Origin of the sequence: Flavobacterium sp. N2270 (genome assembly GCF_025947225.1) — a bacterium.
Classification (GTDB): Bacteria; Bacteroidota; Bacteroidia; order Flavobacteriales; family Flavobacteriaceae; genus Flavobacterium.
In genome coordinates this window covers 461,373-519,043 of the sequence record NZ_CP110005.1, presented here as the reverse complement: position 1 = coordinate 519,043, position 57,671 = coordinate 461,373, and the positions used below count along the sequence as shown (strand labels likewise).

The 57,671-nt window shown below is 30.7% G+C and carries 57 protein-coding genes (2 of these 57 cut by a window edge); 36 read left to right on the top strand and 21 right to left on the bottom strand.

What is annotated here, in order from left to right:
• The 4 genes in view from OLM55_RS02505 to hemA are tightly spaced (at most 11 nt apart) and all read right to left on the bottom strand, a layout consistent with a single transcriptional unit that may run on beyond the window.
• Positions 1-248 carry the 5' portion of a potassium channel family protein gene (locus OLM55_RS02505; RefSeq protein ID WP_264559845.1) on the bottom strand. 472 nt of this gene lie to the left of the window's left edge, so 248 of the gene's 720 nt are visible here — the first part of the coding sequence; it begins with the start codon at positions 246-248; its stop codon lies off the left edge, out of view.
• A 10-nt stretch (positions 249-258) separates the two neighbouring features.
• Positions 259-2,001 (bottom strand): TrkH family potassium uptake protein, encoded by a 1,743-nt coding sequence (locus tag OLM55_RS02500; protein WP_264559844.1) that lies wholly within the window; start codon positions 1,999-2,001, stop codon positions 259-261.
• Between the two features lie 11 nt (positions 2,002-2,012).
• Positions 2,013-2,933, bottom strand: a complete 921-nt coding sequence (hemC, locus tag OLM55_RS02495) for a hydroxymethylbilane synthase (protein ID WP_264559843.1) — start codon at positions 2,931-2,933, stop codon at positions 2,013-2,015.
• Positions 2,934-2,943: 10 nt separating this feature from the next.
• The gene (gene hemA / locus OLM55_RS02490) at positions 2,944-4,191 is read right to left on the bottom strand and encodes a glutamyl-tRNA reductase (protein WP_264559842.1); all 1,248 of its coding nucleotides are present in this window, start codon (positions 4,189-4,191) and stop codon (positions 2,944-2,946) included.
• Positions 4,192-4,420: 229 nt separating this feature from the next.
• Here hemA and OLM55_RS02485 point away from each other — a divergent pair, with 229 nt between their 5' ends.
• The 7 genes from OLM55_RS02485 to OLM55_RS02455 all read left to right on the top strand — a co-directional run bounded on the left by OLM55_RS02485 (position 4,421) and on the right by OLM55_RS02455 (position 11,240).
• Positions 4,421-5,293, top strand: coding sequence for a helix-turn-helix transcriptional regulator (locus OLM55_RS02485; RefSeq protein WP_264559841.1), 873 nt, complete (start codon positions 4,421-4,423; stop codon positions 5,291-5,293).
• 116 nt (positions 5,294-5,409) lie between these two features.
• Positions 5,410-6,447: a ferrochelatase gene (gene hemH / locus OLM55_RS02480; RefSeq protein WP_264559840.1), complete on the top strand. Its 1,038-nt coding sequence runs from the start codon at positions 5,410-5,412 to the stop codon at positions 6,445-6,447.
• Complete coding sequence (locus tag OLM55_RS02475) at positions 6,447-7,799, top strand: MATE family efflux transporter (protein ID WP_264559839.1); 1,353 nt, start codon at positions 6,447-6,449, stop codon at positions 7,797-7,799. The genes hemH and OLM55_RS02475 overlap by 1 nt, the downstream gene beginning before the upstream one ends.
• Positions 7,789-8,331 (top strand): CopD family protein, encoded by a 543-nt coding sequence (locus OLM55_RS02470; RefSeq protein ID WP_264559838.1) that lies wholly within the window; start codon positions 7,789-7,791, stop codon positions 8,329-8,331. The genes OLM55_RS02475 and OLM55_RS02470 overlap by 11 nt, the downstream gene beginning before the upstream one ends.
• 49 nt (positions 8,332-8,380) lie before the next feature.
• Positions 8,381-9,793: a sensor histidine kinase gene (locus tag OLM55_RS02465; protein WP_264559837.1), complete on the top strand. Its 1,413-nt coding sequence runs from the start codon at positions 8,381-8,383 to the stop codon at positions 9,791-9,793.
• Between the two features lie 30 nt (positions 9,794-9,823).
• Positions 9,824-10,600 (top strand): enoyl-CoA hydratase/isomerase family protein, encoded by a 777-nt coding sequence (locus OLM55_RS02460; RefSeq protein WP_264559836.1) that lies wholly within the window; start codon positions 9,824-9,826, stop codon positions 10,598-10,600.
• 391 nt (positions 10,601-10,991) lie between these two features.
• A complete protein-coding gene (locus tag OLM55_RS02455) occupies positions 10,992-11,240 on the top strand; it encodes a hypothetical protein (protein ID WP_264559835.1) in 249 nt (82 codons plus the stop codon).
• A gap of 3 nt (positions 11,241-11,243) precedes the next feature.
• Here OLM55_RS02455 and OLM55_RS02450 read toward each other — a convergent pair whose 3' ends face one another.
• The 5 genes from OLM55_RS02450 to OLM55_RS02430 form a co-directional block, all read right to left on the bottom strand.
• On the bottom strand, positions 11,244-11,894 hold the full coding sequence (locus OLM55_RS02450) for an HD domain-containing protein (RefSeq protein WP_264559834.1): 651 nt from the start codon (positions 11,892-11,894) through the stop codon (positions 11,244-11,246).
• A gap of 73 nt (positions 11,895-11,967) precedes the next feature.
• The gene (locus tag OLM55_RS02445) at positions 11,968-12,963 is read right to left on the bottom strand and encodes an acyl-ACP desaturase (RefSeq protein ID WP_264559833.1); all 996 of its coding nucleotides are present in this window, start codon (positions 12,961-12,963) and stop codon (positions 11,968-11,970) included.
• Positions 12,963-13,700, bottom strand: a complete 738-nt coding sequence (locus OLM55_RS02440; protein WP_264559832.1) for a lysophospholipid acyltransferase family protein — start codon at positions 13,698-13,700, stop codon at positions 12,963-12,965. Before OLM55_RS02440 ends, OLM55_RS02445 begins: the two co-directional genes overlap by 1 nt.
• Before the next feature lie 88 nt (positions 13,701-13,788).
• Positions 13,789-14,199, bottom strand: coding sequence for a BrxA/BrxB family bacilliredoxin (locus OLM55_RS02435; protein ID WP_264559831.1), 411 nt, complete (start codon positions 14,197-14,199; stop codon positions 13,789-13,791).
• 89 nt (positions 14,200-14,288) lie between these two features.
• Positions 14,289-16,538 carry a TonB-dependent receptor gene (locus tag OLM55_RS02430; protein WP_264559830.1) on the bottom strand — a complete coding sequence of 750 codons (2,250 nt, stop codon included), beginning with the start codon at positions 16,536-16,538 and terminating at the stop codon, positions 14,289-14,291.
• Positions 16,539-16,627: 89 nt separating this feature from the next.
• Between OLM55_RS02430 and OLM55_RS02425 the strand changes: the two genes are divergently transcribed.
• The 4 genes from OLM55_RS02425 to OLM55_RS02410 are packed head-to-tail and all read left to right on the top strand — an operon-like array spanning position 16,628 to position 18,721.
• Positions 16,628-17,275 carry a metal-dependent transcriptional regulator gene (locus OLM55_RS02425; protein WP_264559829.1) on the top strand — a complete coding sequence of 216 codons (648 nt, stop codon included), beginning with the start codon at positions 16,628-16,630 and terminating at the stop codon, positions 17,273-17,275.
• Between the two features lie 2 nt (positions 17,276-17,277).
• Positions 17,278-18,096: a ZIP family metal transporter gene (locus OLM55_RS02420; protein ID WP_264559828.1), complete on the top strand. Its 819-nt coding sequence runs from the start codon at positions 17,278-17,280 to the stop codon at positions 18,094-18,096.
• Positions 18,097-18,119: 23 nt separating this feature from the next.
• Positions 18,120-18,515 (top strand): hypothetical protein, encoded by a 396-nt coding sequence (locus OLM55_RS02415; RefSeq protein WP_264559827.1) that lies wholly within the window; start codon positions 18,120-18,122, stop codon positions 18,513-18,515.
• A gap of 11 nt (positions 18,516-18,526) precedes the next feature.
• Positions 18,527-18,721 (top strand): hypothetical protein, encoded by a 195-nt coding sequence (locus OLM55_RS02410; protein WP_264559826.1) that lies wholly within the window; start codon positions 18,527-18,529, stop codon positions 18,719-18,721.
• Positions 18,722-18,879: 158 nt separating this feature from the next.
• Here the strand turns inward: OLM55_RS02410 and OLM55_RS02405 are convergent, their stop codons facing one another.
• The 4 genes from OLM55_RS02405 to OLM55_RS02390 form a co-directional block, all read right to left on the bottom strand.
• On the bottom strand, positions 18,880-19,002 hold the full coding sequence (locus tag OLM55_RS02405; RefSeq protein WP_264559825.1) for a FeoB-associated Cys-rich membrane protein: 123 nt from the start codon (positions 19,000-19,002) through the stop codon (positions 18,880-18,882).
• 6 nt (positions 19,003-19,008) lie between these two features.
• Positions 19,009-21,111: a ferrous iron transport protein B gene (gene feoB / locus OLM55_RS02400; protein WP_264559824.1), complete on the bottom strand. Its 2,103-nt coding sequence runs from the start codon at positions 21,109-21,111 to the stop codon at positions 19,009-19,011.
• 4 nt (positions 21,112-21,115) lie between these two features.
• Complete coding sequence (locus OLM55_RS02395) at positions 21,116-21,352, bottom strand: FeoA family protein (protein ID WP_264559823.1); 237 nt, start codon at positions 21,350-21,352, stop codon at positions 21,116-21,118.
• A 76-nt stretch (positions 21,353-21,428) separates the two neighbouring features.
• On the bottom strand, positions 21,429-22,088 hold the full coding sequence (locus OLM55_RS02390; protein WP_264559822.1) for an SCO family protein: 660 nt from the start codon (positions 22,086-22,088) through the stop codon (positions 21,429-21,431).
• A 90-nt stretch (positions 22,089-22,178) separates the two neighbouring features.
• Here OLM55_RS02390 and OLM55_RS02385 point away from each other — a divergent pair, with 90 nt between their 5' ends.
• On the top strand, positions 22,179-25,595 hold the full coding sequence (locus OLM55_RS02385) for a T9SS type A sorting domain-containing protein (protein ID WP_264559821.1): 3,417 nt from the start codon (positions 22,179-22,181) through the stop codon (positions 25,593-25,595).
• Positions 25,596-25,745: 150 nt separating this feature from the next.
• Here OLM55_RS02385 and OLM55_RS02380 read toward each other — a convergent pair whose 3' ends face one another.
• Positions 25,746-28,868 (bottom strand): M36 family metallopeptidase, encoded by a 3,123-nt coding sequence (locus OLM55_RS02380; protein WP_264559820.1) that lies wholly within the window; start codon positions 28,866-28,868, stop codon positions 25,746-25,748.
• Positions 28,869-29,031: 163 nt separating this feature from the next.
• On the opposite strand from OLM55_RS02380, the gene OLM55_RS02375 reads away from it, so the two are divergent.
• Positions 29,032-31,125, top strand: a complete 2,094-nt coding sequence (locus OLM55_RS02375) for a M13 family metallopeptidase (protein WP_264559819.1) — start codon at positions 29,032-29,034, stop codon at positions 31,123-31,125.
• Positions 31,126-31,173: 48 nt separating this feature from the next.
• On the opposite strand, the gene OLM55_RS02370 is transcribed toward OLM55_RS02375, so the two are convergent.
• From OLM55_RS02370 to OLM55_RS02350, 5 genes are all read right to left on the bottom strand, one after another.
• Positions 31,174-32,097: a DMT family transporter gene (locus tag OLM55_RS02370; protein ID WP_264559818.1), complete on the bottom strand. Its 924-nt coding sequence runs from the start codon at positions 32,095-32,097 to the stop codon at positions 31,174-31,176.
• Positions 32,098-32,100: 3 nt separating this feature from the next.
• Positions 32,101-32,949, bottom strand: coding sequence for an SDR family oxidoreductase (locus tag OLM55_RS02365; protein WP_264559817.1), 849 nt, complete (start codon positions 32,947-32,949; stop codon positions 32,101-32,103).
• A gap of 1 nt (position 32,950) precedes the next feature.
• The gene (locus OLM55_RS02360) at positions 32,951-33,301 is read right to left on the bottom strand and encodes a hypothetical protein (protein ID WP_264559816.1); all 351 of its coding nucleotides are present in this window, start codon (positions 33,299-33,301) and stop codon (positions 32,951-32,953) included.
• Positions 33,302-33,374: 73 nt separating this feature from the next.
• Positions 33,375-33,854, bottom strand: a complete 480-nt coding sequence (locus OLM55_RS02355) for a DUF6265 family protein (RefSeq protein ID WP_264559815.1) — start codon at positions 33,852-33,854, stop codon at positions 33,375-33,377.
• Positions 33,854-35,380, bottom strand: coding sequence for a carbon-nitrogen hydrolase family protein (locus OLM55_RS02350; RefSeq protein WP_264559814.1), 1,527 nt, complete (start codon positions 35,378-35,380; stop codon positions 33,854-33,856). Before OLM55_RS02350 ends, OLM55_RS02355 begins: the two co-directional genes overlap by 1 nt.
• A 251-nt stretch (positions 35,381-35,631) precedes the next feature.
• On the opposite strand from OLM55_RS02350, the gene OLM55_RS02345 reads away from it, so the two are divergent.
• A complete protein-coding gene (locus tag OLM55_RS02345) occupies positions 35,632-35,955 on the top strand; it encodes a single-stranded DNA-binding protein (protein ID WP_264559813.1) in 324 nt (107 codons plus the stop codon).
• A gap of 42 nt (positions 35,956-35,997) precedes the next feature.
• Here OLM55_RS02345 and OLM55_RS02340 read toward each other — a convergent pair whose 3' ends face one another.
• Together OLM55_RS02340 and metG are read right to left on the bottom strand one after the other, a co-directional pair.
• Positions 35,998-36,687 (bottom strand): HAD family hydrolase, encoded by a 690-nt coding sequence (locus OLM55_RS02340; protein ID WP_264559812.1) that lies wholly within the window; start codon positions 36,685-36,687, stop codon positions 35,998-36,000.
• 1 nt (position 36,688) lies between these two features.
• Positions 36,689-38,752, bottom strand: coding sequence for a methionine--tRNA ligase (metG, locus tag OLM55_RS02335; RefSeq protein ID WP_264559811.1), 2,064 nt, complete (start codon positions 38,750-38,752; stop codon positions 36,689-36,691).
• Between the two features lie 154 nt (positions 38,753-38,906).
• Between metG and OLM55_RS02330 the strand changes: the two genes are divergently transcribed.
• From OLM55_RS02330 to OLM55_RS02225, 22 genes are all read left to right on the top strand, one after another.
• Positions 38,907-39,803, top strand: a complete 897-nt coding sequence (locus tag OLM55_RS02330; RefSeq protein WP_264559810.1) for a S66 peptidase family protein — start codon at positions 38,907-38,909, stop codon at positions 39,801-39,803.
• A 25-nt stretch (positions 39,804-39,828) separates the two neighbouring features.
• Positions 39,829-40,188, top strand: a complete 360-nt coding sequence (locus OLM55_RS02325) for a YraN family protein (protein ID WP_264559809.1) — start codon at positions 39,829-39,831, stop codon at positions 40,186-40,188.
• Between the two features lie 51 nt (positions 40,189-40,239).
• Positions 40,240-40,905: an aspartate kinase gene (locus tag OLM55_RS02320; RefSeq protein WP_264559808.1), complete on the top strand. Its 666-nt coding sequence runs from the start codon at positions 40,240-40,242 to the stop codon at positions 40,903-40,905.
• Between the two features lie 146 nt (positions 40,906-41,051).
• Positions 41,052-43,634: a tetratricopeptide repeat protein gene (locus OLM55_RS02315; protein ID WP_264559807.1), complete on the top strand. Its 2,583-nt coding sequence runs from the start codon at positions 41,052-41,054 to the stop codon at positions 43,632-43,634.
• Between the two features lie 20 nt (positions 43,635-43,654).
• Entirely contained in the window at positions 43,655-44,053 is a 399-nt protein-coding gene (locus OLM55_RS02310; RefSeq protein ID WP_264559806.1) for a bactofilin family protein, read from the top strand.
• A gap of 7 nt (positions 44,054-44,060) precedes the next feature.
• A complete protein-coding gene (locus OLM55_RS02305; RefSeq protein WP_264559805.1) occupies positions 44,061-44,246 on the top strand; it encodes an AtpZ/AtpI family protein in 186 nt (61 codons plus the stop codon).
• Positions 44,236-44,628 (top strand): hypothetical protein, encoded by a 393-nt coding sequence (locus OLM55_RS02300; RefSeq protein ID WP_264559804.1) that lies wholly within the window; start codon positions 44,236-44,238, stop codon positions 44,626-44,628. The genes OLM55_RS02305 and OLM55_RS02300 overlap by 11 nt, the downstream gene beginning before the upstream one ends.
• Before the next feature lie 117 nt (positions 44,629-44,745).
• Positions 44,746-45,924, top strand: a complete 1,179-nt coding sequence (atpB, locus tag OLM55_RS02295; RefSeq protein ID WP_264559803.1) for a F0F1 ATP synthase subunit A — start codon at positions 44,746-44,748, stop codon at positions 45,922-45,924.
• A gap of 37 nt (positions 45,925-45,961) precedes the next feature.
• A complete protein-coding gene (gene atpE / locus OLM55_RS02290; RefSeq protein ID WP_111566383.1) occupies positions 45,962-46,150 on the top strand; it encodes an ATP synthase F0 subunit C in 189 nt (62 codons plus the stop codon).
• A gap of 89 nt (positions 46,151-46,239) precedes the next feature.
• A complete protein-coding gene (locus OLM55_RS02285; protein WP_264559802.1) occupies positions 46,240-46,740 on the top strand; it encodes a F0F1 ATP synthase subunit B in 501 nt (166 codons plus the stop codon).
• 6 nt (positions 46,741-46,746) lie between these two features.
• The gene (gene atpH, locus OLM55_RS02280; protein WP_264559801.1) at positions 46,747-47,280 is read left to right on the top strand and encodes an ATP synthase F1 subunit delta; all 534 of its coding nucleotides are present in this window, start codon (positions 46,747-46,749) and stop codon (positions 47,278-47,280) included.
• An 8-nt stretch (positions 47,281-47,288) separates the two neighbouring features.
• Entirely contained in the window at positions 47,289-47,798 is a 510-nt protein-coding gene (locus OLM55_RS02275) for a hypothetical protein (RefSeq protein ID WP_264559800.1), read from the top strand.
• 15 nt (positions 47,799-47,813) lie between these two features.
• A complete protein-coding gene (atpA, locus tag OLM55_RS02270) occupies positions 47,814-49,388 on the top strand; it encodes a F0F1 ATP synthase subunit alpha (RefSeq protein WP_264559799.1) in 1,575 nt (524 codons plus the stop codon).
• A gap of 65 nt (positions 49,389-49,453) precedes the next feature.
• Positions 49,454-50,311 carry an ATP synthase F1 subunit gamma gene (gene atpG / locus OLM55_RS02265; RefSeq protein ID WP_264559798.1) on the top strand — a complete coding sequence of 286 codons (858 nt, stop codon included), beginning with the start codon at positions 49,454-49,456 and terminating at the stop codon, positions 50,309-50,311.
• 342 nt (positions 50,312-50,653) lie between these two features.
• Positions 50,654-51,145: a hypothetical protein gene (locus tag OLM55_RS02260; RefSeq protein WP_264559797.1), complete on the top strand. Its 492-nt coding sequence runs from the start codon at positions 50,654-50,656 to the stop codon at positions 51,143-51,145.
• A gap of 28 nt (positions 51,146-51,173) precedes the next feature.
• Entirely contained in the window at positions 51,174-52,628 is a 1,455-nt protein-coding gene (locus OLM55_RS02255; protein ID WP_264559796.1) for a polysaccharide biosynthesis C-terminal domain-containing protein, read from the top strand.
• Positions 52,628-53,062 (top strand): dUTP diphosphatase, encoded by a 435-nt coding sequence (gene dut / locus OLM55_RS02250; RefSeq protein ID WP_264559795.1) that lies wholly within the window; start codon positions 52,628-52,630, stop codon positions 53,060-53,062. The genes OLM55_RS02255 and dut overlap by 1 nt, the downstream gene beginning before the upstream one ends.
• Before the next feature lie 107 nt (positions 53,063-53,169).
• Complete coding sequence (locus OLM55_RS02245) at positions 53,170-53,484, top strand: GIY-YIG nuclease family protein (protein WP_264559794.1); 315 nt, start codon at positions 53,170-53,172, stop codon at positions 53,482-53,484.
• A gap of 39 nt (positions 53,485-53,523) precedes the next feature.
• The gene (locus OLM55_RS02240) at positions 53,524-54,537 is read left to right on the top strand and encodes a sugar phosphate nucleotidyltransferase (protein WP_264559793.1); all 1,014 of its coding nucleotides are present in this window, start codon (positions 53,524-53,526) and stop codon (positions 54,535-54,537) included.
• Between the two features lie 5 nt (positions 54,538-54,542).
• On the top strand, positions 54,543-55,895 hold the full coding sequence (locus tag OLM55_RS02235; protein WP_264559792.1) for a tetratricopeptide repeat protein: 1,353 nt from the start codon (positions 54,543-54,545) through the stop codon (positions 55,893-55,895).
• Entirely contained in the window at positions 55,895-56,662 is a 768-nt protein-coding gene (locus tag OLM55_RS02230; protein WP_264559791.1) for a DUF4292 domain-containing protein, read from the top strand. The genes OLM55_RS02235 and OLM55_RS02230 overlap by 1 nt, the downstream gene beginning before the upstream one ends.
• Before the next feature lie 39 nt (positions 56,663-56,701).
• Positions 56,702-57,671: the 5' portion of a murein hydrolase activator EnvC family protein gene (locus tag OLM55_RS02225; RefSeq protein ID WP_264559790.1), read on the top strand. It continues 257 nt past the right edge of the window; 970 of the gene's 1,227 nt are visible here — the first part of the coding sequence; it begins with the start codon at positions 56,702-56,704; the stop codon falls past the right edge of the window.

Here is a 57,671-nt window from a genome sequence, read left to right as displayed (position 1 = left end):
GTTGTAATAATTGCAGCCCCTTCACTTTCTCCAATTGCAACAACTACTTTATCTGCATCTTTTAATGGAACAGCTTCATATGCTAATTCATTTGTTGAATCCATACAAATTGCATGAGAAATTTTATCTTTTACAAGATTCACTTTGTCCATTTGTTTGTCTATTCCTATTACTTCATTTCCCGTTTCAGTTAAACTTAGCGATAATGACATTCCGAAATTTCCTAAACCAAAAACTATAATTTTCATAGTATTAACATTAGTTAATTAATATATTCTCTTTTGGGTATTCATAAAACTGGTGGTTCATTTGACGTAATAAACCAATCATTAAATTGAGCATTCCTATTCTTCCAATAAACATCGTTGCTATAATTACATATTTACTTGGTTCAGATAGAGTTGGTGTGTAGTTTAAACTTAATCCAACTGTACTAAATGCAGAAAAACATTCAAATGCAACAGTTAATAAAGGTGTTCCTTCTGGTTCTAGTATTAATAAAGCCATAATTGCTATTCCTATTACAATTAATGAAATGCATAAAATGGCAAAAGCTCTTGATGTAGATTCTATAGAAACTCTTCTTCCTCTAAATTGTATTCTGTTTTTTCCTTTTGCAACTGCAAAAATATTTAAAGTTGCCAGCGCAAACGTGCTTGTTTTTATTCCACCTCCTGTTGATGCGGGAGATGCTCCAATCCACATTAAAAATATTATAAATAATAATGAAGGAACAGTAAATTTAGTATAGTCTACAGTGTTAAACCCTGCTGTTCTCGGTGTTACAGAATTAAATGCTGCATTTGTTATTTTTCCAAACACTGTATTGTGCTCTAACATTGTATTGTTGTATTCTGAAACAAATAAAAATATCCAACCTGCAAATAATAAAATTATAGTTGTGTATATTACAATCTTAGTGTTTAAAGTAATTATAGGTACTTGTTTATGAATTATTTTTTTGTCAAACAATTCTATAATATATGTTTTTAAATATTGGTAAAAGTTGAAAACAATGTTGTGACCAAGTCCTCCAAAAATAACAAGTATCATTATGATCCATTGAAAATAGTAATGAAATCGTATGCTTTCATCGTATAAACCATTTGGTAAAATGGAAAACCCCGCATTGCAAAATGCAGAAATAGAATGAAAAATAGAAAAGAAAAACTGATTATCAATGTTTGGATTGTCTAATATTGATGAGTAAATAAAAATAGCTCCAACAATTTCAACTCCAATTGTAAATATTACCACATTAAGAGCTGCTCTAAATACATCCTTTAACCCTTCTTGAGCAATAAAATCTTTTGTATTTAACCCTTCTTTAAAAGTTGATCCACCTCTAAAAAAAAAGGCAAAGAACGATGTAAATGTTAATATTCCTATTCCTCCTAATTGAATCAATACAAGTATTATGGATTGCCCTATTAAAGTAAAGTCTTTTGCGGTGTCTACAACCGCAAGCCCTGTAACACAAACAGCGCTTGTTGCAGTAAATATTGCATTTGTAAAAGAAATACCGTTTGAAGTTGCACTTGGCATCATTAATAAAAAAGCTCCGGAAAGCGCTAAAATCATAAAACTACCTACAAATACAATAGCTGGGTTAAAGTAAATGTCATAAATATGACGTACTAATATCATTAACCTTAATAAAAAGTAAATGATTAAACCTCCTTCTAATATAGGTTTTATTTTTTGAAGAATATAACTCCAACTAAAGTCTTTGTTTATAATTGCTATGAAAGTAGATAGCACTATCATAACTGTTAAAATAATGAAGTTAACTAAAACTACTTTTTTATTGCTTTCATATTTGTAAGTAAAAAACTTAAAAGCATTAAAAGCAAGTAAACCAATAGAAAGTGTTAGAAGTCCTATTACGTGAGGAGAATTATAGTTTTCTTCAAAATCATATCCAAAGTCAAATACTATAAATAATAAGACAATGATGTCGAAAAAACGGTATAAGTAATTGATTAAGGATTCTTTTTCCATTTTTGAAGCGCTTATTTCACCTTTAGTTGTTTGCGAAGTTCTTCCATTAATGGCTTTCCTCCGTTTTGTAATATTTCCTTTGCGCAATTTTGCCCAAAATCAATGTAAGAATCAAAATTACAACTTTTTTTAATGGTAAACTTTTGTTTTCCGTCTAAAGAAAACAAAACGCCTTCAAAATTTATTTGTTTTTCATTTATAGTTGCTAAAGCACCAATTGGAGCAGTACAACCTCCTTCTAAAGTTTTAAGAAATTGACGTTCGATATAAGTACAAATTTCAGTGTCCTTGTTATTTAATTTAGCAAGAGCATCTCTTGTAAAATCGTCGTTTTCCATTGCAACAACAACCATTGCACCTTGAGCAGGAGCAGGAACCATCCAGGTTAGGTCTAAAAATTCACTTGGTTTTAAATTAATTCTTTCTAAGCCAGCGGCTGCAAAAATAGCGCCATTCCAGTTATTATCTTTCAATTTTTGCATTCTAGTATTCACATTTCCACGTAAATCCTCTACTTTATGTGTTGGATATTTGCTTAACCATTGTGCTTTTCTTCTTAAACTCCCAGAGGCAATTGTTGCTTCTGAATTTAAAAAATCTAAATTCCCTTTATGAATTAAAATGTCTAATGTATTGGCTCTTTCTAATACCGCTGCTTGAACAATTCCAATTGGCAATGAAGTTGGGACATCTTTCATTGAATGTACAGCAATATCTACTTCACCTTTTAGCATTGCTATGTCTAAAGTCTTAGTAAAAATTCCTGTGATGCCTAATTCATATAAAGGTTTGTTTAATATCAAATCTCCTGTTGACTTTACAGCAACTATTTCTGTTAAGTAGCCTAAGTCATTAAGTTTTTTTTGAACAGTGTGAGCTTGCCATAGTGCTAGTTCACTATCTCTTGTTCCAATACGTATTTTTTTTTTCAAAAGAAGTAGTTTAATTATTTAATTGAAAAACTTTTTCAATCCATTCAATACTTTCATCTACCATTGTGTTGTCGTCTTTTAAATGATTTGCAAAATGGGTTGTTATTTTTTGAATGATTCTATTACTAATTATTTCAGCTTGTTCTTCATTAAAATTATCTAGTTTTTTTCGTTGGTAATTTAATTCTGATTGTTTAATCGTCGATAGCTTTTCTTTTAGCGAATGTATTGTTGGTGCAAACCTTCTTGTTTTAGACCAATTTAAAAATTCGGTAATAAGTTCTTCAATTATTTGTTCTGCTGCTGGAATATGTTCTTTTCTTTTTTCAATAGTTTCATCAGTAACTTGAGACAAATCGTCTAAATGAACTAATGTTACCTCTTTGTTAATTTTTACGTCTTCATTTACATTTTTAGGAATAGATAAATCTAAAATTAGTAAAGGTTTTTTAAGCTTTAAAATTTCAGCATCAACAGTAGGTTTTTGAGCACCAGTTGCAACGACTAAAACATCAGCTTTTTGAATTTCTAATTGTAAATCGGCGTAGTCTTTTACAATTAAATTAAATTTTCCGGCTATTTGCTCGGCTTTTTCTTTTGTTCTGTTTATAAGAACTATGTGTTCGTTTTTTGTGTGTTTTACTAAGTTTTCACAAGTGTTTCTTCCTATTTTTCCTGTTCCAAAAAGTAAGATATTTTTATTTCCAATATCTGGAACATTATTCATTATGTATTGAACAGAAGCAAATGAGACTGAAGTGGCTCCAGAACTTATTTCTGTTTCATTTTTTACTTTTTTGCTTGCTTGTATTACAGCATTAACGATTCTTTCTAAATAAGAATTGGTTAATCCCATATTTTTACTTTCAACAAATCCTTGTTTAATTTGAGAAATGATTTCAAAATCACCTAAAATTTGACTATCCAATCCGGTTCCAACTCTAAAAAGATGATTTAAAGCTTCTTTGTTTTTGTGTACATAAGCAACTTTTTGAAAATCTTCAACAGTTCCTTGGCTATTTTCACAAAGTAGTTTTATCAATTGAAAAGGATGCTGTGCAAAACCGTAAATTTCAGTTCTATTACAAGTTGAAGTAACTAATAAACTTTCAATTCCTTCTTCTCTCGCTTGATTTAATAAATTTATTTTAGCGTTTTCATCTAAACTAAATTTTCCACGCATTTCGGCATCAGCTTTTTTATAACTTAAACCTACTGCATAAAACGTTGAGTATTTTCCTAAAGTATTTGTATCCATAGTTTGGTCCTTAAATAAAAGGAATACAAATTTACTTTTATCAATTTTATAAAAACAACGCTAAAAGTACTTTTTTTAACGATAGGTGTTTTTTTTACTAAAAACAATTGTTTAATTTAAAAAACCACTATTTTTGTACTATAATCAATGCTTTAAAGTTATTTTATTTAGAGTTGTTCTAAATAAGTCGATTTAAAAAGAAGAATTAAATCAAATCAAAAACAACGCTATGAGTGCAGTAGAGGAAATTAAAATTGAACAAGATTTTATTTTGATTCGTTTTCAAAACGATTCAAATGAAGTGCAACATGTTGAAAAACAGGTTAAAACAGGGTTAATTCAATTTCACTTTAATGTTAAAGGAAGTGCTAGGTTTAACTTTAATAACGGAACTTATAAGTTAGATTTAAATGCTGAGAAATCGCTATTACTTTATAATCCTCAAAAGGAATTACCTTTGCATTTAGAGATTGATCCAAATTCTTGGATTATTTCTGTATTAGTTTCAATTAAAAAGTTTCATACTTTGTTTTCTAATGAAGCTGAGCACATTCCCTTTCTTAGTGAAGAGAATCTAGATAAAAAGTATTATGGCGAAGAAGATATAAGTCCTTCAATGGCAATTGTATTAAACCAAATATTTCATTATAATCAGAATTCATCAATTAAAAATTTATACTTAAAAGGGAAAGGTTATGAATTGTTAAGTTTGTATTTTAACAGAAATGAAGATCCAAACGCTGAACAATGTCCGTTTTTAATTGATGAAGAAAATGTATTGAAAATTAAGAAAGCCAAAGAAATTGTAATTGCAAATATGGCAGAACCGCCAGGACTTCAAGAATTAGCAGATCAAGTAGGTTTGAATTTAAAGAAACTTAAAACAGGCTTCAAACAAATCTATGGAGATAGCGTTTATAGTTTTCTGTTTGATTATAAAATGGAATCGGCACGCAAGTTATTAGAAAGCGGATCTTATAATGTTAATGAAGTTGGTTTGCAAATTGGATATAGTACTTCAAGTCATTTTATAGCTGCTTTTAAGAAAAAGTATGGAATTACGCCTAAAAAGTATTTAATGAATTTAAATCTTAATGTTTAATCATTGGTTTGAATGATATACCAATAGATAAAAAAAAGAATAATAGTAAATAATTAAGAGCAAGACTTTTTACTTTTATAGAGCGAAAAAGAAATGTTTAAATTACAATATAAAAAATGAAAAAAGGAGTATTATTAGTAAATTTAGGATCGCCAGAAAGTCCAACACCAAAAGATGTAAAGCCATATTTAGATGAATTTTTAATGGATAAATACGTAATTGACGTTCCATTTTTATTAAGAGCTTTATTAGTAAGAGGAATTATTTTACAAACAAGACCTAAGAAATCAGCAGCAGCTTATGCGAAAATTTGGTGGGATGAAGGTTCTCCTTTAATCGTTTTGTCAAAAAGATTGCAAGCTAAAATTCAAAAGCAAGTTAGTGTTCCTGTTGAATTAGCAATGCGTTATGGAAATCCTAGTATTGAAAGTGGTTTGCAGAAACTAAACGATCAAGGAATTACTGAAGTTTTGTTATTCCCTTTGTATCCTCAACACGCTATGGCTTCAACAGAAACTATTTTAGTGTTAGCGGAAAAATTGCGTAAAGAAAAGTTTCCTCATATGAGTTTTACGATAATTCCTGCTTTTTACAACCAAAAAGATTATATCCGAGATTTATCAAATTCAATAAAAAGACACTTAGAAGGATTTGAATACGATCATTTATTGTTTTCGTATCACGGAATTCCAGAGCGTCACATTCGTAAAACAGATATCACAAAAAGCCACTGTAAAATTGACGGAAGTTGTTGTAATACACCCTCGCCAGCACACGAATTTTGTTACCGCCATCAATGTTATGAAACTACAAAACAAGTGGTTGAATTCTTAGGTATTGAAGAAGGAAAATACAGTCAAACCTTCCAATCACGTTTAGCAGGAGACAAATGGCTTACTCCTTATACTGATGTTGAAATTAACAAAATGCCAGAAAAAGGAATTAAAAAATTAGCCGTTGTAACTCCAGCTTTCGTTTCAGATTGTTTAGAAACTTTAGAGGAAATTGCTATGGAAGCTAATCACGAATTTAAAGCACATGGTGGTGAAGAATTTTTAGCAATTCCATGTTTAAATGATGATGATGATTGGGCACAAACTTTAAGCCGTTGGGTAGATCAATGGGCATTTCAAAATAACGAAGAAACTAAATAATGGCTGTTTCTTCAACAGAATTAGGTACATTAAGTATTAAACAATTACTAATTAAACAATCGGTACCTGCTGCTATAGGTATATTGTTTATGTCTGTTAATATTCTTATTGACACCATTTTTGTTGGACAATGGATTGGTTCTTTGGCAATTGCTGCAGTTTCTGTTGTATTACCAATAACATTTCTAATTTCTTCATTAGGAATGGCTTTAGGAATAGGAGGAAGTTCCATAATTTCGAGAGCTTTAGGAGCAAATGATAGAGAGAAAGCTTTAAAAACTTTTGGAAATCAGATTATGATGACGCTTAATTTAGCTGTCATTGCAGTAATTATTGGTGCATTTTATTCGGAAGAAGTTTTATTGCTTTTTGGAGCAAATGGAGCAATAATGAAACCGGCAAAAGAATTTTTTATGCCTGTTTTATATGGTGTGCCTTTCTTAGCGCTTTGTATGATGGGAAATACGGTTATTAGGGCAGAAGGGAAACCAAAATTTGCTATGATTGCCATGATAATTCCGGCTTTCAGTAATATTATACTAGACGTGATTTTTATTAAATTTATGAATTTAGGAATGTTTGGAGCCGCATTAGCTACATCTATTTCTTATTTCATGTGTTTCTCATTTATTTTATGGTTTTTCATTTTTAAAAGTGAACTGCGCTTACAAATGAGGCATTATTTTATTGATTTAAAAATTGTTTCAGAAATCGGCTCATTAGGTTTTGTAACATTTGCAAGACAAGGTGTTGTGGCAATCTTATCTATAATATTAAATCACACTTTATTCATTCATGGAGGAGAACACTCTGTTGCTGTTTATGGAATTATAAGTCGCATGTTAATGTTTGCTTTATTTCCTATATTAGGAGTTACCCAAGGTTTTTTACCAATTGCAGGTTATAATTATGGTGCAAAAAACTATGTTAGAGTAAGCGAATCTATTTCAACTTCCATAAAATGGGCAGCAGGATTAGCAACTGTTATTTTTATTGTAATTTTAATTTTAGCAGAACCTATTGTTGCTGTTTTTTCAACTGATTTAGATATTATTAAAGAAACTCCAAATGCACTTCGAATTGTTTTTGCAGCTTCACCTATTATTGCTATTCAATTAATTGGAGCAGCTTATTTTCAAGCAGCAGGTAAAGCAGCTCCGGCACTTTTGTTAACTTTAACCAAGCAAGGGTTTTTCTTAATTCCATTAATTTTAATTTTACCCAATTATTATGGTATTTTTGGAGTATGGATTTCGTTTCCTATTGCAGATATTTTGTCAACTCTAGTCACAGGTTTCTTTTTAAAAAGAGAAATGAATCGAAAATTAACGCACGCACAAGATGGAATATAACTATATAAAAGCATTACATTTAATATTTGTAATTACTTGGTTTGCCGGACTTTTTTATATTGTTCGTTTGTTTGTTTATCATGCAGAAGCTAAACAAAAACCACAACCAGAACAAGATATTTTAATTAAACAATACCAATTAATGCAATACAGGCTTTGGTATATTATAACTTGGCCAAGTGCTGTTTTGGCTAGTTTATTTGCCTTTTATTTGTTGTATTTAAATCCGGAATGGTTATCGCAATCGTGGATGCACATAAAGTTGGCATTTGTTTTGTTGTTGTATATTTATCATGCAAAGTGTCATCAAATATTTAAACAATTGCAAAATAATGACGTTAGAAATTCTTCTAATTTTTATAGAATTTGGAATGAAGGTGCAACCATAATTTTATTTGCAGTTGTGTTCTTGGTAATTTTAAAAAGTGCAATTAATTGGATTTTTGGAGTAATTGGAATTTTTATTTTTTCAATTTTAATCATGTTAGGATTTAAAATGTATAAAAGAATCAGAGAAAAAAAGAATGATTAAATCTTTCAACATAAAGCAAACATCGTTAAGGGTCAGGATTTTTTTATCTATGATACTGTTAACTTTAATTGCTTCTGTTTTAATTGCTTCTGTGTCTATTTATCAATTTAGAAATGAAGCAAGAGAGTACCATCAAGATCGATTAGAACGAAAAGAAAATTCAATTGTTGAACATATAAACTATATTCTTCAAACTACAACTTATCCATTAACAACAAAAAATGTCCCTTTAATTTTTAAGGAACGTATTCATGAATTATCTAATATTCATAGTTTAGAAATTAACATGTACGATTTAGAAGGAAATAGTTTAATTACTTCTAAAGCTTTGTTTGAGTTAGATACTTTACAGCCAAAAATAAAGCCATCAACATTAAAAATTTTAAAATCCACTATTGAAAAAAGATATGTTGAATTTGATATGATTAACGGACAACAGTATAGGTCTTCATATAGTTATATAAAAGATAATAAGTTTAAACCACTTTTTATTTTATACTTACCTTATGAAGAAGATACTGATTTTTATAAAAATGAATTAAGAAATTTTCTTATTCGTTTTGGGCAAGTATATTCTATTATGTTTATTATTGCAATTGTACTTTCCTACTTTCTTTCGAGTTATATTACAAAATCACTAAAAATCATTACCGATAAAATTCAAGAGACAAATTTAAACCATCAAAATAAAAAAATTGAACTTCAAGAAGGAAGTCAGGAGATAAATTTACTTGTAGAATCATATAACAATATGGTTGATAAGCTTGAAGAAAGCGCTGTTAAATTAGCACAAAGTGAACGTGAACAAGCATGGAGAGAAATGGCGAAACAAGTTGCGCATGAAATTAAAAATCCATTAACCCCAATGCGTTTAACCGTTCAAAATTTTCAAAGAAGGTTTGATGAAAATGATCCTAATGTTAAACTAAAATTAGAAGATTATTCTAAAACGTTAATACAGCAAATTGATACTATGAGTGCTGTTGCAAATGCTTTTTCAAATTTTGCTTCAATGCCTGCACAACAAAACGAAACATTAAATGTTGTAACAATTGTAAAACTATCATTAGAAATTTTTAATGAAAATTACATTCAGTTTTCAGCTTTAAATGAAGAAATTATAGCACGATTTGATCGTACTCAGTTAATTAGAGTTATTACTAATTTAGTAAAAAATGCCATTCAATCAATACCAGATGAACAAGAAAATAAATCAGTGTTTGTAACTGTTTTTGAAGAAAATAATAACGTAATTATTTCTGTAAAAGATAACGGAATTGGAGTTTCTAAAGACAATCAAAGTCGAATTTTTGAACCAAAATTCACTACAAAATCTAGCGGAATGGGATTAGGTTTGGCAATTATAAAAAACATTATCGAAAACTATAACGGAACAATAACCTTTAATAGCGAACTAGGAATAGGAACAGAGTTTATCGTTTCCTTTCCAATTACTAAATAAAATACAATTATAAATTTCAAGATTTTAACTATGGAAAATATTTTAATAGAAAAACAAGACAACATTGCAATAGTGACAATTAATCGTCCTACGAAGTTAAACGCTTTAAACAAAGCTACAATTCAAGAATTGCATGAAGGGTTTAAAACGTTAAACGAAGATAAATCTGTAAAAGTAATTATTATTACAGGGAGCGGTGAGAAAGCATTTGTAGCTGGAGCTGATATTTCTGAATTTGCTGATTTTTCAGTAGAAAATGGGGGTAAATTAGCTGCAGAAGGTCATGCTTTATTATTTGACTACGTTCAAAATTTAAATAAACCGGTTATTGCTGCTGTAAATGGATTTGCACTTGGTGGAGGATTAGAGTTAGCCATGTCTTGTCATTTTAGAACAGCATCTAATAATGCAAAAATGGGATTGCCAGAAGTAACTCTTGGTGTAATTCCAGGTTATGGAGGAACACAACGTTTAGCTCAATTAGTAGGTAAAGGACGTGCCATGGAAATGATTATGACAGCAGGAATGGTTGATGCTGCTACTGCATTAAGCTATGGATTAGTTAACCATGTTGTATCTCAAGAAGAATTGTTAGATTTTACAAAAGGTATTGCTTCTAAAATTGTAAGAAATTCAAGTGTTGCAATTAGCAAAGCTATTGAAGCCGTAAATGCTAATTATATAGACGGAATTAATGGTTTTGAAGTTGAAATTAAAAACTTTGGTGCTTGTTTTGGTACTGAAGATTTTAAAGAAGGAACAACAGCATTTTTAGAAAAAAGAAAAGCAGTTTTTCCAGGTAAGTAATATATTTAAATTAACAATCGTTATTCTTGCAATAGCGATTGTTTTCTTTTTACCTTTTTATTGGTATTATAAATATCAAGGGCAAGGAATTGCTATGTATTTGGTTTTGATTGTATTTACGTCGCCTTTTATAAAACACACCTTTAAAGACTTTATTTATTTTAAGAAAAATGAAATTTCAAATGCATTTTTAAACTTAAATACGTTATTTGCTTTTTTGTTTATTTTAAATGTAATTGCTTTTGTTTATTTCGGATTAAAGACGCTAATTAACATTTGGATATTAATGGGTTTTTATATTTTAAACTATTGCCCCATAATTATTAATCGCATAAAAAAACAAAAATCTAATATTGCTGAGGTTTTATTTACTTTAATAATAAGCACTTTTTTGATTGTTAATTTTCAGTTTTCAACTAATTCTAGAGTTGAGAAGTATAGTTTTCATAATAGATATCAAAAGTCTAAAAATGGAACTTATAAAACGACATTAATTATTTTAGAAGATAATAAATATGAAGAATATATAGGGATTAGAACTTTTTTAGACCTTTCTGAAATTAAGGGTTATCATATAACCTACACAATTAAAGAAGGTTTTTTTGGACTGTCTGTTGTGGATAGTTATAAATTCAATTAGTAACTATTTTTCGCCTTCCCATTCTGCATAAAATTGAGACAAGAAGTTTTCCATGTAAATATGGCGTTCTTGAGCTATTTTTTTACCACTTTCAGTATTCATCTTGTCTTTTAGAAGTAATAATTTTTCATAAAAATGATTAATTGTAGGCGCTTCACTGTTTTTGTATTCTTCTTTAGACATGTTAAATTTAGGAGCAATATTTGGGTCGTAAATTGATCTGTTTTTAAAGCCGCCATAATTAAATGTTCTAGCAATACCTATTGCGCCAAGAGCGTCAAGTCTATCAGCATCTTGAACAATTTCTAATTCTTTAGAGGTAAATTTCTTTTCGAAATTGCCGCCTTTAAATGAAATGTTTTCAATAATCTTAATTACATGAGTACTGATTTCTTCAGAAATATTTTCTTTTTCTAAAAATTCACGAGCTATTTTAGGACCAACTGTTTCATCTCCATTATGAAATTTACTATCCGCAATATCATGAAGTAATGCGCCAAGTTTTACAACTTCTAGGTTGCAACTATCTTCGGTTTGTGCTATTAATAGGGCATTTTTATAAACACGTTCTATATGAAACCAATCATGTCCGCCTTCTGCATTTTCTAATTGTTTTTTTACGAAAATAATTGTGTTGTCGATTGTTTTACTCATATGTTTAATTAAAAAAATGTTGATTCTTAAAGTCTTTATTAAGAATCAACATTCAAAATAGGAAATATTTTTATTACATTTTAGCAGGCTCTACCCATTTAAAAATATGTTGATGTTCGGGCGTAATTAAACGATCTGAAATTCTTGCCATTCTTGCAGGAAGCTTCATTAAATAATCTCTTGCTTTTTCGGCTTCATCTGTAAGGTTGCCAATTTTTTCAATTTCCCACTTATCAATAAGCTTCTGCATAATTTCAATATAGTCATTTGCAGTGTAAACACCTATGCGTTGTGCTGAATTTGAAAACTCTTCAAATGCGGTTCCTATTTTTTGTCCCGATTCTCGAATTAATTGCGCTGGCATATTGATTTTGTTTTTCATCATGTATTGAAAAGACAACATCATTTCACTTGGGTCAACTTCAAAAATTTTCTTTACAAAATGACTGTAAGCATGATGATGACGCATTTCGTCTCCAGCAATTAAACGACACATTTTAGATAATTTATTATCTCCATATTTCTTAGCCATTTGTGCTACGCGGTTATGCGAAACATAGGTTGCTAATTCTTGAAAACTTGTAAACACAAAGTTTTTATAAGGATCACGTCCAGTTCCTGGGTCAAAACCATCGTTTATTAGATGTTGTGTAGTTATTTCTACTTCTCTCATGTTAACTCTTCCAGAAAGGTATAAGTATTTATTTAACACATCTCCATGTCGATTTTCTTCACCTGTCCATTGGCGTAACCATTTTGCCCAACCATTATCTCCGCCTTCGCCTTTTTGTTTTACACCTTCAACATCCATTAACCAAGTTTCATAGGTTGGTAAAGCTTCTTCGGTAATTGTATCACCTACTAAAGTTACCCAAAAATCATAAGGTAAATCTTTTGCAATTTCTCTTAATTCTTTTACTTCTTCAATGAAATTTTCTCCCTCAGAATTAGGTAAAAGATCTGTTGGTTGCCAAATTTTTTCAACCGGAATTAAGAATTCCTCTACGAAGCTGTCAATTTTCTTTTCCAGAAATTGCATTACTTCTAAACGTACGTTTTGTATTGACATTATATTGTTTTTATATATTTAATAATTGTGTTTTCTGTTTTTTCAAAAATTTCTTCAAAAGAATAATCAGATACTTTTAACGGATCATGTATTTTGAATGAAATTTTACTACCTAGGCCTTTTGGGAACTTTCCATATTGATCCATTTTCCATGAATTATTTATCGTTATTGGTACAAAATAGGCGTCTGGTGCAAATTTATAAAGCATCTTTAATCCATTTATAGAAAAAGGTTTCGGAATACCATTTTTACTTCTTGTTCCTTCCGGAAAGATGACAATAGAATAGTTGTTTTTGTTTATATATTCGGCAGTTTTTTTTATTTCTGCTAATGCTTGTTTTGCATCTTTTCTATCAATTAATGCAGAGCCACCATTTCTTAAATTATAAGAAACGCTTGGAATTCCTTTACCCAGTTCTTTTTTACTAATAAATTTAGGGTGCCAAGCTCGCATGAACCAAATTATTGCTGGAATATCATGTAAACTTTGATGGTTGGATACTATTACTAAAGGAACGTTTTTTGGTAATTTTTCTATTCCTTCAAAATAATATGTTGTTCCTAATATATGAGAAGTTCTTAGCAAAAATAAATTCATTATTGCAACACTTCGTTTATGTGCATTATATCCAAAGATATTGTAACAAATCCATTGTATAGGATGAAATAGTATCAACCAGAACATAAACAATGCTGCATACACTATCGATAATGGGTAAGATATTATTTTTTGCATGGGTTAAGTCTAATTAATGTACAAAGGTAAATCATAAAACAAAAAAAACCATCAATTTTGATGGTTTTTATAATATGCTTGCATAGTATTAGCAGTACTCGTTATAGGCATCTTTAAGGTTTTCTGCAATTAATTCTGCAGGTCGGCCTTCAATATGATGGCGCTCTAACATGTGTACCAATTCTCCGTTTTTAAACAAAGCCATACATGGCGATGATGGAGGAAAAGGGAACATGTGCTCTCTAGCTTTATCAACCGCTTCTTTGTCTACTCCTGCAAAAACGGTTACTGTTTGCGTAGGTTTTTTAGCATTGTCTAAACTCATTTTTGCTCCTGGACGTGCATTTCTTGCAGCACAACCGCAAACCGAGTTGATTACTACTAATGTTGTTCCTTCTTTTGCAAGTACGTTGTCAACATCTGCGGCACTATATAATTCTTGAAAACCAGCGTCTGTTAATTCCGCTTTCATTGGTTTTACCATCTCTTCTGGATACATAATTGTAGGTTTTATAATTCGATTTACAAAGTTACAATTATTTTTAGTTTTGAAAATCCTTCAATTCATAAAGATTTGTTATTGTTTACTTATAACAGGTTATACCTAACCCCAATAAACCCTCTAATCCCTTGGTTAGGCCCATACACGTAACCAGGATCAAAAGTTAATGCGTATGGATTATCGGGAGTAGCAACGGCATTTCCGTTAGTATCAAAAACTACATTCTCATCAAATGGATCATTTGCACGCGCAATAATAAATGGGTTTCCTTTGTTTGGTGTCCAATTTAAGAGGTTTTTCAAGCCTCCATAAAGTTCAAAATTATTGAATTTTTTATAAGTGAATTGTATGTTTTGAATGCTCCAAATAGGTGAGTACTCTTTTCTTGGGTCAAGATCTCCAAGAAGCGGTAATCGCATTGGTCCATATAAGTTTCCAGTATAATCAATTGATAAGTTCCATTTTGGAATATCATAAGTAACTCCCCAAGTTGCGCTGTACTTTTCTGTTAAAATAGGCGTGCTTGTTACTCCATCTCTTCTGTTTTTTGAGTCTAAAACGGTAAAACCGAACATAGTTTTTAACCCGAAAGGGAAAATCAGGTCAATATTACCTGTAACCCCCATCGTTTTTGAATATCCATTTAAGTTAGAGTAAATGATTTTATTTGGGTCGGTGTCATAATCGGGTAAAATTTGATTGGTAAAATACGTATACCAACTTGAAAATTCCATTACTGCATGTACTCCGTTTTTTAAATTGATTCTTTTAAGGTAATTTATATTAATGTTATATGATTTTTCAGGTTTTAAATCTTCCGTAATCTCAACATCTCTAGAGCCTGTTAAAGCTGCATGTTCTTCGGTAAACAAGTTCACAACTCTAAAACCTGTTCCAGAATTAATTCTAAAAACCGATTTTTCATTTGGTTTCCATTTGTAAGCAATTCTGGGTGTAAAAATGGAACCATGAATATTATTATAATCATATCTAGAACCTAATAAAATGCTGTGTTTTTCAGCTAATTTAATTTCGTCTTGTATAAATAGACTACTAATTTTTGTTTTTTCTGAAGTCTCTGTAGCGGTTGTATTGTCGTTATAATATTGATACCTGAAAGCAGTTCCTAGTAAAAAATCATGATTTTTTACTTTTTTATCCCATGTTATTTGGCCATAAGCAATTTCTTGTTGTGCTAAAAACAGAGTGTTTCCGTAAACCGAATTTTGATCATGATTAGTATAGGAAAAAGAAGCAAAGATGTTTTCTGAAACAGGTAATTGGTATTTTCCTAATAGTTCATAACGTGTTGTATAAATACTTTCGCCATATACTTCACTTCCGCCACGGTAACTTTTATTCCATTGCATTTCTCCGCCCCAACGGTCTTCGTAAAAAAACCTTCCAACAACACTAAATTCTTTTTTACTTTTTCTTTCGAAATCAAACTTATTAAAAACAGAAATTCTGTCTTGTAATGTTACATCGGTAAAATTGTCGTTATTATTGTCAATTGGATTCGAATAGTTGAAATAATTGATACCTAAAAGTGAATTTACATTTTCACCAATTTTGTATTTCGCACCTAAATCGATGTTATTTTCTAACCATGATGTAGTGAAATAATCACCGTAAAATAGTGGAGCTGTTGTGGGCGTTTTGGTAATAATGTTAATTAATCCGCCAACGGCTTCACTTCCGTATAAAGAAGAAGCCGGACCTTTTACAATTTCAATTCTATCAATTAAAGAATTTGGAATTCCAGACAATCCATAAACAGTTGAAAGGCCACTTACAATAGGCATTCCGTCAATAGTAACCATTGTGTAAGGCCCTTCTAGTCCGTTAATGTGAATGTCTCCCGTATTACAAATATTGCAATTTAATTGCGGACGAACGCCATTTACATTTTGAAGCGCTTCAAAAACATTAGGTGTTGGATTTTTTTTTAAAAAAGTAGCAGTATATATTTCAACAGGAACTGGAGTTTCTAATCGAGAAACTGCTTTTAAAGTTCCAGTAACAACAACTTCATTCAGTAAATTATTTTCTGTTAATGTAACATTTAAGAATATTTCTTTTTCATTATTAATTGTGATTTTTCTCCTTTCCGATTTAAAACCAACAAATGAATAACTAATCGTGTAAACTCCGTTTGGAATATCTTTTATAATGTAATTTCCTTGTAAATCAGATTCAGTACCTTTTTTTAATTCCGAAATATAGACAGAAACAAAGGCTAGTGATTCATTTTTGTTAGAAATATTTCCTTTAATTGTTGTTTGAGAAAAAGATAGTGAACTTATGAATAGTAATATTGGAAAAATATTTTTCATTTAAATTTAAATAAAATTTTAGACAAACCTAAAAAAAATATTGTAGTTTGCAAAAATATTTTGTTTATATTTGTTAAAAATAAAGTGAAATGACTATTTCAGAAGAAAACTATTTAAAAGTAATTTACCATTTATCCTTAGTGTCTCCAAAAGGAGTAAATACAAATGCAATTGCGGGAATGCTTGACACAAAAGCATCTTCTGTAACCGATATGTTGAAGAAATTAGCGGATAAAGATTTAGTTGCTTATAAAAAATATCAAGGCGCTTCTTTAACTGAAAATGGAACATTGACAGCAAAAATGATTGTAAGGAAACACCGTTTATGGGAAGTTTTTTTAGTAGATAAATTAAACTTTTCTTGGGATGAAGTACATGAAATTGCGGAAGAATTAGAACATATCAAATCGGAAAAATTGATAAATAAATTAGACACTTTTTTAAACTTTCCTGCTTTTGACCCGCATGGTGACCCAATTCCAAATGCTAATGGAGAAATAAAAAAACTAGATAAACAGCTGCTTTCAGATGTTGAATTAAATGTTTCTTATAAATGCGTAGGAGTGAAAGATTCATCACCAGAGTTTTTACAATATTTAGACAAACAACAAATTGCTTTAGGTTCAACTTTTAAAGTTCTAGAAAGAGAAAGTTTCGACGACACTTTACTTGTTGAAATAAATAATATTACAATTACAATTTCAAATAAAATAGCTAGTAATTTATACGTACAATAATTATGTTTCAAGATATATTAACTTATTTAGAAAGTATCGATCCTGTTTTAGCTGCTTTTTATGCTACCATGTTCACTTGGTTTGTAACTGCTTTGGGCGCTTCATTTGTGTTCTTTTTTAAGGGAATGAACCGAACGTTCTTTGACGGAATGCTTGGTTTTACTGGAGGAGTCATGGTTGCTGCTAGTTTTTGGAGTTTGTTAGCGCCTTCTATTGAAATGAGTGAAGGTGAAGGGTTTATAAAAGTAATTCCGGCTGCTGTTGGATTTGCTTTGGGAGCATTATTTATTTTTATGTTAGATAAAACTTTACCACATTTACATATTAATTTTAAAGAAACAGAAGGGATAAAATCGCCTTGGCAACGAACTACATTGTTAACTTTAGCTATTACATTACATAATATTCCTGAAGGTTTAGCAGTAGGAGTTTTATTTGGGGGAGTAGCAGCTGGTATTCCAGAAGCTTCAATTGCTGGAGCAGTTACTTTAGCAATTGGAATTGGAATTCAAAATTTCCCTGAAGGAATTGCGGTTTCAATGCCATTACGAAGAATGGGTATGAGCAGAAGAAAAAGTTTTATGTACGGACAATCTTCTGCCTTAGTGGAGCCTATTGCTGGAGTTTTAGGAGCTGTAGCAGTAACTTTTTTTACACCAATATTACCTTATGCTTTAGCATTTGCTGCTGGTGCAATGATATTTGTAGTCGTAGAAGAGGTTATTCCTGAAACGCAACAAGCTAATAATACTGATATTGCTACTTTAGGATTTATAGGTGGATTTATTGTAATGATGACTTTAGATGTTGCACTTGGTTAATTGTTTTTTACTAACTTGGTAGAATGAAAAAAATAATTGGTTTTTTAATTGTTGTAGTTTTATTTGGTTGTGCATCTAAAAAAGACGAATCAACCACACATTTAACTTTACAGAAGAATATATTAAGCGAAGAATTTTCTTTTAAAATAAAAGAAATTGTTTCCGATTCTCGTTGTCCCGAAGGCATGAACTGTGTTTGGGCAGGAGAAGTTGAGCTTATACTCTCGATATATAAAGACAATGTTTTCTATAAAGATGAAACACTAACAATAAATTTTAAAAATTTCCCTGAAAACAAGTGGATTTTAGAAAGATATACTTCTTCTAAAACTATTAAAACTATCGAGGTTCTTCCTCAAAAAAAACAAGGCGTTGAAATTAAGTTAGAAGATTATTTGTTGAAAATTGAATTTGAATAAAAAGTAATTTAATGAGTAGTTTAAAAACTTTATTATTTATATCAATTGCTTTTTTAAGCTGTGAAAAAAGAATCCAAAATAAGTTCAAATACATAGAAGTTATTGATATTAAAAAAAGTGATTCTGTTTTAATAGTAGTAAAAGATAGTTTAACAATTAATTCTTTTGAAAAAGAATACATAACTCAGTTAAGAAAGAGTATTTAAAAAACCCATCAGTTGATGAATTTTATCTTAAATGTTATTCAAGAGATTCTATTGAAACTTATTTTATAGAAAATAATCTTATTTCTGACAAAAATGGAATATATATTTCGAACAAAAACTTCATTCAATTATTAAACATAAATAATTAATATTTTGTTTTAATGACAAGCACAATCATCGCCACAAGGTTTTGATTTCTTTGGTCTTTTTTTCCAAAAAAACTTCTTAATTAAAAAACCTACAGCTATTGCTAATGTAATGTAAACTAATATTTCTTGCATAATTTCTTATTTTAAAACCTGATAAGCTATTAATGAAACTAAATAGGCTAACCCACTCATGAATACCAATTGAATTATGGGCCATTTCCAAGAATTAGTTTCCTTTTTTACGATTGCCAAAGTACTTACGCATTGCATGGCAAAGGCATAAAATAACAATAAAGAAACTCCAGTAGCAAAATTAAAAATTTTATCTCCAGTTACAGGATGTACTTCAGCGGCCATTTTATTTTTAATAGTTGTTTCTTCTTCGCTATGGTTACCTACACTATAAATTGTTGCTAATGTTCCTACAAATACTTCTCTTGCTGCAAAAGAACTTAAAACGGCAATTCCTATTTTCCAATCGTATCCTAAAGGTCTTATTGCAGGTTCTATCGTTTTTCCTAAAATACCTATGTATGAGTTTTCAAGCTTATAAGCATTTACTTCATTTTCTAATTCTTCTGTACTAATTGTTTTGTTTTTATTTGATTTTAAAACTATTGCCTCTGCATTGTCAAAACCTTTACTAGGTCCATGAGAACCTAAAAACCATAATACAACAGATATTGCTAATATTATCTTTCCTGCACCAGCAACAAAAGCTTTTGTTTTTTCTAAAACATTAATTCCAACATTTTTAAACATAGGAATTTTATAACTCGGCATTTCAACAACAAAATACGTTTTACATTTAAGTTTTAACACTTTGTTTAATAAATAAGCAGAGAAAATTGCAGACCCAAAACCTAATAAGTATAAAAACATTAGTGTTAAGCCTTGTAAACTTAAAAATCCAAATATTCTTTTTTCAGGAATAATTAATGAAATTAAAATGGCGTAAACAGGCAAACGTGCAGAACAAGTTGTAAACGGAGTTACTAAAATTGTAATTAATCGTTCTTTCCAGTTTTCAATATTTCTTGCACTCATAATGGCAGGAATTGCACAAGCTGTTCCTGAAATTAGAGGTACAATACTTTTTCCTGAAAGTCCAAATTTTTGCATAATTTTATCCATTAAGAATACTACACGACTCATATAACCACTTTCTTCTAAAACGGAAATAAATAAGAATAAAAAGGCAATTTGAGGAATGAAAATTACAATTCCACCTATACCAGGGATAATTCCTTCGCTTATTAAATTCGTAAATTCTCCAGCTGGTAAATTTGTCTTGGCAAACGAACTTAAATTAGCAAATGTTTCATCTATAAAATCCATTGGAATACTACTCCAATCAAATAAGGATTGAAAAATAACCATTAAAATTCCAAAGAAAATTAAGTAGCCATAGATTTTATGTGTTAAAACTCTGTCTAATTTACTCTGAAAATCAGAAGCTTTTGATTTATCTATAGTTTGACCAATTTTTAAAGTGTCATTTATAAATTGGTATCTTTTAATTGTTTCTTTTTGTTGTAAGCGTTTTAAATCGGCATGTGATTTTGTAAATGAACTTTTAATTTCATTTCGTTCTAAGTTTAAGAAATTTACATCTTGGGTAATTACTAGCCAAAGCTTATAAAGTAATTGATTTGGAAATGCTTTTCTTAATTTATCAAAATAATCTGGGTCAATGCTTGAAGCATTTAAGCATGGCTCTATAGATAGATTTTTATAATCTAAAATTAAGTTTTTAAGGTTGTCAATTCCAATTTTTTTTCTTGAACTTACTAATGCTATTTTGGTTTTTAATTCTTTTTCAAGATAGGGAATGTCAAGTTCAATTCCTTTTAAAGTCATTCTATCACTCATATTGATTACGAGAATAGTTGGAATTTCTAAATCTTTAATTTGGGTAAATAATAGTAAATTTCGTTTTAGGTTTTCAACTTCAGTAACTACAACTGCTACATCTGGAAAATCAATATCATTCTTGTTTAGAAGTAATTCAATAACTACATTTTCATCAATTGAATTCGCATTTAAACTGTACGTTCCTGGAAGGTCAATGATTTTTGCCTTTGAACTTGCAAAAAGTTTACAAATTCCTTCTTTTTTTTCTACAGTTATTCCGGGATAGTTTCCAACTTGTTGGTTAAGTCCTGTTAATTGGTTAAAAACAGAAGTTTTACCCACATTAGGATTTCCAATTAAAGCTACTTTTATAGTGGTATTGTGCATTAAATTAAATCTGTATTTCTAAACGAATTGTGACTTCTGCAGCAGTTTCTTTTCTTATGGCTACATGAGAATCATTGATGTTAAAATATAATGGATCTCCAAAAGGAGCTATTTGCAATAATTGAATATTGTTTCCAGGTAAGCAACCCATTTCAAGTAACTTCAACGGAATTTCTTCAATATTTACATCGAGAATTATTGCTTTTTCGCCAATTTTTAAATCTGAAAGTAAAACAGCCACTCTTATTTAGATTGAATTAAAATACAAATGTAGCTATTATTTAGAAAATCAAAATGATAATTATCATAAATTAATTTTACTCTTGCGAAAGATAGTTGATGTCTTCTAAAAGTTTTTTAACTTCTTCTAGGTTAGTTCCGTCATAAAAACCTCTAATTCTCCTTTTTTGATCAACTAAAATAAAGTTTTCGGTATGAACCATATCATACATGTCTTCTGGTTTTCCAGTTTTTACTGCTAAATATGATTTTCTGGCAATGTAATAAATGTCTTTTTTATTTCCGGTGACCAAGTTCCATTTTGAGTCGTCAACACCTTTTTCCAACGCATATTTTTTCAATACAGGAACACTATCAATATCTGGAGTTACCGAATAAGAAAGTAACATTACTTTTGGGTTGTTTTTAATTTGTTCTTGTAGCCAAACCATATTATCTGTCATTTTAGGACAAATTGTAGGGCAAGTAGTAAAAAAGAAATCAGCTACATAAATCTTTCCTTCATAATCTTTTTGAGTAATGATTTTTCCGTTTTGATTAGTAAATGCAAAATCGGCAATAGTATGATTGTATCCAATGTGTTGAACGGTTGTGTCAACTAATTCAGTATTTACATCTCTAGGCGAAAAGATTTTAAGTGTTTTTTGAGGCTTTAATAAAGAATAAATGGCAATAAAAATAATTATTGATATAGATATAAATGTGAGAATGAATATTTTATATTTTTTAAATAGCATCGTTTTTTTTGCAAAAATAGAGAAAATCTATATTTATCGTAAATAACTTTCTATATTTGTGATGTTTACCTACTAAAAACTACTAAAAACATGAAAAAATTTTACGTATTATTAATTTTGCTAACTTCCTGTTTAGGATATTCGCAATTTAATGAATTCGCCCCTTGGAGCGTTAATTCGCAAAGTTCAAGACAAAACGAATTGTCAATTGACGAATTAAAGAATGAGTTTGATCAATATTGGCTATCTCACGACAAAAATGTTAAAGGCTCAGGTTACAAACCTTTTATGCGTTGGGAATACCATTGGCGTAACAAAGTTAACGATCAAGGGCATTTAATTACTCCGCAAGAAATGTGGGACGCTTGGAGTCAAAAACAACAAGCAAGACAAGCTAGAAGTACGATTTCTTTACCGCCAAGTAATTGGCAACCAGTTGGTCCATTTACACATACTAATACTGGTTCTTGGTCTTCTGGACAAGGTAGGGTTAATTTTGTTTATGAAGATCCAAATACTTCAACTACTTTATATATAGGAACCCCAGCAGGAGGAATTTGGAAATCTATTGACTCTGGAGTAAATTGGGTTCCATTGTCAGATGAGTTACCTCAAATAGGTGTTTCTGGAATTGCTGTAGATCATACTGATTCAAATGTTATTTATATTGCTACTGGAGATAAAGATGCTGGAGATACTTATTCAATAGGTGTTCTTAAATCTACTGACGGCGGTGCTACTTGGAATACTACAGGTTTAACTTTTACAAATACATCAACAAGAGCGGGTGATATTATAATGCATCCAACAAATAATCAAATATTATTATGTGCAACAAGTGTTGGACTTTATAAAACTTCAAACGGTGGTACAACATGGTCTGTTGTACAAACAGGGAGCTTTGCTCAAGGTTCAGTTAGGTTTAAGCCAAATGATCCTACAACGGTATATGCAACAGGAAGAACAACAATTTCAAGTGTTACAACTTATAGATTTTATCGTTCTATTGACACTGCATCTTCTTTCTTGAATATCTCGAGTAATTTACCTACTACTTCAGGAAGGTTAATTTTAGATGTTACACCAGCTAATAATAATTATGTGTACATCTTAAGTGCTACAACAGGTAATGCTTATCAAGGAATTTATAGATCTATTGATGAAGGAGCAACTTGGACAAAAAGATCATCATTTGAAAGTTCAGCTACAAATGATGTTTTTGAATCTACTCAAGCATGGTATGATCTTGCATTTGCTGTTTCAGATACTAATGCGGATGAGATATATACAGGGTGTTTAAATGTTTGGAAATCTACAAATGGGGGAACATCTGTAAGTAAGATAAATAATTGGAGTTCGCCTACAGCAGCTTCATATACACACGCAGATATTCACTTTTTGCGTTTTTATAATGGGAAACTTTTTTGTGGAAGTGACGGTGGAGTATATCGATCTATTAATGGTGGAACAAACTTTACTGATTTAACAGCTACTGCTCAAATAAGTCAATTTTATAAAATTGCTGTTGCAAAACAAACATCAGCAAATATTGTAGGTGGTTTACAAGATAATGGTGGTCATGCATATAGTGGAGGAGCTTGGAAAAATTATTACGGAGCAGACGGAATGGATGCTGCAATTGATCCAACCAATCAAAATTTATACTACGGTTTTATTCAAAACGGTAGTAGTATGTATATAAGTAACACTGCTGGTAATGGAATTACTGGTTCTGTTGGTTCGCCTGGTGGAGCAAGTGGTAACTGGGTAACACCATTAATGCCAAATTCTCAAGGAGAGTTGTTTTCTGGTTTTGGAAATTTATTTAAACTAAGTGGAGGAGCTTGGGTTCAGCAAAATACAGGAAGTATTGGAAGTGGAAACTTAGAGTTAATACATGTAGACCCATCAAATGATGATATTATGTATGTTGCAAATGGTACAGGTTTATATAAAAGTACAAATCATGGAGTTAACTTTAGTTTAGCTTATTCTGCTCCTGCTAATATTACTTCTATTGAAGTACATTCTACTGACAGCAACATTGTTTATATTACTACTTCTGGTACTTCAGGACAAGTTTATAAATCAACTAATGGAGGAGCTTCTTTTACGTCATTTAATACAGGAATGCCAAGTATTGGTAAAAATATAATAGTTCATCAAGGTAGAAACACAACGAATCCACTTTACGTGGGGACTAGTTTAGGAGTGTATTATAGAGATGATTCTATGTCTTCATGGGCGCCTTTTGATACTAATTTACCAAATGTTTCTGTTTCAGATCTTGAAATTAACTTAGAAGATTCTAAATTAATTGCAGGAACATACGGTAGAGGTGTTTGGCAAACCGATATTCCTGTTGAAGTTCCAACTAATGATGTTAAATTAGTTCAAATACAAAACCCTACTTTAGATATTAATTGTGGTAATGTTTCCCCTATAGTTGAAGTTAAAAATAATGGTACAAATTCAATTTCTTCTGTAACAGTTAATTATACTGTAGATGGAACTCCATATAATTATGTTTGGAATGGAACTTTAGCTTCTAGTGCAACTACAACAATTGCTTTACCAGCACTAGTTTTAGCAAGAGGAGTTCATAGTTTGAACGTTACTACAACAATTACTAATGATGCTTACCCAGATAATAACAATGGACTTACTCCATTTTATATTAATGATGCGGGAACAGTTGGAGTAGTAAATAACTTTACAAATACATCAGATGAATTAATTGCTTATAATGAAGGCGCTTCTGGCTCAGCTTGGGAAAGAGGAATAAGAACTACTGGAACTATGAACTCAGGTGGTAACACTGTGTATACGTCTAATTTAACAACTGCAAATTATCCTGATTTAACGAAATCATATTTAGTTTCACAATGTTATAATTTATCAAGTGTTTCAAACCCGCAGATAAGTTTTGCAATGAAGTTTGACTTAGAGCAAAATTGGGATATTGTTTATGTTGAGTATTCAACAGATTTTGGAGCAAACTGGGCTGTTTTAGGTACTATGGATACAAACTGGTATAATAGCGACAGAACACAAGCAACAGCAGGTAATGATTGTTATAATTGCCCTGGAGCTCAATGGACAGGAACAGATTTAACGTTGAAAACATATTCATACCCATTAACTTCTTTAGGGGCTCCTTCTAATGTAATTTTTAGAATTGTATTTCATTCTGATGAAGCAGAAAACCAAAAAGGAGTTAACATTGATGATTTCCTTATTAGCGGTGTTTTAGCTAGTGAAAGTTTTGAATTAAATAATATTACTGTTTATCCAAATCCTTCTAATGGTTTAGTAACCATTTCTTATGGTAATTTTGAACCTACACAAATTGAAGTTTATGATATTTCTGGAAAATTAATTTTAACAAAAGAAAATTTAAATGTTTCAGAAACTAGTTTAGACTTATCAAGTGCTTCACAAGGTATTTACTTCATTAAAATATCTTCAAACAATCAAAATATTGTAAAAAGAATAATTAAAAAATAACCTTTTAATAGAATAAAAAAGCCCATGAAGTTTATCATGGGCTTTTTGTTTTAAAGAATTAACTTTAAAATATTAATACACTCTGATTTAAAAAAACCACCATTAAATTTTAAAGGTGGTTTTTTTTTATTTTAAAGTATTTACTCTTTCTTAGTTTTTAATAAATTGCTTAGTAGATTTTTTGTTGTCATCGCTTTCTATAGTAATGAAGTAATTACCACTTGCTAAATTTGAGACATTTAGAGTAATTGAATTGTTGTTTATTAAGTTGATGTTAACTCTATTAGATAAAACTCTACCAGTTATATCATATAAAGATATTTTAGCGTTTTGTAGAGACGTTCCGCTACTAATATTTAATAAGTCATTAGTTGGATTAGGGTAGAAAACTAAATTTTCAAAACTATTATCTTCAATAGATAAAGGGTTTATAGTTCCTTCAATAACAAAGTTATCTATTAAAGCTCCTTCTTCAGCATACGCATCATCAGCATGATAAGTAAATCTAAAAACAATATTTGTTTCAGCTGATCCTGTGCTGTCAAAAGCACTTAATGAATGGCTGTAATTATGCATTGTTCCTACAGTTCCACCATCAGTATGTGTTGTCGCATCTGTAGCTTCTCCTGTCCATTGTGCTCCAATACAATTAAAACAATCAGTTCCGTTTGGTAATCTTGAACTATTGTACCAATTTATATCTGAAGAAGTTCCTAAGTTTGTCCAAATGTTGCCTCCGTCTGTTGAATATTCTAAGTATAATAAATCCCAATCTTGTTCAATATCAAAAGCTAAATCAAACTTTACAAAAGTGTTTTCAAGAGAAGATAAATCATAACATTGAGATATCAAATAAAATTTAGCAGCATCGCCATGGATTCCATCTAAATTCGTTCCATAAACTTTAGAGCCTCCAGTAACTGTACTCGTAAGTGTTCTACCAAAACTTGGGGCATAAGCATCTCCTCTTTCCCAAGTTGCCCCACTTCCGCTATCATAAGCAATTAAATTGTCAGTAGCATTTGTGAATGTGTTGATTACATTTTCTATACCTGAGTCATTTACATTTACGAAAAATGAAACAGGTACAGTTACTGGGTTTGTTCCTGTTATTGTAATTTCGTGAGTCCCTCTGGTTAATGTTCCATATGTAAATGGGACACCAGTTGTTGCTGAACATGAATTTATTGTTCCGTTCCAGCTACCTGAATTTGAAACACCTCCATCAATAGTATAATTGTAATCAAATTGAGATATTGCACTTGTATTTAAGTTGGATAGTGTTAATAAAACAATATCAGAACCACATGAGTTTAATGAAACATCTGCGTTTATATATGCTAAAGGCATATCAAAAGCTTCTGTTCCGTCTAATCTTGAACCTGAAGTTCCTTGGATAGCAGAAGCGCCAAGGCCTCTTCTTGCAAAAACTTCCCAAATTAAACATTGATTATCACCTCCAGTCGAGGCAATATCTGCTGCTAGTAAAGCATTTCTTGAGTCAACAAAACCAGATCCACAAGGTTGTAGTTTTAATCCGTCTAAAACCAATTGCATCACTTTATTATTACCTCCAGTTCCATTGTATAAGTCTGGGTCAAACCCATATTTGTCTATATAAGCCCATGTTAAGTCCCAAAGCATAGCGCACCAAACTGATCCAACTCCGTGAGGAACTGCCTCTGTCTTAATGTCGTCATAAGTATGAGGGTTGATTGCCATATTTGTTGAGTATCTATAAGTTCTAATTCCTGCGCCAGTAGTAGGTTGATTTCTTGCATAAGTTCCTATTCCTCTTCCATCAGTAGCTAAATCCCCTGGTTCGATGGTGGTCATTAAGGCAAACCAATCAGACCAACCTTCACCTTGTTGTTCGTTCCCTGAAAGACAACTACTGTTGTTTGGTCCTCCGGCTAATCTTGTTGAAATTCCATGGCCATATTCATGAGCAATAATTCCATTGTCTAAATCGCCATCTTTATCTGGGTTAGGAGTTGTCCAAAGATACATTTGCATTCTTCCGTTTCCTCCGTCAGTTGGGGTGCTAAAGTTTGCGTTATTTGAACCACTACCATCTTGGGCTTCAGCTTTAACGTAATCACCACCAATTCCACCATTCCCATAGTTGTTTTGTTGAAAGTTACCTGCTGCTTCATCAAACCCATATGCATACCAAATATCATGCATCATGTTAGTCATATAGAATAAGTTGGTTGTGTTAGAGTCTAAATTTTGTGCAGCTGCTATGTTTGTACTTGGAGCTAAAGCTAAATTTGAAGTAAAATCAAAAGATAACGCAGTACCGCCATTAGGTTCGTTGCCTGGGCTACTGTTTGTATTTGCGATGTCATTATAAGCGTGTGCATTGTTCCCGCGAGTTATAGTATAATCTGCCCCAGGAATTCCATCTACATCATGCCAACCATAAGGAGAGGCTGTTAGGTTTTCTGGATCTATAACTAATGTTCTGCCAGCATGATTTGGGCTTTCTGCTGGGAGTGCATAAACTCTATATTCGGCACCTCCTACTAATGCAGAAGATGTTTTTTTGAAAAATGAAGTTGCGAATTCTTGATTATTAGATTTATCATGACTGTGTTCTCCGGTAATTGAACATGGAATGCCAAAATCACAACTGATGACCATATCTGTAAACTCTATAATATTTCCAGAAATTGCATCAACTCTTGCATTCCAATTATGCTTTCCGTCAATTGTATAAAGACTAACGTCCCAAGATAACTTTAATTCTTGTTGATCTACATATGTGAAAACAAGTTTTACGGGAATGTTTTCTAAAAACGCATTTGCTTTATCAAAAACATAATTGTTTTTCGTAGAACTAATAAGTTTTATTTCATTAGGTAATTCTAATTTAAAATGTGTAGCAACATTTCGAATAGCTTGTTCTTTACTAACTGTAGGGGTAACAGTGTTGATTTTTTCAGCTATATTTTTCACAAATGAATTCCCAACATAAAAAATTTCATCATTTTTTATTGCAATACTAGAAATTGCGTTAAAAATTTTAATTCCTTCAAATTGTTGCCCGACATAAATATGAGTAATTTGAGTTTTTTTTGTAAGGTATTCACTATCAACATATAAGTTTTTAAGGTCTACTTCTGACAAATCATATTTTGATAATGATAAATGTTTTTTGATTTTGTCTCCATATTTTGTTGATTTTAAATCGTCTTGTGAGTATCCATTGATTATATTAAATAAAAAAAAGAACCCAATAATTAGAGGTAAGTAGTTTTTTTTTGCCATTTTGTTAATTGATTAGTAGGAAATTCATGCAATATATGAAAATATTTTATTTTTTATAATTCAAACAAATGTTAAAATGGTATTCAAACAATTATCTTGATAGAATTTCTCATTTCAAAAACTTATATTTGTTTTGAGAACTTTCAAAAACTAAAAATATAAAATGAAAAACTACATTTTTAAAGGAAGCTTAGGCTTTCTTTTTTTGGCCTCACTATTAAATTCTTGTAAAGCAAAGCAAGAAGCAACTCATGTTGTAGAATCTGTTGAGGTTAAAAAAGAATCGGTTGGTATTAATACTGATTTCATGGATACTTCTGTGAAACCTTCAGACGATTTTTTCCGTTATGTAAACGGAAAATGGTTAGACAATACAGAAATTCCTAGCGATAGAACCCGTTGGGGAAGTTTTGACGAGCTTCGTAAAAATACAGATGAAGACGTAATGGCTATTTTAAAGGATGCGATTAACGACAAGTCTATTGACCCAAATTCAGATCAAGCGAAAGCTATTAATTTGTACAAGTCTATATTAGATACTGTAACTAGAAACAAACAAGGAATTGAACCAATAAAACCTTATTTGGCAAAAATTGACGCTGTAAAATCTTCTAAAGATGTAGCTGCTTTAATTACTGAAATGGAAGCTGACGGAAATGGCGTTGGTTTTTTTGGTAGTTATGTATATACAGACGCTAAAAACAGTAGTAGAAATGTGGTTTACTTAAGCACAGGTAGTTTAGGATTGCCTGATAGAGATTATTATGTTTCTGATGCTCCAGATAATGTTGAAAAACGTCAAAAATACCAAGCACATATAGCAAGAATGCTACAGTTTATTGGTGAAGATGAAAAAACGGCTACTTCAAATGCTGCTAAAATTTTAGCTTTAGAAACTAAGATGTCAACGGCGACTTTAGATAGAGTAGAACGTAGAGATAGAAGAAAAACCTATAATCCAATGACTATTGCTGAATTGCAAAAATTAAGTCCTTCAGTTAATTGGTCTTCTTACTATCAAGGTATTGGTATCGGGAAAATTGATTCTGTAATTGTATCTCAGCCAAAATACATCGAAACGGTTGAATCTATTCTTAAAGAGAGCAAAGTAGATTCTTGGAAAGCCTATATGAAATGGACTGTGTTACGTCAATCTTCAGGATTGTTAACTACTGAAATTGGAAATGCAAATTGGGAATTTTATGGAAAAACGTTAACAGGAGCGGTTAAACAACGCCCAGCGGATGAAAGAGCATTGGCAACTGTAAACGGAACTTTAGGTGAGGCTTTAGGTAAATTGTATGTAGAGAAAAAATTCCCTGCAGAAGCAAAAGCAAAAGCAGAAGCAATGATTGCAAATGTATTTTTAGCTTTTGAAAATCGTATCGATAATTTACCTTGGATGACAAAAGCTACTAAGGAAAATGCAAAATTAAAACTTAGAAAATCAAGAGTTAAAATTGGTTATCCAGATAAATGGAAAGATTATTCTGAATTGGTAATTGCAAGTCCAGAAAATGGAGGAACGTATTTTGAAAACATGAAAAATGCTTCAAAATGGGGAAATAATGAGAACATTAAAAAACTTGGAAAGCCAGTAGACAAAGAAGAGTGGGGAATGTCTCCTCAAACGGTTAATGCTTATTTTAACCCTTCAAATAATGAAATCGTTTTCCCAGCTGCAATTTTACAACCACCTTTTTATGATTATAAAGCAGATGAAGCGGTGAATTATGGTGGAATTGGAGCGGTAATTGGGCACGAAATTTCTCATGGATTTGATGATTCGGGTTCACGTTACGATGCAGACGGTAACCTTGTAAACTGGTGGAGTGATGAAGATTTAACACAATTTACTTCTCTTGGAGGCGCTTTGGCAGATCAATATTCTAACTTACAACCTTTACCAGGAACTTTTGTAGATGGTAAATTTACATTGGGTGAAAATATTGGTGATTTAGGTGGAGTAAACGCTGCTTATGATGGTTTACAAATTTATTTAGCTAAAAACGGAAATCCAGGATTAATTGATGGTTTTACGCCAGAACAACGTTTCTTTATTTCTTGGTCAACTATTTGGAGAAGTAAAATGCGTGATGAAGCAATTAAAAATCAGGTAAAAACTGATCCGCATTCGCCAGGAATGTATCGTGCATATGTTCCCTTACAAAATGTAGATGCTTTTTATAAAGCGTTTAGTATTAAAGAAGGAGATGGAATGTATATTGCTCCAGATAAGAGAGTAAAAATTTGGTAATCCAAATTCTATAATAATTCTAAATCCCAAGTGAAAGCTTGGGATTTTTTATTTCTTTTTAATCGCCTTATTTACCATGAAAAGTCCAGAAAGTGTAATCAATCCGCCAATAATAATTGTAGTGCTTAAGGATTCGTTAAAGAGTAAATAACCAAACAATAAAGCAACCATTGGATTCACATAAGCGTACAAACTACTTATTTCTCTAGGTAAGTGTTCTAAAGAATAGATGAATGCTATAAATGTAAATACCGAACCAAATAGTACTAAATAAATAATTGCCCACCATGAAATAGCTGGAATTTCATTTAACGGCATACTTATTCCTGAAAACTCACAAACAGAAAACATGACCGTACATGAGATGAGCATTTGTAATCCAATATTAAAATAGGGATTAAAATTGGTATTGTTTTCTTTGATATAAATAGTAGATAATGCCCAAGTAAACGTTGCTATGATGGATAAAATAATTCCAAATTGAAATTCTGGATTTAAGAAATCATGTAAATAATCGTAAAAAATTACACAGATTCCAAGAAAACAAATTACCAATCCTAGCGTAGCACGCCAAGAGACTTTTTCGCCTCTAAAAAAACTGATGATTACAATCCAAAGTGGGAAAATTGAACCAATAATTGCTCCTAATCCACTCGATATATATTTTACGCCCCAAGTACTTAAGCCATTACTCAACATAAAGTTTAGAACGCTCAAAATAAGAATGTTTCGCCATTGTCTTTTATTTGGCCAAGGCGCTTTTATAGCTAAGAAATAAATTAAGAAAATCAATCCGCCTAACAATTGTCTAATTGCAACTAATTGAAGTGCTGGCATGTGTTTTACGCCTTCTTTTGAAGCAATCCATGTGGTTCCCCAAAAAAAGCAACACCAAATAAGTGCAAGCACAGGCAAGCCAATTGCGTTTTTCTTTTTAGTTATGTAGTTATGAAAAACGCTATAATATGCCATTTTTTAAATTTGTTTTTGAAAGGTGTAGTTGAGAATTTTTTGCAGTTTTTTACTGCTAATTATTTTGCCTTTAGATTTTGAATCTTTTACAAAAGTAGGGACTTTTAAATTCATTTCTAAAGCTTTTTTGTGATAATAATCTGCTCTTGTAGGATGTTCTGGTGCAACAGCATTAAAGGTTTCATTCCAATCCCAATTGTCAGACTGAGCCTGTCGAAGTCCTTTGTTAATTAACTTTTCAATAATTCCAATGCAATCATCTTGATGAATAAAGTTAATAGGCGCTTCAGGGTTTTCGACATTTTCTCTTCCTGCTAAGAATTGTATTGGATGACGATCTTTACCAATTAATCCACCAAAGCGAATAACTGTAGTTTTAAAATTGGGATTGGATTGTAATAATTGTTCTACTTCAAGTAATTGTTTTCCACCTTCAGAATCTGGGTTTAAAGCTGATTCTTCTGTCACTTCGAGCCCAGTCGAGAAGATTGGCAAATCACCATAAACCGAAGTCGAGCTTATAAAAAGCACTTTTTTAATTGCTGACTTTTCAATTTCGATTATTAAGTTTTTAATTTTAGAAACAAAATTTTCTGATTGAGAACTTCGTAATTTTGGTGGAATATCAATAATTAAAACTTCTGATTCGGTAAGAAAATTGGTTATGTTTCCAATTATTTTATCTTCGTCTAATGCAATTAAATACGGTTGAATTTTGTTTTCTTCTAATACAGTTAGTTTTTCTTCAGAAGTTGTAGAACCTTTAATGGAAAATCCGTTTTCAATTAACTTTTTGGCTAAAGGAAGACCAAGCCAACCACAACCTAATATTGAAATTTCATTCCTTTTCATGTTAGCTTACTTTCTTTACTAACATAAAAAAATCATCTTCTAATTGTCGGTAGCCTTGGTCGTATAAGAAGTAATAAATATTTCCTGTTTTTGTTGTTAACATGCTGGTGAAAAACTCAAAATCGAAACCTTTACTCAATAATTTTGTTTTAGTTGTTTTTGATTTTTCATCAGGATTCAATTCGCAGAGAATTCTATAATTTTTACGCAATTTGTTATTAATGTTACGCATTAAATTATTAGAATCTTTATTCATTTTGTTGTTGTATGCATTTCTGCAACCGTCGCTACAAAACTTTTTATCTTCTCGGCCAATAATTTTATCGCCACATTCTAAACATCCTTTACTCATAATTTTGTCATTACATGAAACGAAAAAATCTCATTCCGTTTGTGTGTTTTTAACCTGTCAGGTTTGTATCTTCTTATTTCTTATAATTAAACTTCATTTCTTTGCCAGTTTCTTCAAAAACTACATAAATATTCATTTCATTATCCGAAACCTTTTCAAATGTAAATTGATTGAAAAACACTTTGTTTTCTTCTACTTTCACGAGCCTAAATTCTTCGCTAATTTCTGGTTTTTCCCAACCTTTTAAATCCGCTCCAAAATGTTTCAATTGCAATAAAAGTGTATTATCTTTTTCTATAATATGGCCTAATTCATAAAAAACAACTTTTCCGTTTTTAACCAATTTAAAGTTAAACATCATTGAGTTACCAATGGGTTTACTCCAGTTTTCTTCACAAATTCCACCTAGAGCTTCACCTATCCAGTTTCCTGAAATCCATGATATATTTTGCAATGTTGCTTTAGGCGAACCTTTTTCATCGTTATAATGTAAAGTGTTTTGAGCAAAACCAAAAGATGCTGTAAGTAATAATAAAAGAATGTAATTTTTCATTATTTTAATTTTTTCAAACTGTATAAATCGTGTCTTCTGTCTTTCATGGTTCTAACGCTTCCATGTTGATGTAACTCTTTTAACAAATTCATGTCGACATCTACAATAAGTGTCATTTCTGTATTTGGAGTTGCCTCTGCTTTTATTCCATTACTTGGAAAGGCAAAATCAGATGGAGTGAAAACAGCTGCTTGTGCATATTGTATGTCCATGTTGTTTACTTTTGGTAAGTTACCTACACATCCTGCAATAGCTACATAACATTCGTTTTCAATAGCTCTTGCTTGTGCACAATGTTTTACACGCGTATATCCGTTTTGAGTGTCTGTTAAGAAAGGTACAAATAAGATATTCATTCCTTCATCGGCCATTAAACGAGATAATTCAGGGAATTCAACATCATAACAAATAACCACGCCAATTTTTCCACAATCGGTATCAAAAGTTTGAATGGTGTCACCACCTGTTATTCCCCAATGGAACGTTTCATTTGGTGTAATATGAATTTTACGATACATTTCACTTGTACCATCTCTTCTACATAAATAGCCTACGTTATAAACGTGACCGTCTTCTAAGTAAGGCATACTTCCTGTAATGATATTTATATTGTAAGAAATTGCAAATTCTTGGAATTTTTTATGCACAGCATCCGTATGTCTTGCTAATCCTTTTATGGCTTCTGCTTCAGATAAATGATTATAATCTGCCATCAAGGGTGCCGTAAATAATTCGGGAAACAAAGCAAAATCACTTCCGTAACCAGAAACAGCATCGATGAAAAATTCAGCTTGTTCAAATAACGCTTGGATATTATTCAAAGTTCTCATTTGCCATTGAATCAATCCTAAACGGACAATACTTTTTTCAGCGTTGATTAGTTTTGGACTATCATCGTAATAAATATTATTCCATTCAAGTAAAACGGCATATTCCATTGATTCTTTATCACCTTCTAAATAATTTTTAAGTACACGAACTTCATGGAAATCATTGCTTAATTGAAACGATAAAACTGGGTCGTAGATCTCTTTTTTCTTTACTTTTTCAATGTATACTTTTGGAGTAATTTCATTTTTAAACTTTCTGTAATTTGGAATTCTGCCTGCGAAGATGATTGATTTTAAATTTAATTGTTCACATAGTTCTTTTCGAACATCGTATAAACGACGTCCTAAACGTAATCCTCTATACTTTGGATTGATAAAAACATCAATTCCGTAAAGGGTTTCTCCGTTTGGGTTATGTGTGGAAAATGTAAAACTATCTGTTATGCCTTTGTACGTTCTTGTTTTAAAAGCGAAATCTTCGGTAACTAAAATAGATAAAGCTGAACCTACAACAACACCGTCTACAACAATTACCAATTGTCCTTCAGGAAATTTTTTTAATAAGAGTTCAATCTGATCTTCTTTCCAAAATGATTCTGCCATTTCTGGATAAGATTCAATCATTGACTTTTTTAATTCTTTATAATCTTCAATTTGTAAGTTTCTTAACTCAACGCTTTTAATGTTTGCTGGCATATGTTTTTTAATTATTTATGCGAATATAATGAAAATATTATCCGTTTACAAATGGTTACAAACATTTACAACCGATATTAATTAGATAAATACCGAATAAACTTTTTTTGTTGCCACATCTTTGCACTGTCGAAATGAAACACTGATAATTGCAACATCAATTACAAGTTAAAAGTTCAATTTTAAAGCAAAAGTTAAGTTTTATTAGACATTAAAAATAATTTTATATAAACCATTTAAATTTACACGCCATGAAAAACAGAGTACAATTAATCGGACACGTAGGACAAGAACCAGAAGTTAAAAACTTAGAAGGAGGAAAAAAATTAGCAAACATTTCTATTGCTACAAATGAAGTCTATTATAAAGACAACGGTGATAAAGTAGAAAAAACAGAATGGCACCGCGTAACAGCTTGGGGAAAAACAGCTGAAATTATTGAAAAGTACGTTACTAAAGGTAAGGAGCTTGCAATTGAAGGTAAGCTAACTACAAGAAGTTATGACGACAAAGAAGGTGTTAAGCGCTACATAACTGAAATTGTTGCCAATGAAGTTTTGCTATTAGGAAAGTAATTAGCAGATGAAAAGAAAAAACCACGCATTTGCGTGGTTTTTTTATTTTAAAATATTTAAAACTTCTTCAATATTATTCAAGGCTATGAAATTTTCATGTTCTATTTCAAAGTCTATTTTTTCATATTCCCAAGTAGTTACATACGGAACGTGAATTCCGTATCCACCTAAATTTATGATTGGTAAAACATCTGACTTTAGAGAATTCCCTATCATTAAAAAATCTTCTGCTTTAATGTCTAAGCGACCCAACATCTTTTCGTAATCTAATTCGGTTTTGTCGCTTAACACTTCAATGTGATGAAAATAATGGCCAATTCCAGAATCGTGTAACTTTCTGTGTTGATCTTTCAAATCGCCTTTTGTAGCCATTACCAATTTATAATTTCCGTGAAGTTCTTGCAATACATTTTCTACATTAGGCATTAATTCTACAGGTTTCTGCAATAAATCTTTACCAATGGTAATGATTTGTTCAATTCCTTTGCCTGAAATATTATTATCGGTAATTTTTAAAGCCGTTTCAATCATAGAAAGCGTAAAGGCTTTAATTCCAAAACCATAAATAGGTAAGTTTTTTACTTGGTGATTTAAAATTAGCCCTAAAATTTCTTGACTAGAAGCAAAATCTTGAAACAGTTTGCAAAAACGTGCTTGCGCTTCATCGAAATAAGGTTCGTTGTGCCAAAGTGTGTCGTCTGCGTCGAAAGCAATAATTTTCGCGTTTTTCATCTTAGCTAATTAAAGCGCCATTCATTACACCTTCAGTATCTGGATTTACGAAAACTAATTTTCCGTCTGGCAAATTAGTCATTAAGATCATTCCAGCGCTTTCTACTCCACGTAACGCTCTTGGCGCTAGGTTTACTAATACTGTAACTCTTTTTCCAATTACTTCTTCCGGAGAAAAATGTTCGGCAATTCCAGAAACTATAGTTCTTACATCTATCCCTGTATCAACTTTTAAAACCAATAGCTTATTTGCTTTAGGCATTTTTTCAGCTTCAAGAATAGTTCCAACACGTAAATCTAATTTTGTAAAATCGTCAAAAGTGGCAGTTTCTTTTTGAGGTTCAGCTGTAGCATTATCCATTTCATTATTTTTTTTAGTAGCTTCTAATTTGTCTATTTGTTTTTGAATTTCTTCATCTTCAATTTTTGAAAACAAAATTTCTGCTTGGCCAATTTTATGATTTGACTCTAATAAATTTGAATTAATTGAAATATCTGACCATTTTATGTCGTTTTCATTTTTATTCAGCATTGTTTTTAATTTACTTGCTGTAAAAGGTAAAAACGGTTCACACAAAACACTTAATGCAGTTGTAATTTGTAAGGCAACATACATTTGTGTTTTTACTCTTTCAGGATTTTCTTTTATTGTAATCCAAGGTTCAGTTTCGGTCAAATATTTATTCCCTAAACGCGCAACATTCATCATTTCACCTAAAGCTTCTCTAAAACGATAGCGCTCAATTGATGAGGCAATAACTTCAGGATATGCTTTTAATTCGGTTAATGTTTGTACATCTAATTCAGTAAACTCATTTGGAGTTGGAACAATTCCGTCATAATATTTATTCGTTAGAACAATAACACGATTTACAAAGTTCCCTAAAATAGAAGCCAATTCGTTATTATTTCTTGCTTGAAAATCTTTCCAAGTAAAATCGTTGTCTTTGCTTTCTGGAGCATTTGCTGTTAAAGCATAACGTAACGCATCTTGTTTGTTTGGAAAATCTTGTAAATATTCGTGTAACCAAACTGCCCAGTTTTTAGAGGTAGAAAGTTTATTTCCTTCTAAATTTAAAAACTCATTCGCTGGCACATTATCGGGTAAAATATAACTTCCTTCTGCTTTTAACATGGCTGGAAAAATTACACAATGAAAAACAATATTGTCTTTACCAATAAAATGAACCAATTTTGTTTCTTCATCTTTCCAATATGGTTCCCATTCTTTTCCTTCTCTTGCAGCCCATTCCTTAGTAGCTGAAATGTATCCAATAGGAGCATCAAACCATACGTATAATTTTTTTCCTTCTGCGCCTTCAACCGGAACGTCAATTCCCCAATCTAAATCACGTGTTACGGCTCTTGGTTCTAAACCGCCATCAACCCATGATTTTACTTGTCCGTAAACATTAGGTTTCCAGTCGTTTTTGTGACCTTCTAAAATCCATTCACGCAAAAAAGAATCGTATCTATTTAAAGGTAAAAACCAATGTTTAGTTGCTTTCATAATTGGAGTTTCACCAGTAATTGTCGATTTCGGATTAATTAAATCGGTAGCGTTTAAAGTAGAACCACATTTTTCACATTGATCGCCATAAGCTTCTGGATTATCGCATTTAGGACAAGTTCCTGTAACAAAACGATCTGCTAAAAATTGGTCAGCTTTTGCATCATACAATTGCTCAGTAACTTCTTCAATAAAGTCGCCGTTGTCATATAATTTTTTAAAAAACTCCTGAGCTGTATCGTGATGGATTTTCGCTGAAGTTCTTGAGTAATTGTCAAATGAAATTCCAAAATCAATAAAAGATTGACGAATAATTCCGTCGTATTTATCAATTACTTGTTGTGGTGTAATACCTTCTTTCTTTGCTTTCATTGAAATAGCAACTCCATGCTCATCGCTTCCGCACATAAAAGCAACATCTTTTCCTTGCATACGAAGGTAACGTGCATATATATCAGAAGGAACATAAACACCTGCTAAATGACCAATGTGAATAGGTCCGTTTGTATAAGGCAAAGCCGCAGTAATTGTATATCTTTTAGGATTTTGAATCATAATACATTGAAATTTGGCACAAAAATAATTCATTAAGCATGAAATGACGAATTTTTGTTTGATTTTGTTTACTTTTGAGATAAAGAAATCTGCTATGTTTAGATTTATTTTTTTGTTTTTACTAATTTCAAACTTTTCTCATTCCCAAAAGAAAATGAAAATTCCTCCTTATTTAAAAAAAGGCGATACCGTCGCCATTGTTTGTACTGCGCGTAAATTTTTCCCAGAAGATGCAATCCCTGCAAAAGAATTACTAGAATCATGGGGTTTAAAAACTAAGCTTGGTAATACTATAGGTTTAGATAGTTGTCAGCTTGGTGGGACAGATGCTCAGCGCGCTGTCGATTTTCAAAACATGATGGATGATGATAATATCAAAGCTATTTGGTGTGCTCGTGGAGGTTATGGAACTGTTCGTATTATTGATATGCTTGATTTTACTAAATTTAAAAAGCATCCAAAATGGATTATGGGTTTTAGTGATGTTACGGTTTTACATAGTCATGCTAACGTTGAGCGCGTGGCAACTTTGCATTCTATAATGCCATTTACAGTTCCAAAAGCACCTGAAGAAGTTAAGGAAACATTGAGAAAAGCACTTTTTGGAGAGCCTATAGAATATGTGATTCCAACAGTTTCTTATAATGTAAAAGGAAAAGCAGCTGGTGAATTAGTTGGAGGGAACTTATCGATACTTTATAGTTTATTTGGCTCAAAATCTTCATTAGATACAAATGGTAAGATTCTTTACATTGAAGATTTAGACGAGTATCTTTATCATGTAGATAGAATGATGCAAAACATGAAGCGTAATGGTTATTTTGAGAATGTAAAAGGACTAATTGTTGGTGGAATGACCGACATGCACGACAACGAAATTCCTTTCGGACAAAATGCGGTTCAAATTATCACGGCAATAGCCTCGCAATACAATATTCCAATTGCATTTGATTTTCCTGCAGGACATATGAAAGATAATCGAACGCTAATTTTAGGAAAGCAAGTTGATTTTGAAGTCAATGATAAAGAAGTTAAATTGAAGTTTAAGTAAGATTGCTTCGTAAACTCGGAATGACATGGCTGAACATAACGATTTAGGAAAGCTTGGCGAAGAATTAGCTGTTGAATTTCTTCAAGAAAATGGATATACTGTTTTAGAGACCAATTGGACTTTTCAAAAGGCAGAAATTGATATTATTGCTCAAAAAGATAATGTTTTAGCAGTTATTGAAGTTAAAACACGTTCGAGTATCGATTTTGGCTTGCCTCAAGATTTCGTAAAACCTAAAAAAATTCAGTTATTAGTAAAGGCTGTTAATGAATATGTGATTTTAAATGATTTAGAGGTTGAGGTTCGGTTTGATATTATCGCTATTTATAAAGAGAATCAAAAATTTAACATTGAACACATAAAAGAAGCCTTTTTTTATTTTTAAGTTATATATGTAACAATTTGTTTTTAGTATATTTGCATAAAATTTTTTGGTATGAAAACAATTTCTTCTGTAGTTGAGAATTACATAAAATCAAAACCATTCCTTTTAAATTCATTAGCTCAAGGAATAATAAACTTAACATCTTTAGCAAGAATAATGGTTCCTGAACTTGAAAAGGAGCTAGGTAAAGATATTAAACAAGGGGCAATTGTTATGTCTTTAAAAAGGCTTTCGGAAGAATTAGATTTTAAAATTAATCGAAAAATTTCTAAAGTTTTAATGAATATTGGTGAAATTACAGTTAGATCATCGCTTTCTGATTTTGCATTTGTAGTGTCGGATACTTTGTTAGAAAATCAAGGGAAATTAATTTCTGAAATTAATAAGCATCAAGATGTTTTTTATACCTCTTCAAGAGGTGTTAATGAGATGAATATTATTATTAGTACTTCTTATTCACACTTAGTCGAAAACTTTTTTAGTCTAGAAAAACAAACCTTACACTTAGAAAATTTATCATCTATAACGGTAAAGTTACCACAAGATAATATTTCTGTACCGGGTGTTTATTATTATATTTTTCAAAAATTAGCTTGGGAAGGAATAGTTATTCATGAAGTTATTTCTACAACTAACGAGTTTACAATAATTGTAAGTGATGAACAAATAGATGTTGCTTTTAAAGTAGTTAAAGATTTAAAAAGTATACAAGAGTAGTAAAAAAAAGCCTATTTTTTTCTACATCAAAAAAAGAAACGTATTTTTACCAATCTTATACTAAAAAATGTAATTTTTAGTTTAAAGAATAAAAACGTTTTAATTTGAAGGCTAATCATCTAAAATACGCATTAACATTAGGTTTAATGCTCTTTATAATTTCTTGCTCTGTTAAGAAAGATAAGTTTATTAATAGGAATGTGCATGCAGTTACTACAGAATATAATGTTCTGTATAACGGTAATTTAGCATTAGATGCGGGTTTAGAAAACTTAAAGACAACTTTTAAAGATAATTTTTGGGAAATTCTTCCAGTGGAAAGAATGCAAGAAAAAGAAGAAAATTTTCTCCCAGGTCAAACTAAAAACCCAAATTTCACGAGGGCTGAGGAGAAAGCAGTCAAAGCCATTCAAAAACATTCAATGAATATTGGTGGGATTGAGAAAAATCCACAAATGGACGAAGCTTATTTACTTTTAGCTAAATCACGTTATTATGAAAATAGATTTATTCCTTCGTTAGAGTCTTTAAATTATATTTTATATAAATATCCTAAAAGCGACAAAATTTATCACGCTAAAGTTTGGCGTGAAAAAGTAAATATTAGACTTGAAAATAATGAAGTTGCTATAAAAAATTTAAAATTATTGCTTGAAAAGAAAGATATTGTAGGTCAAGATTTAGCAGATGCAAATGCAATGTTGAGTCAAGCTTATAGAAATATAGGTTCAAATGATTCAGCGATTGCAACTATTAAAATAGCAAGATTAGAAACTAAAGATAAAGAAGAAAAAGCACGCTATTCATTTATTTTAGGGCAGTTATATGAATCTTTTCAGTATAATGACAGTGCGTTTGTTGCTTTTCAAGAAGTTATCGATATGAATAGAAAGTCTCCAAGAAGATACGTTATTCAGGCTCATGCAAAACAAGCTCAACAGTTTGATTATAAAAAAGGTGACACTCTAGCATTTGTTGAAAAATTCACAAAATTATTAGAAGATAGAGAAAACAGACCTTATCTAGATATTCTAAATCATCAAATGGGAGTTTTTTATGATAAAAACAATAAACCTAAAATTGCTGAAAAGTTTTACAATAAATCGATAAAGGCATTTAGTCAAGATGAATATTTGATTTCATCAAATTATAGAAATATTGGCGAAATTTATTTTAAAGATGCTCAGTATAAAATTGCAGGAAAATATTATGATAGTACTTTGTTGAGATTAAAAGAAGGTACTAGAGAATATCGTAAATATAAAAAGAAAAGGCTTAATCTAGTAGACGTTATTAAATATGAAACTATTGCTCAAGAGAATGATAGTATTTTGAATTTAGTTTCAATGAGTGACTCTCAAAAGACAGATTATTTTCAAAAATATATCGATGAGTTAAAAATTAAAGACGAATTAAGGGCAAAATTAGAAGCTGAAAAAGCTGAAAGGGAAGCAAATATTGCTGCTAATAATGCTATTAAACCAGGTAGTCAGTCTGGAGGGAAGTTTAATCCAAACCCATCATCAATTTCACCTCCACTTGGTAATTCTAGTATGTTGCCACCTGTTTCTTTGGGTAATGAATCTAGTAATTTTTATTTCTATAATCCTGTGACGGTTAGTTATGGTAAGCGAGAGTTTGAAGGTAAATGGGGTAAAAGAGAGTTAAAGAAAAACTGGAGGTTATCTTCTAATAAAGATCTTGATTTTTCTGCAAACAGCATAAGTGAACTTGAAGTTAAAAACGATTCTTTGGTTGCTGAAACAGAAGAAAAATATACGGTTAAGTTTTACACTTCTCAGTTACCTACTTCGCAATTAGTAATAGATAGTTTGGCTACAAATAGAAATTTTGCCTACTATCAATTAGGTGTAATTTATAAGGAAAAGTTTAAGGAATATGAATTGGCTGCTTCAAGGTTAGAACAATTGTTGAAAAACAATCCTGAAGAAAGATTGATACTTCCTGCTAAATATAATTTGTTTAAGATTTATGAAGCTTTAAAATCAAACAAAGCGGAAGTTTATAAAAACCAAATTATTACAGAATATCCTGATAGTCGTTATGCGCAAATTGTTCAAAATCCTTCTATTGAGTTAACGGATAACGAAAGTCCAGATAAAGTATATTACAATTTATATAAATTATTTGAAGACAATGCCGTTAGAGATGCTTCTGAGGAAGTAGACTTAAGAATTGATCAATTTTTTGGAGATGAATCATTACCTAAATTCGAGTTGTTAAAGGCAAATATAAAAGGAAGGCTTGAAGGTTTAGATGCTTATAAAAAAGCTCTAAACTTTGTAGCATTAACTTATCCAGATGAGTTAGAAGGAAAGCAGGCTGAAAGTTTACTGCAAAACGATATTCCTAAGCTTGAAGGTTTTGAATTAGGTAAAGCAGAAGCTACAAGCTGGAAAATTATTTTTATTAAAGATTTTCCATTAAAGGAGGATTCTAAAAAATTATTAGAAAAAATCAATAAGTATATCAAAGACAGAAATAGTGTTTTGCTTAAAGCATCATCAGATCTTTACACAATTGATAAAGATATTATAGTAATTCATGGGTTTAAAAACCAAGAAAATGCTAAATCAGTTTTAAGTGTTTTGCAGGAATTTAAAGATTATAAAATTAAAGATAAGGCCTATATTATTTCTTCTGAAGATTATAAAGTGATTCAGTTTAAAAAGAATATTGATGAATGGTTAGTATTAAATAAACAATAAAACAAAAGACCAACTATATTATGTTTGATAAATCCAAGAAAGATACAAGTCAATTAGGGCAAACAAATAGAATTGTACAAGGAACAGTAATTAAAGGAGATATTACTTCAAAAACTGATTTTAGATTAGATGGTATCTTAATTGGTAATTATAATTCTGCTTCTAAATTAGTTATAGGTCCTACAGGAGAAGTTCAAGGAAATATTAAATGTGTAAATATTGATATTGAAGGAAAATTTTCTGGAAAACTTGAGGTTTCGGAACTTTTAGGGGTAAAATCAACGGCTAAAATTAAAGGAGAAGTGTTTGTAAGTAAACTTTCAGTCGAGCCTGGTGCTATTTTTGAAGCAACTTGCGAAATGAAAAGTAATTTAAAGTCTATTCCTACAAGCAATGACCAATCAGAAAAAACCGCATAATAAATGGATGCAATTAATTAATATTCCTTTTCAAATGGGAGTAATAATTGTTTTTTTTGCTTATTTAGGAAAATGGTTAGATGAAAAATGCTTGACAGATACTGTTTTTACAATAATTTTTACTTTGCTAGGTGTTTTTTTGGCATTATATAATGTGATTAGTCAAGTAAATAAGATGAATAATGATGAATAAAATATTTATTTTATTAAAAAAACTAACGTTAATTGTTTTGCCGCTTTTTTTGCTACATGTTTTAGTTTTTCAACAAGAATTACTAAGTAGTTATCAAGAAAAATTTCGGATTCAAGTTTGGCAACTTTATTTAGTTTCATTATTCTTCTCTGTTTTAAGTATTGTTTTAATGCAAAAAACTTCTGAAAAAAATTTTGAAAGCACTGGTTTTGTGTTTATTGTGGTTTTAACTTTGAAGATGGTGGTTTACTACTTTCTATTCGACTTGATAAGGTTAGGTTCTTTGGAAAGTTCTGTAGAAAAAATAAATTTTGGATTAATAGTAATTTCTTTTTTAATAATTGACATCTTTTTGGCGAGTAAAATTTTAAATAAAAAGTAGCTTTTAAAAGAAAACAAAAAAAATACGTTTTTTTTTATTTTTAAGACTTGGTGTATTAATAAATATTGTACTTTTGCACCAAATTTAGAAACCTAAGAATTTAAGTTTATAATAATTATGGTGATTTTAAGAAAACCACTTAATGTGATAGTAGCCTTCGCTTTTGCGATGTTGCCTTTAGTAGGAATAGCTAATAATCCTTCAGATTCAACAGTTGTTGCTCACTCAGAAGAAGTTGTACATGCAGAAGAAGGGCATCATGAAGCTGAGCCTTTAAGTAAGAAGGATAAAGTTGATGCTTATATTCAACATCACTTGCAGGATTCTCATGATTTTAATTTCTTTTCTGATGAAGCAGAAGGTAAGCATTACGGATTTTCTTTGCCAGTCATTTTATATGACAATGGTTTGCAAATATTTTCATCTTCAAAGTTACATCATGGTGAAGCTGTTGCTGAACATAATGGTAATTTTTATAAATTATACCACAGTAAAATTTATAAAACTGATGCTGAAGGTACAATAAGTTATGATGAGCATCATCATCCTACAAATGTTAAACCGTTAGATTTTTCTATTACGAAAAATGTAGTTTCGATGTTGTTTACGTCTGCATTGTTGTTGTTAATGTTTGTTGGTTTGGCAAAATCTTATAAGAAAGGCGCGATTCCTACTGGTTTTGGAAGGGTTTTAGAGCCGCTAATTATTTTTATTAGAGACGAAATTGCAATTCCAAATATTGGAGAGAAAAAATATAGAAAATTTATGGGTTACTTATTAACTGTGTTTTTCTTTATTTGGTTGTTAAATTTATTAGGGATGACACCTCTTGGGATTAATGTAACTGGAAATATAGCTGTAACGGTTTGTTTGGCTTTATTCACTTTTGTTATTACTCAGGTTAGTGCTAATAAAGATTATTGGAAACATATTTTTTGGATGCCAGGTGTTCCTGTTCCAATGAAAATAATATTAATGCCTATTGAATTGTTAGGTACATTAACAAAGCCATTTGCATTATTAATACGTTTATTTGCTAATATTACTGCAGGTCACGTTGTAATTATGAGTTTAATTGCAATGATATTTGTGGGTAAAAATTTAGCAGCAGATTTGCCTATATCGCTTGGGTTAACATTGTTTATTTCTGTTATTGAGGTTTTAGTAGCTTTCTTGCAGGCTTTTATTTTTACAATGTTGTCTTCGTTGTTTATTGGAATGGCGGTACAAGATCATCATCATGATGAGCACCATAGTGAAGATATGCATGGTGATCATGATAATGCAATAGTTTAATTTAGAATTTTTTGTTTAATTATATAAATCAATTATTATGTACAATTTAATTGGAGCTGGATTAGTAGTAATCGGAGCGGGTTTAGGTTTAGGTAAAATCGGTGGATCTGCAATGGATGCTATCGCTCGTCAGCCAGAAGCTGCTGGTAAAATTCAAACTGCGATGATTATTATCGCTGCTTTATTAGAAGGATTAGCATTTGCTGCTTTAATCTTAGGAAAATAATAAAGAATGAAAAAAACAAATCCTGTAACGGTTGGTTACAGGTTTTGTTTTATTTTTGAAACAAAATTTAAAACGATATATTTTAGAATATGGAAAAGTTAATTAACGATTTTTCATTTGGTTTGTTTTTTTGGCAATTGACTATTTTAGTTGTGTTAATTGGTTTAATGGTTAAATTTGCATGGAAACCTATTATGGAGGCTATTACAGCTCGTGAAGAAGGTATTTCAAATGCATTGTTAGCTGCAGAAAATGCTAAAAAAGACATGCAAAATCTTAAAGCAGATAACGAAAAGTTATTGGCTGAAGCTAGAGCTGAAAGAGACACAATGATAAAAGAAGCTCGTGAGATTAAAGATAAAATGATTGCAGATGCTAAAGAAGAAGCACAAGTACAAGGAGAAAAAATGATTTCTCAAGCGAAAGCTTCTATCGAATCTGAAAAGAATGCTGCAATGGCTGAAATTAAGAATCAAGTGTCTTCTCTTTCAATAGAAATTGCAGAAAAAATATTAAAAGAAGAATTAACTAGCACAGAAGCTCAGTCAAAACTGGTTGAGAAAATGTTAGGTGAAGCAAAACTAAACTAAAGCATTATGGCAGGAACTAGAGCGGCTATTCGATATGCTAAGGCTATTCTTGATATTGCAAAAGCAAGTAATAACACAGTAAGTGTTAATAACGACATGTTGTCAATTGGAGCATCGGTAAAAGAAAGTAAAGAATTAAAAGATTTTTTGTTAAATCCTACTGTTGTTGCTAATGTTAAGCTTAATGCGTTATTGGAGGTTTTTGCTTCAGCTCAAAACGAAACAAAAAGCTTATTTCAATTGCTTTTAGAAAATAAAAGATTTGAAATTTTACATGCTATTGCTTCAGAATATAATAAATTGTTTGATGAATTGAATGGAGTTGAAACTGCAATAGTTACTACTGCATTTCCTATAACATCAGATTTAGAAAATAGAGTTTTAGCTAAAATTAAAGATTTTTCTGATAAAAGTATTACTGTTCAAAATATTGTTGATCCGTCAATTATAGGGGGATTTATATTGAGAATTGGAGATAAACAATTCAATGCATCTGTAGCTAGTAAATTACAGGCGTTAAAACAAGAATTTAGTAATTAGTATTAATTATGAGACAGTTAGTATTAATAGTGTTTTTGTTTTTTAGCTTTTTGAGTTTTGCCCAAAAATTTAAATACAAAAATCAAGAGGTTTTAGTTGACGGTAATGTTTGGTTAAAATATGACGGTTGCGGAGGCTTTAATACTTTTTGTTCATTAACAAATACAACCAATGGAGATGAAATTTTATTTATAAAAATTATCCGTGTTTCTGGTGCTGAACCAAGAACATCATCAAACACAAGTGGTGATTTAGTATATTGTGAAGTTTCTTTTCTAGGGTTGGGCAAAAAAATTGAGTTGCAAAAAACTTATAAATCTATAGTTGAATTACTTTATAAATCTAAAGTAGTAAATGATGATCAAACATTAAATGAGGATAAAGTTAATTTACTTATTGAAAAGTATGGTACTGAGTTTTCAGATAGATTAAATAAATCTAATAATGGTCAAACCATTATAATAAATAATAATCAAGAGCCAAAAAGATCTGGCGTTAATATTAATATCGGAGGATAATAATTATATATAATTATGGCGGAAATTAAACCTGCTGAAATTTCAGCAATATTAAAGAAACAATTATCAGGTTTTCAATCTGGTACATCATTAGAAGAAGTAGGAACTGTACTTCAAGTTGGAGATGGTATCGCACGTGTTTACGGATTATCTAACGCTCAATATGGTGAGTTAGTTCAATTCGAAAATGGGTTAGAAGCTATCGTTCTTAACTTAGAGGAAGACAATGTTGGTGTTGTATTATTAGGTCCTTCTACAGGTATTAGAGAAGGTTCTACTGTAAAAAGAACACAACGTATTGCTTCTCTTAAAGTTGGTGAACAAGTTGTTGGTCGTGTTTTAGATACATTAGGTAATCCTATTGATGGTAAAGGACCAATTGGTGGTGATTTATATGAAATGCCATTAGAAAGAAAAGCTCCTGGAGTTATCTTCCGTCAACCAGTAACAGAACCATTACAAACAGGAATTAAAGCAATTGATGCTATGATTCCAGTTGGTAGAGGACAACGTGAGTTGGTAATTGGTGACCGTCAAACAGGTAAAACTACTGTTTGTATTGACACAATTTTGAATCAAAAAGAATTTTACGATGCTGGTAAACCAGTATTTTGTATATATGTTGCAGTAGGGCAAAAGGCGTCAACAGTTGCTGCAATTGCTAAAACATTAGAAGAAAAAGGAGCAATGGCTTATACAGTTATTGTTGCTGCAAATGCATCTGATCCTGCAGCAATGCAAGTTTATGCTCCATTTGCTGGTGCTTCTATTGGGGAGTATTTCCGTGATACAGGTCGTCCTGCATTAATTATTTATGATGATTTATCTAAGCAAGCAGTTGCTTATCGTGAAGTGTCATTGTTGTTAAGAAGACCACCAGGTCGTGAAGCATATCCAGGGGATGTTTTCTATCTTCACTCAAGATTATTAGAGAGAGCAGCAAAAGTTATTGCGGATGATGATATTGCTAAAGAAATGAATGATTTACCAGATTCTTTACGTCCAATCGTTAAAGGAGGAGGTTCATTAACAGCTTTGCCAATTATTGAAACTCAGGCTGGTGACGTTTCTGCATATATTCCAACAAACGTAATTTCGATTACTGATGGTCAAATATTCTTAGATGGTGATTTATTTAATTCAGGTGTACGTCCCGCAATTAACGTTGGTATTTCAGTATCTCGAGTTGGAGGTAATGCGCAAATTAAATCAATGAAAAAAGTAGCCGGTACTTTAAAATTAGACCAAGCTCAATACCGTGAATTAGAAGCGTTTGCTAAATTTGGTTCAGATTTAGATGCAGTTACTATGAACGTAATTGAAAAAGGAAAACGTAACGTTGAAATTTTAAAACAAGCTGTAAATGATCCTTATACAGTAGAAGATCAGGTTGCAATTATCTATGCGGGTTCTAAAAACTTGTTAAGAAATGTTCCTGTAACTAGTGTTAAAGAATTTGAGAGAGATTTCATTGATTATTTAAATGCTAAACATAGAGATACTTTAGACGGATTAAAAGCAGGTAAATTCACAGACGAAATTACTGATGTTTTAGAAAAAGCAGCTAAAGAGGTTTCTGCAAAATATTAATTCTAAGTAGCTAGTAATTAGTGAATGCTAATTGCTAATTACTAGCTACTAATTACTCATATAAAATGGCAAATTTAAAGGAAATTAGAAATAGAATTGGTTCCGTTTCATCTACGATGCAAATTACATCGGCAATGAAAATGGTTTCTGCTGCTAAGCTTAAAAAAGCGCAAGACGCTATTACAGCAATGCGACCTTATGCCGAAAAATTAACCGAACTTCTACAAAACTTAAGCGCTACCTTAGATGGTAATACTGGTGGTGCTTTCGCAGAACAAAGAGAGGTTAATAAAGTTTTGATTGTTGCTATTACTTCTAATAGAGGTTTATGTGGTGCTTTTAATACAAATGTAATCAAAGAAGTTAGAAGTTTATCTGGTTCTTATTCTGGAAAACAAGTTGATGTTTTTGCTATTGGTAAAAAAGGAAATGATGTTTTAAAGAAATCTAATACAGTTATAGATAATAAAAATTCAATTTTTGATGATTTAACATTTGAAAATGTATCTGATATTGCTCAACTTTTAATGGATAAGTTTGTTGCAGGTGAATACGATAAAATTCATATTGTTTACAATCATTTTAAAAACGCAGCAACTCAAATTGTTAAAATAGAACAGTTTTTACCTTTAGCTCCTATTACAGGAGGTGAAGTTGTTTCATCCGATTATATTTTCGAACCTTCGAAAGAAGAAATTGTGTTGACTTTAATACCAAAGTCTTTAAAAACACAATTGTATAAAGGAATTCGTGACTCTTTTGCTTCAGAACATGGTGCTCGTATGACTGCTATGCACAAAGCAACTGATAATGCAACAGAATTAAGAAATCAATTGAAGTTAACATATAACAAAGCGCGTCAAGCTGCAATTACTGGAGAAATCTTAGAAATTGTTGGTGGTGCTGAAGCATTGAACAATTAAACGTAGCGAAGCGGAGTTAAATTAATAATTCGAAGCATTGAACAATTAAACGTAGCGAAGCGGAGTTAAATTAATAATTCGAAGCATTGAACAATTAAACGTAGCGAAGCGGAGTTAAATTAATAATTCGAAGCATTGAACAATTAAACGTAGCGAAGCGGAGTTAAATTAATAATTCGAAGCATTGAACAATTAAACGTAGCGAAGCGGAGTTGAATTAATAATTCGAAGCATTGAACAATTAGACGAAGCATTTGCTTAGTCGTATTTACAAAAAAGAGCCAAACTTTAGTTTGGCTCTTTTTTTGTTATATAATTTGTACATTTAACTAAAATATTTTTATGATGATAGTTTCTAAATTAATTACATTTTTTCTTAGTATTGTTTTGCTTTCATGTGGAATTTCAAAAACAAATATTCAAAAATTAGAAGGTCAAACTCAAATAAAAGAAGTTTATTCTCAAGCATGGGTTGCAGGAGTAAGAGGTGGTGGAGCCGGAATAAATGTTTTTGTTAATCTGAATTCGCCATTTGAAAAAGGGTTGGTTTTAGAAAAAATTCAATTTAAAAACTATGAAGCTACTTTTGAAAAAACAAATGAGTTAAGTTATATAGCTAGAATAGATACAGGTCAAAATCAATTAAAAGGAATAAATATTGAAGCTACAGATGTCGAAGAAGAAACAGTTGTTCATGAGTCTAAAGTTAGCTTAAAGGAGAATCAAGCAATTTTATTTTTTACCAAAGAAGGTAAAATGTATTCTAAAATTATAGAAAATGTAGAAGAAAGAGAAATGATTGCCTATCCTTCTGTGAGAAAACCTACAGAATAACTATTTTTGTTCCTTAAATAAAGAAACTTTGAGTTTATATAAATCTCTTTTTAAGCAAACGGCAATCTATGGTTTAGCAACTGTCATTCCAAGATTAATTAGCTTCTTATTAAACCCGCTTTACGTTTATTATCTAACAGATATGAATAAAATGGGCGAGGTTTCTGTTATTTTCTCTTATTTGGTTTTTTTCAACGTTGTACTTTCTTACGGAATGGAAACTGCTTTTTTTCGTTTCTATAATTCAGAAGATAAAAAAGAAAAAGTAATTAATACTTCGATGATTTCTTTATTGACTTCAACACTTCTTTTTTTCGGAATTTCAATATTTTTTAAAGACGATATTGCCAATTGGTCAAACAAAAATGTAGATTATATTTTCTACACTATTTTAATTTTGACTTTAGATGCTTTAGTAATCATTCCTTTTTCAAAATTAAGAGCCGAAGGAAGACCAATAAAATATGCAGTTATTAAAATTGGTAACGTAGTAATTAATTTGTCGTTAAGTATTTTCTTTTTGGTTTTTTTGCCAAAATGGGCTCAAAACAGTTCTTTGTTAGAAGGTATTTACTTCGAAAATTTCCAAATTGGTTACATATTTGTTTCCAATGTAATAGCAAGTTTATTTACTTTATTAATGCTGCTTCCTGATTATTTTAAATTGAAGTGGCAATTTGATGTGGTGCTTTGGAAAAAAATGATGCATTACGGTTTCCCAATTTTAATTGCTGGAATCGCATTTGCAATCAATGAACATTTTGATAAAATTCTTTTAGAATGGATGCATGTCGATTTAGCACATATTGGCGCTTATTCTGCTTGTTATAAAATTGGAATGTTTATGGTTTTGTTTAGAACCGCCTATACTTTAGGAATTGAACCTTTCTTTTTCAGTCATGCAAAAAATGAAAATGCACCACAAACGTATGCCGAAATCACAAAATACTTTGTCATATTTGGTTCGTTTATGTCACTCGGAATAATAGTTTTTGCTGATGTTTTAAAAGTTTTTTTAGTTCCTAGAGAAGAATATTGGATTGCAATGAATATTGTGCCTTTAATTGTAATTGCTAATTTTTTCTTAGGTATTTATACCAATCTTTCAGTTTGGTATAAATTAATCGACAAAACTAAAATCGGCGCATATATTTCAATTGTAGGCGCTTTAGTAACATTATTATTCAACTTTGTTCTGATTCCCTATATAGGTTTTATGGGTTCTGCAATTGCAACTATTTTTGCATATGGAGCAATGATGTTGATTTCATATAAGCTAGGACAAAAAAGCTATCCAATTCCTTATGATAAAAAGAAAATTGGTTTCTATTTGGGGCTTTCGGTTATATTAAGTCTGTTTTCTTTTTACATTCCTATTTTAAGAGAAACCTATGTTTTTGGAATAGCTAGTTTATTAATTTTTGTTTACTTTGTATATCGAAATGAGCAAGACCTTTTTTCAAAATTTTTAAATCGAAAATAATGCAAATTAAAATAATAAATAAATCATCACACGAATTACCAAACTACGAAACAATCGCTTCAGCTGGAATGGATTTGCGTGCAAATATTACTGAATCAATCGTATTAAATCCATTAGGAAGAACAATAGTTAAAACCGGAATTTTCATTGAATTACCAATTGGCTTTGAAGCTCAAGTTCGCCCTAGAAGTGGTTTGGCCGCAAAAAATGGAATTACGGTTTTAAATTCTCCAGGAACAGTCGACGCTGATTATCGTGGTGAAATTGGTGTAATTTTAGTAAACCTTTCCAATGAAGATTTTACCATTGAAAACGGAGAAAGAATTGCTCAATTAGTAATTGCAAAACACGAACGCGCTGAATGGATTCATGTAGAGGAGTTGTCTGAAACTTCACGTGGAGAAGGTGGTTTTGGAAGTACAGGGGTGAAGTAAAGTTCCTGCGAAGACAGGAATCTAGTGAATTGAAAACTAATCATTAGTTTTACACTTGGGTTACCTAAATCGATTATTACTAAGGCAGGAATATAAAACATAATAAAATGAAATTATGGTATATTTATATAATGACAAACAAGTGTCAAGGCCTTATTTATATTGGAGTTACCGATAATTTGCATGAACGTGTTAAAGAACATAAATTGAAAATTTATCCAAATTCATTTACGGCTAAATATAATTGTGATAAATTAATCTATTTTGAAGAATGGCAAGATGGTTTTGAAGCTTCAAAACGCGAAAGGCAATTGAAAAAATGGAAAAGAGATTGGAAAATTAAATTAATTGAAGATATGAACCCATCGTGGATGGATATTAGTATAAATTGGAATTTCAATTTCAATATAATAAGAAAATAAAGTTTAACTAAAAAGATACCCGCCTTCGCGGGCATGATTATGAAAATAATAGTACCTATGGCAGGTCGTGGCTCACGTCTTCGTCCACATACATTAACAATACCCAAACCATTAATTCCGGTTGCGGGAAAACCAATTGTTCACAGATTAGTAGAGGATATAGCTGGAGTTCTAAATCAAGAAATTGATGAAGTAGCTTTTATTATTCACGAAAGTTTTGGTAATCAAGTAGAAGCTGATTTAATTGCTATTGCAGAAAAATTAGGCGCAAAAGGAACCATTTATTATCAAAATGAAGCTCTCGGAACTGGTCATGCAATTATGTGTGCCAAAGATTCTTTAAGCGGACCAGCGGTTATTGCTTATGCAGATACTTTAATTCGTGCGGATTTCGATTTAGATACATCTGCCGATAGTGTAATTTGGGTAAAACAAGTAGAAAAACCAGAAGCTTTTGGTGTAGTGAATTTAAATTCGAACGGAGAAATAATTGAATTGGTTGAGAAGCCTCAAGAGTTTGTTTCAGATTTAGCAGTTATTGGAATTTACTTTTTTAAAGATGTTGCTGTTCTAAAAAACGAATTACAATTGGTAATTGATAATAATATTATTCATGGTGGTGAATACCAAATTAACGATGGTATTAAGCAAATGATGGAAAAAGGCATGAAATTTGTTCCAGGTCAAGTAGACGAATGGATGGATTGCGGAAATAAAGATGTTACAGTGGATACCAATTCTAGAATGTTGCATTTTTTACATAATGATGCTGAAGAAACTATGATTGCTGAAACAGTTAGAATTGAAAATTCAACAATTATTCCTCCATGTTATATTGGAGAAAATGTGGTTTTAATAAATTCTATTGTTGGACCAAATGTTTCATTAGGTAACTCAACACATTTAACAAATACTAAAATACAAAACAGTTTAGTACAAACACACGTGCACATTAGAAACGCAAAATTAGATAACGCAATGATTGGTAATCATGCCACTTTTGATGGCGATTTTAAAAGCATAAGTATTGGCGATTATTCCGTTTTAGAATAAATAATTTGAAAAACTATAAAGCAATAGCATTTTTATTCTTGTTGGTTACTTTTGGTAATCAACAAGTTTTTTATGGACAAATTAATCCAGACGATATTGCTCTTGTAGAAAATGAAGTTGAAAATAATTTTTATGAAGCATTAAAACAACGCGGAATTGAAAATTATGATAAAGCAATTATTGCCATTCAAAAATGTATCGAAAAAGACAATTCAAATCCTGTTTTTTATCATGAATTAGGTAAAAATTATTTAGATTTAAAACAATATGTAGAAGCTGAAATGGCTTTTAAAAAAGCTGTTGAATTAAACCCAAATGAACGTTGGTACTTAAATGGTTTGTATGATGTGTATTACCAAACTAAAGATTTTCAAAAATCTATTCCGGTGGTTCAAAAATTAATTGTATTCGATCCAAATATGAATGAAGATTTGGTTTCGCTTTACATGTACACTAATCAGCATGATAAAGCGTTGAATTTATTAAAGGAAATGGAAAGCACTTCGGTTTTGAGTCAGTCTATGGAATATTATAAGTTAAAAATTCAAACTTCAAATGCTTATTCAAAACCTGAAGTAGGGGAATTAGAAAATTTAATTCGAAAAAATCCAAAAGTAGAACAACATTATATTGACTTAATGATGCTATATTCTACAAGTAATCAAGAAGAAAAAGCTTTTGAAGTTGCTAAAGAATTGGCAAAAGAAATTCCAAATTCCGATTGGGCACATGTAAGTTTGTTTAAATTTTATTTGGTTAATAATGAAATTGATAATGCTAAAAAATCAATGTTTAAGATTTTTAAGAATAATAGCATTGATAGAAGAATTAAACATCGTATTTTAAATGAATTTTTAATTATTACAGTTGGAACAAATGAATATGATAAAGATTTAGAAACTGCAGTTGATTATTTTGCAAATGACAATGAAATTAATGTGTCAAAAGAAATTGGAAAGTTCTTTTACAACAAAAAAGAATATGCAAAAACCGAGTTTTATCTAAAAAAAGGAATCCAAAAAGAACCAAATGATATAGAAACGGTTTTGCTTCTGTTAGATGTTGAAAGTGTTATAGAAAAATTTGAAGAAGTTAAAAAAATAGCAACAAATTATATCGATTTGTATCCTACATTTGCCAAATTGTATTTTTATGCCGGTTTAGCGAATTATAAATTAAAGAAATCTAAAGAAGCAATTGATCAATTGGAAACGGGTTTAGAGTTTATTGTAGAAGATTTGCCTTTAGAAAATCAATTTTACTTGCTTTTGTCAGAAACATATAAACAGAATAACAATACAACAAAAGAAAAAATGTACCGTTCTAAGTCGGAACTTATTCAAAAGAAACTTAAATAATGAAAAAAATAATTATTGTTTTTATTGGGCTAACACTTTTAGTCTCTTGTAAAGCAAAAAAATCTGTTTTGGAATCAGCTGCAAACGAATCATTAGCTGCTGCAAAAATTATTGATGGTCATTACGAAAATAAAAAGGAGTTTTCAACTTTAAATATTAGAGCAAACGCAAAATATAAAGATGATAAACAATCTCATTCTGTAACGGCTGATATTCGTATTAAGAAAAATGAAATAATTTGGATTAATGTGAAACTATTAGGGTTTCCTGTAGCCAAAGCATTAATTACACCAAATAAAGTAAGTTATTATGAGAAAATAAATGGTACTTATTTTGAAGGAGATTTTAGTTTATTGAGCAATTGGTTAGGAACCGAACTCGATTTTGATAAAGTTCAAAACTTGTTAATTGGTAATGCAATTGACGACTTAACTAAAGCTAAATATGTTGCCAAAATTGAAGATGAACTGTATCAATTAACAGAGAAAAATAAAAGTAACACCTCTAAGGTTTTTGATTTTGAAGGCGGAAATTTTCTCTTAAAAAAAGAAACAATTTTTCAAGAGAAAGAAAATAGAAAATTAGAAATTTATTATCCTTCACATAAAAAACAAAATAATGTATTTTTGCCAAACGAAATTAAAATAAAGGCAGAACAAAAAGAAACAATTTTCATCGATTTGGAATATAAAAATATAATTTTTAATGAAAATTTAAGTTATCCTTTTTCAATACCAAGTAGTTACGATCAAGTTAAGGTTAACTAACAATTTCAAAACAATAGTATCTTTGTAAAAAAAAATAAAATGAAGCAATTTCAATTATACATACTTTTTTTCTTTTGTTTTTCTTTAGGGTTTTCTCAAACTCAACAAGAAAAATTAGAAGCGCGAAAAGAGCAAATTCAGAAAGAAATTTCTGCTTTTAAAAGTTTGTTGCAAACAGAAAAGAAGAAAGAACGTTCAGTGTTAAGTGAAATTGCAGCTCAAAAAGCCCGCATTAGATTAAGTGAGCGATTAATTAGTACAACAGCTAAACAAAAACGTTTGTTAGACGACAATATCTATTTAAATCAATTGGAAATCAATAAATTGAATAGAGAGTTGAAAGTACTAAAAGAAGATTATGCTAAAATGATTGTAAAATCATATAAAAGTCGAAATGACCAAAGTAGAATTATGTTTATACTTTCTTCTCAGAATTTTCTTCAGGCTTACAAGCGTATTCAATATATGAAACAATATGCAGGTTTTAGAAAAATGCAAGGAGATGAAATTCAAGAAAAACAAGATAAGCTTGCAGTTGCAGTTGTTAAACTTGAGAAAGACAAAAAGAATAAAGAAAAAGTTCTTGCTGAAAATGAAGCTGAAAAAAAAATATTAGAAGAAAAGAAAAAAGAACAAGAACAGTTAGCGAAAATTATTCAAAAAGATAAAAAAAAATATGCTGCGGATATTGATAAAAAACAAAAAGAAGCAAGAGATATTGATAAGCAGATTAAAAAAATAATTGCTGATGAAATTGCTGCAGCTAATAAAAGAAATGCTGCAAAATCGGGGACAAAAACTTCTACAGCATCAGTCTCTAAATTTGATTTAACTCCTGAAGGAAAAATTGTTTCAGATAACTTTAAACTAAATAAAGGGAAATTACCTTGGCCTGTTGATAATGGTTATGTGCAATTGCGTTATGGTGATCAACCACACCCAGTACATAAAAATCTTACTGTGCATAATAGTGGGGTAGAAATAGCTACAAAACCAGGCTCAAATGCTA

Excerpts from the sequence above, each read along its gene's own strand:
- OLM55_RS02500 (WP_264559844.1), bottom strand. The coding sequence starts at position 2,001 with ATGGAAAAAGAATCCTTAATCAATTACTTATACCGTTTTTTCGACATC.
- hemA (WP_264559842.1), bottom strand. The coding sequence starts at position 4,191 with ATGGATACAAATACTTTAGGAAAATACTCAACGTTTTATGCAGTAGGT.
- OLM55_RS02485 (WP_264559841.1), top strand. The coding sequence starts at position 4,421 with ATGAGTGCAGTAGAGGAAATTAAAATTGAACAAGATTTTATTTTGATT.
- hemH (WP_264559840.1), top strand. The coding sequence starts at position 5,410 with ATGAAAAAAGGAGTATTATTAGTAAATTTAGGATCGCCAGAAAGTCCA.
- OLM55_RS02475 (WP_264559839.1), top strand. The coding sequence starts at position 6,447 with ATGGCTGTTTCTTCAACAGAATTAGGTACATTAAGTATTAAACAATTA.
- OLM55_RS02470 (WP_264559838.1), top strand. The coding sequence starts at position 7,789 with ATGGAATATAACTATATAAAAGCATTACATTTAATATTTGTAATTACT.
- OLM55_RS02465 (WP_264559837.1), top strand. The coding sequence starts at position 8,381 with ATGATACTGTTAACTTTAATTGCTTCTGTTTTAATTGCTTCTGTGTCT.
- OLM55_RS02460 (WP_264559836.1), top strand. The coding sequence starts at position 9,824 with ATGGAAAATATTTTAATAGAAAAACAAGACAACATTGCAATAGTGACA.
- OLM55_RS02450 (WP_264559834.1), bottom strand. The coding sequence starts at position 11,894 with ATGAGTAAAACAATCGACAACACAATTATTTTCGTAAAAAAACAATTA.
- OLM55_RS02445 (WP_264559833.1), bottom strand. The coding sequence starts at position 12,963 with ATGTCAATACAAAACGTACGTTTAGAAGTAATGCAATTTCTGGAAAAG.
- OLM55_RS02440 (WP_264559832.1), bottom strand. The coding sequence starts at position 13,700 with ATGCAAAAAATAATATCTTACCCATTATCGATAGTGTATGCAGCATTG.
- OLM55_RS02435 (WP_264559831.1), bottom strand. The coding sequence starts at position 14,199 with ATGTATCCAGAAGAGATGGTAAAACCAATGAAAGCGGAATTAACAGAC.
- OLM55_RS02430 (WP_264559830.1), bottom strand. The coding sequence starts at position 16,538 with ATGAAAAATATTTTTCCAATATTACTATTCATAAGTTCACTATCTTTT.
- OLM55_RS02425 (WP_264559829.1), top strand. The coding sequence starts at position 16,628 with ATGACTATTTCAGAAGAAAACTATTTAAAAGTAATTTACCATTTATCC.
- OLM55_RS02420 (WP_264559828.1), top strand. The coding sequence starts at position 17,278 with ATGTTTCAAGATATATTAACTTATTTAGAAAGTATCGATCCTGTTTTA.
- OLM55_RS02415 (WP_264559827.1), top strand. The coding sequence starts at position 18,120 with ATGAAAAAAATAATTGGTTTTTTAATTGTTGTAGTTTTATTTGGTTGT.
- OLM55_RS02410 (WP_264559826.1), top strand. The coding sequence starts at position 18,527 with ATGAGTAGTTTAAAAACTTTATTATTTATATCAATTGCTTTTTTAAGC.
- OLM55_RS02405 (WP_264559825.1), bottom strand. The coding sequence starts at position 19,002 with ATGCAAGAAATATTAGTTTACATTACATTAGCAATAGCTGTAGGTTTT.
- feoB (WP_264559824.1), bottom strand. The coding sequence starts at position 21,111 with ATGCACAATACCACTATAAAAGTAGCTTTAATTGGAAATCCTAATGTG.
- OLM55_RS02390 (WP_264559822.1), bottom strand. The coding sequence starts at position 22,088 with ATGCTATTTAAAAAATATAAAATATTCATTCTCACATTTATATCTATA.
- OLM55_RS02385 (WP_264559821.1), top strand. The coding sequence starts at position 22,179 with ATGAAAAAATTTTACGTATTATTAATTTTGCTAACTTCCTGTTTAGGA.
- OLM55_RS02380 (WP_264559820.1), bottom strand. The coding sequence starts at position 28,868 with ATGGCAAAAAAAAACTACTTACCTCTAATTATTGGGTTCTTTTTTTTA.
- OLM55_RS02375 (WP_264559819.1), top strand. The coding sequence starts at position 29,032 with ATGAAAAACTACATTTTTAAAGGAAGCTTAGGCTTTCTTTTTTTGGCC.
- OLM55_RS02370 (WP_264559818.1), bottom strand. The coding sequence starts at position 32,097 with ATGGCATATTATAGCGTTTTTCATAACTACATAACTAAAAAGAAAAAC.
- OLM55_RS02365 (WP_264559817.1), bottom strand. The coding sequence starts at position 32,949 with ATGAAAAGGAATGAAATTTCAATATTAGGTTGTGGTTGGCTTGGTCTT.
- OLM55_RS02360 (WP_264559816.1), bottom strand. The coding sequence starts at position 33,301 with ATGAGTAAAGGATGTTTAGAATGTGGCGATAAAATTATTGGCCGAGAA.
- OLM55_RS02355 (WP_264559815.1), bottom strand. The coding sequence starts at position 33,854 with ATGAAAAATTACATTCTTTTATTATTACTTACAGCATCTTTTGGTTTT.
- OLM55_RS02350 (WP_264559814.1), bottom strand. The coding sequence starts at position 35,380 with ATGCCAGCAAACATTAAAAGCGTTGAGTTAAGAAACTTACAAATTGAA.
- OLM55_RS02345 (WP_264559813.1), top strand. The coding sequence starts at position 35,632 with ATGAAAAACAGAGTACAATTAATCGGACACGTAGGACAAGAACCAGAA.
- OLM55_RS02340 (WP_264559812.1), bottom strand. The coding sequence starts at position 36,687 with ATGAAAAACGCGAAAATTATTGCTTTCGACGCAGACGACACACTTTGG.
- metG (WP_264559811.1), bottom strand. The coding sequence starts at position 38,752 with ATGATTCAAAATCCTAAAAGATATACAATTACTGCGGCTTTGCCTTAT.
- OLM55_RS02330 (WP_264559810.1), top strand. The coding sequence starts at position 38,907 with ATGAAAATTCCTCCTTATTTAAAAAAAGGCGATACCGTCGCCATTGTT.
- OLM55_RS02325 (WP_264559809.1), top strand. The coding sequence starts at position 39,829 with ATGGCTGAACATAACGATTTAGGAAAGCTTGGCGAAGAATTAGCTGTT.
- OLM55_RS02320 (WP_264559808.1), top strand. The coding sequence starts at position 40,240 with ATGAAAACAATTTCTTCTGTAGTTGAGAATTACATAAAATCAAAACCA.
- OLM55_RS02315 (WP_264559807.1), top strand. The coding sequence starts at position 41,052 with ATGCTCTTTATAATTTCTTGCTCTGTTAAGAAAGATAAGTTTATTAAT.
- OLM55_RS02310 (WP_264559806.1), top strand. The coding sequence starts at position 43,655 with ATGTTTGATAAATCCAAGAAAGATACAAGTCAATTAGGGCAAACAAAT.
- OLM55_RS02305 (WP_264559805.1), top strand. The coding sequence starts at position 44,061 with ATGCAATTAATTAATATTCCTTTTCAAATGGGAGTAATAATTGTTTTT.
- OLM55_RS02300 (WP_264559804.1), top strand. The coding sequence starts at position 44,236 with ATGATGAATAAAATATTTATTTTATTAAAAAAACTAACGTTAATTGTT.
- atpB (WP_264559803.1), top strand. The coding sequence starts at position 44,746 with ATGGTGATTTTAAGAAAACCACTTAATGTGATAGTAGCCTTCGCTTTT.
- atpE (WP_111566383.1), top strand. The coding sequence starts at position 45,962 with ATGTACAATTTAATTGGAGCTGGATTAGTAGTAATCGGAGCGGGTTTA.
- OLM55_RS02285 (WP_264559802.1), top strand. The coding sequence starts at position 46,240 with ATGGAAAAGTTAATTAACGATTTTTCATTTGGTTTGTTTTTTTGGCAA.
- atpH (WP_264559801.1), top strand. The coding sequence starts at position 46,747 with ATGGCAGGAACTAGAGCGGCTATTCGATATGCTAAGGCTATTCTTGAT.
- OLM55_RS02275 (WP_264559800.1), top strand. The coding sequence starts at position 47,289 with ATGAGACAGTTAGTATTAATAGTGTTTTTGTTTTTTAGCTTTTTGAGT.
- atpA (WP_264559799.1), top strand. The coding sequence starts at position 47,814 with ATGGCGGAAATTAAACCTGCTGAAATTTCAGCAATATTAAAGAAACAA.
- atpG (WP_264559798.1), top strand. The coding sequence starts at position 49,454 with ATGGCAAATTTAAAGGAAATTAGAAATAGAATTGGTTCCGTTTCATCT.
- OLM55_RS02260 (WP_264559797.1), top strand. The coding sequence starts at position 50,654 with ATGATGATAGTTTCTAAATTAATTACATTTTTTCTTAGTATTGTTTTG.
- dut (WP_264559795.1), top strand. The coding sequence starts at position 52,628 with ATGCAAATTAAAATAATAAATAAATCATCACACGAATTACCAAACTAC.
- OLM55_RS02245 (WP_264559794.1), top strand. The coding sequence starts at position 53,170 with ATGAAATTATGGTATATTTATATAATGACAAACAAGTGTCAAGGCCTT.
- OLM55_RS02240 (WP_264559793.1), top strand. The coding sequence starts at position 53,524 with ATGAAAATAATAGTACCTATGGCAGGTCGTGGCTCACGTCTTCGTCCA.
- OLM55_RS02230 (WP_264559791.1), top strand. The coding sequence starts at position 55,895 with ATGAAAAAAATAATTATTGTTTTTATTGGGCTAACACTTTTAGTCTCT.